The sequence below is a fragment of the Roseovarius sp. genome (assembly GCF_040219995.1).
Lineage (GTDB): Bacteria > Pseudomonadota > Alphaproteobacteria > Rhodobacterales > Rhodobacteraceae > Roseovarius.
The window spans coordinates 1-57,671 of record NZ_JAVJUC010000034.1; the positions used below are offsets into that span (position 1 = coordinate 1).

General features: G+C 63.7%; 51 protein-coding genes, 1 tRNA gene and 1 rRNA gene (1 of these 53 running past the window's edge). 27 read left to right on the top strand and 26 right to left on the bottom strand.

What is annotated here, in order from left to right; genetic code table 11:
* Window positions 1-574 (bottom strand): 16S ribosomal RNA (locus RID11_RS14310); the annotation flags it as partial.
* 635 nt (window positions 575-1,209) lie between these two features.
* Here RID11_RS14310 and RID11_RS14315 point away from each other — a divergent pair.
* Together RID11_RS14315 and cueR are read left to right on the top strand one after the other, a co-directional pair.
* Complete coding sequence (locus RID11_RS14315; protein WP_350140347.1) at window positions 1,210-3,669, top strand: heavy metal translocating P-type ATPase; 2,460 nt, start codon at window positions 1,210-1,212, stop codon at window positions 3,667-3,669.
* Window positions 3,666-4,052, top strand: a complete 387-nt coding sequence (cueR, locus tag RID11_RS14320; RefSeq protein WP_350140349.1) for a Cu(I)-responsive transcriptional regulator — start codon at window positions 3,666-3,668, stop codon at window positions 4,050-4,052. The genes RID11_RS14315 and cueR overlap by 4 nt, the downstream gene beginning before the upstream one ends.
* 90 nt (window positions 4,053-4,142) lie before the next feature.
* Here cueR and ggt read toward each other — a convergent pair whose 3' ends face one another.
* Genes ggt through RID11_RS14335 form a run of 3 tightly spaced genes read right to left on the bottom strand, consistent with a single transcriptional unit; the run spans window position 4,143 to window position 8,029 of the window.
* Window positions 4,143-5,909, bottom strand: coding sequence for a gamma-glutamyltransferase (ggt, locus tag RID11_RS14325; protein WP_350140351.1), 1,767 nt, complete (start codon window positions 5,907-5,909; stop codon window positions 4,143-4,145).
* 13 nt (window positions 5,910-5,922) lie between these two features.
* Window positions 5,923-7,035 carry a THUMP domain-containing class I SAM-dependent RNA methyltransferase gene (locus RID11_RS14330; RefSeq protein WP_350140353.1) on the bottom strand — a complete coding sequence of 371 codons (1,113 nt, stop codon included), beginning with the start codon at window positions 7,033-7,035 and terminating at the stop codon, window positions 5,923-5,925.
* 7 nt (window positions 7,036-7,042) lie between these two features.
* Window positions 7,043-8,029, bottom strand: a complete 987-nt coding sequence (locus RID11_RS14335) for a 2-hydroxyacid dehydrogenase (RefSeq protein WP_350140355.1) — start codon at window positions 8,027-8,029, stop codon at window positions 7,043-7,045.
* Between the two features lie 112 nt (window positions 8,030-8,141).
* On the opposite strand from RID11_RS14335, the gene RID11_RS14340 reads away from it, so the two are divergent.
* A complete protein-coding gene (locus RID11_RS14340; RefSeq protein WP_350140357.1) occupies window positions 8,142-8,633 on the top strand; it encodes an SH3 domain-containing protein in 492 nt (163 codons plus the stop codon).
* 84 nt (window positions 8,634-8,717) lie between these two features.
* A tRNA-Gln gene (locus RID11_RS14345) sits at window positions 8,718-8,792 on the top strand.
* A gap of 246 nt (window positions 8,793-9,038) precedes the next feature.
* Here the strand turns inward: RID11_RS14345 and RID11_RS14350 are convergent.
* Entirely contained in the window at window positions 9,039-10,439 is a 1,401-nt protein-coding gene (locus RID11_RS14350; protein WP_350140359.1) for a hypothetical protein, read from the bottom strand.
* 161 nt (window positions 10,440-10,600) lie between these two features.
* On the opposite strand from RID11_RS14350, the gene RID11_RS14355 reads away from it, so the two are divergent.
* Window positions 10,601-11,209, top strand: a complete 609-nt coding sequence (locus tag RID11_RS14355) for an SOS response-associated peptidase (protein WP_350140361.1) — start codon at window positions 10,601-10,603, stop codon at window positions 11,207-11,209.
* A 140-nt stretch (window positions 11,210-11,349) separates the two neighbouring features.
* Here RID11_RS14355 and RID11_RS14360 read toward each other — a convergent pair whose 3' ends face one another.
* Together RID11_RS14360 and RID11_RS14365 are read right to left on the bottom strand one after the other, a co-directional pair.
* A complete protein-coding gene (locus RID11_RS14360) occupies window positions 11,350-14,421 on the bottom strand; it encodes an efflux RND transporter permease subunit (RefSeq protein WP_350140363.1) in 3,072 nt (1,023 codons plus the stop codon).
* A gap of 2 nt (window positions 14,422-14,423) precedes the next feature.
* Window positions 14,424-15,515 (bottom strand): efflux RND transporter periplasmic adaptor subunit, encoded by a 1,092-nt coding sequence (locus RID11_RS14365; protein WP_350140365.1) that lies wholly within the window; start codon window positions 15,513-15,515, stop codon window positions 14,424-14,426.
* Between the two features lie 581 nt (window positions 15,516-16,096).
* Between RID11_RS14365 and RID11_RS14370 the strand changes: the two genes are divergently transcribed.
* The 13 genes from RID11_RS14370 (at window position 16,097) to RID11_RS14430 (ending at window position 29,126) form a co-directional block, all read left to right on the top strand.
* Complete coding sequence (locus RID11_RS14370) at window positions 16,097-16,279, top strand: hypothetical protein (protein WP_350140367.1); 183 nt, start codon at window positions 16,097-16,099, stop codon at window positions 16,277-16,279.
* Window positions 16,276-17,538, top strand: a complete 1,263-nt coding sequence (locus RID11_RS14375; RefSeq protein WP_350140369.1) for an imelysin family protein — start codon at window positions 16,276-16,278, stop codon at window positions 17,536-17,538. The genes RID11_RS14370 and RID11_RS14375 overlap by 4 nt, the downstream gene beginning before the upstream one ends.
* Window positions 17,539-17,590: 52 nt before the next feature.
* A complete protein-coding gene (locus RID11_RS14380) occupies window positions 17,591-19,144 on the top strand; it encodes a di-heme oxidoreductase family protein (protein WP_350140371.1) in 1,554 nt (517 codons plus the stop codon).
* Between the two features lies 1 nt (window position 19,145).
* A complete protein-coding gene (locus tag RID11_RS14385; RefSeq protein ID WP_350140373.1) occupies window positions 19,146-20,126 on the top strand; it encodes an imelysin family protein in 981 nt (326 codons plus the stop codon).
* A 4-nt stretch (window positions 20,127-20,130) separates the two neighbouring features.
* On the top strand, window positions 20,131-21,204 hold the full coding sequence (locus tag RID11_RS14390; RefSeq protein WP_350140375.1) for a DUF1513 domain-containing protein: 1,074 nt from the start codon (window positions 20,131-20,133) through the stop codon (window positions 21,202-21,204).
* Window positions 21,205-21,447: 243 nt separating this feature from the next.
* On the top strand, window positions 21,448-22,125 hold the full coding sequence (locus RID11_RS14395) for a class I SAM-dependent methyltransferase (protein WP_350140377.1): 678 nt from the start codon (window positions 21,448-21,450) through the stop codon (window positions 22,123-22,125).
* A gap of 48 nt (window positions 22,126-22,173) precedes the next feature.
* Window positions 22,174-23,013 (top strand): glycosyltransferase family 25 protein, encoded by an 840-nt coding sequence (locus RID11_RS14400; RefSeq protein WP_350140379.1) that lies wholly within the window; start codon window positions 22,174-22,176, stop codon window positions 23,011-23,013.
* A gap of 100 nt (window positions 23,014-23,113) precedes the next feature.
* Entirely contained in the window at window positions 23,114-23,821 is a 708-nt protein-coding gene (locus tag RID11_RS14405; protein WP_350140381.1) for a glycosyltransferase family 32 protein, read from the top strand.
* A complete protein-coding gene (locus RID11_RS14410) occupies window positions 23,821-24,804 on the top strand; it encodes a sulfotransferase domain-containing protein (RefSeq protein WP_350140383.1) in 984 nt (327 codons plus the stop codon). The genes RID11_RS14405 and RID11_RS14410 overlap by 1 nt, the downstream gene beginning before the upstream one ends.
* Window positions 24,801-25,952 carry a mitochondrial fission ELM1 family protein gene (locus RID11_RS14415; RefSeq protein WP_350140385.1) on the top strand — a complete coding sequence of 384 codons (1,152 nt, stop codon included), beginning with the start codon at window positions 24,801-24,803 and terminating at the stop codon, window positions 25,950-25,952. The genes RID11_RS14410 and RID11_RS14415 overlap by 4 nt, the downstream gene beginning before the upstream one ends.
* A gap of 1 nt (window position 25,953) precedes the next feature.
* Entirely contained in the window at window positions 25,954-26,940 is a 987-nt protein-coding gene (locus RID11_RS14420; protein ID WP_350140387.1) for a diacylglycerol/lipid kinase family protein, read from the top strand.
* 77 nt (window positions 26,941-27,017) lie between these two features.
* Window positions 27,018-27,974, top strand: a complete 957-nt coding sequence (locus RID11_RS14425; RefSeq protein WP_350140389.1) for a hypothetical protein — start codon at window positions 27,018-27,020, stop codon at window positions 27,972-27,974.
* Window positions 27,975-28,175: 201 nt separating this feature from the next.
* The gene (locus tag RID11_RS14430; protein ID WP_350140391.1) at window positions 28,176-29,126 is read left to right on the top strand and encodes a hypothetical protein; all 951 of its coding nucleotides are present in this window, start codon (window positions 28,176-28,178) and stop codon (window positions 29,124-29,126) included.
* Window positions 29,127-29,161: 35 nt separating this feature from the next.
* On the opposite strand, the gene RID11_RS14435 is transcribed toward RID11_RS14430, so the two are convergent.
* Window positions 29,162-30,298, bottom strand: coding sequence for a mitochondrial fission ELM1 family protein (locus tag RID11_RS14435; protein WP_350140392.1), 1,137 nt, complete (start codon window positions 30,296-30,298; stop codon window positions 29,162-29,164).
* A 143-nt stretch (window positions 30,299-30,441) separates the two neighbouring features.
* Between RID11_RS14435 and RID11_RS14440 the strand changes: the two genes are divergently transcribed.
* The gene (locus tag RID11_RS14440; RefSeq protein ID WP_350140394.1) at window positions 30,442-31,371 is read left to right on the top strand and encodes a sulfotransferase domain-containing protein; all 930 of its coding nucleotides are present in this window, start codon (window positions 30,442-30,444) and stop codon (window positions 31,369-31,371) included.
* A gap of 106 nt (window positions 31,372-31,477) precedes the next feature.
* Here RID11_RS14440 and RID11_RS14445 read toward each other — a convergent pair whose 3' ends face one another.
* Complete coding sequence (locus RID11_RS14445) at window positions 31,478-32,299, bottom strand: nucleotidyltransferase family protein (RefSeq protein ID WP_350140396.1); 822 nt, start codon at window positions 32,297-32,299, stop codon at window positions 31,478-31,480.
* A gap of 47 nt (window positions 32,300-32,346) precedes the next feature.
* Window positions 32,347-33,495: an N-acetyltransferase gene (locus RID11_RS14450; RefSeq protein ID WP_350140398.1), complete on the bottom strand. Its 1,149-nt coding sequence runs from the start codon at window positions 33,493-33,495 to the stop codon at window positions 32,347-32,349.
* A gap of 331 nt (window positions 33,496-33,826) precedes the next feature.
* On the opposite strand from RID11_RS14450, the gene RID11_RS14455 reads away from it, so the two are divergent.
* Genes RID11_RS14455 through RID11_RS14470 form a run of 4 tightly spaced genes read left to right on the top strand, consistent with a single transcriptional unit; the run spans window position 33,827 to window position 37,555 of the window.
* A complete protein-coding gene (locus RID11_RS14455; RefSeq protein ID WP_350140400.1) occupies window positions 33,827-34,717 on the top strand; it encodes a lysophospholipid acyltransferase family protein in 891 nt (296 codons plus the stop codon).
* 13 nt (window positions 34,718-34,730) lie between these two features.
* Entirely contained in the window at window positions 34,731-35,378 is a 648-nt protein-coding gene (locus tag RID11_RS14460) for a sterol desaturase family protein (protein WP_350140402.1), read from the top strand.
* 55 nt (window positions 35,379-35,433) lie between these two features.
* Entirely contained in the window at window positions 35,434-36,384 is a 951-nt protein-coding gene (locus RID11_RS14465) for a lysophospholipid acyltransferase family protein (RefSeq protein WP_350140403.1), read from the top strand.
* Window positions 36,377-37,555 carry a mitochondrial fission ELM1 family protein gene (locus RID11_RS14470; RefSeq protein WP_350140405.1) on the top strand — a complete coding sequence of 393 codons (1,179 nt, stop codon included), beginning with the start codon at window positions 36,377-36,379 and terminating at the stop codon, window positions 37,553-37,555. Before RID11_RS14465 ends, RID11_RS14470 begins: the two co-directional genes overlap by 8 nt.
* Here the strand turns inward: RID11_RS14470 and RID11_RS14475 are convergent.
* The 13 genes from RID11_RS14475 to RID11_RS14535 form a co-directional block, all read right to left on the bottom strand.
* On the bottom strand, window positions 37,542-39,245 hold the full coding sequence (locus RID11_RS14475) for an ABC transporter ATP-binding protein (protein ID WP_350140407.1): 1,704 nt from the start codon (window positions 39,243-39,245) through the stop codon (window positions 37,542-37,544). The two genes, RID11_RS14470 and RID11_RS14475, sit on opposite strands and share 14 nt — an antisense overlap.
* A gap of 129 nt (window positions 39,246-39,374) precedes the next feature.
* The gene (locus tag RID11_RS14480; protein WP_350140409.1) at window positions 39,375-40,316 is read right to left on the bottom strand and encodes a metallophosphoesterase family protein; all 942 of its coding nucleotides are present in this window, start codon (window positions 40,314-40,316) and stop codon (window positions 39,375-39,377) included.
* A gap of 57 nt (window positions 40,317-40,373) precedes the next feature.
* A complete protein-coding gene (spt, locus tag RID11_RS14485) occupies window positions 40,374-41,582 on the bottom strand; it encodes a serine palmitoyltransferase (protein ID WP_350140411.1) in 1,209 nt (402 codons plus the stop codon).
* Complete coding sequence (locus tag RID11_RS14490) at window positions 41,579-41,809, bottom strand: acyl carrier protein (RefSeq protein ID WP_350140413.1); 231 nt, start codon at window positions 41,807-41,809, stop codon at window positions 41,579-41,581. The genes spt and RID11_RS14490 overlap by 4 nt, the downstream gene beginning before the upstream one ends.
* 47 nt (window positions 41,810-41,856) lie before the next feature.
* Window positions 41,857-42,798, bottom strand: coding sequence for an NAD-dependent epimerase/dehydratase family protein (locus tag RID11_RS14495; RefSeq protein WP_350140415.1), 942 nt, complete (start codon window positions 42,796-42,798; stop codon window positions 41,857-41,859).
* On the bottom strand, window positions 42,795-44,600 hold the full coding sequence (locus RID11_RS14500; RefSeq protein ID WP_350140417.1) for a fatty acyl-AMP ligase: 1,806 nt from the start codon (window positions 44,598-44,600) through the stop codon (window positions 42,795-42,797). Before RID11_RS14500 ends, RID11_RS14495 begins: the two co-directional genes overlap by 4 nt.
* A gap of 139 nt (window positions 44,601-44,739) precedes the next feature.
* Window positions 44,740-44,916, bottom strand: coding sequence for a hypothetical protein (locus tag RID11_RS14505; protein WP_350140420.1), 177 nt, complete (start codon window positions 44,914-44,916; stop codon window positions 44,740-44,742).
* 498 nt (window positions 44,917-45,414) lie between these two features.
* On the bottom strand, window positions 45,415-46,389 hold the full coding sequence (locus tag RID11_RS14510; RefSeq protein WP_350140422.1) for a quinone oxidoreductase family protein: 975 nt from the start codon (window positions 46,387-46,389) through the stop codon (window positions 45,415-45,417).
* Window positions 46,390-46,526: 137 nt separating this feature from the next.
* Window positions 46,527-46,907, bottom strand: coding sequence for a hypothetical protein (locus RID11_RS14515; protein WP_350140424.1), 381 nt, complete (start codon window positions 46,905-46,907; stop codon window positions 46,527-46,529).
* A gap of 15 nt (window positions 46,908-46,922) precedes the next feature.
* On the bottom strand, window positions 46,923-47,225 hold the full coding sequence (flgM, locus tag RID11_RS14520; protein ID WP_350140425.1) for a flagellar biosynthesis anti-sigma factor FlgM: 303 nt from the start codon (window positions 47,223-47,225) through the stop codon (window positions 46,923-46,925).
* A 59-nt stretch (window positions 47,226-47,284) separates the two neighbouring features.
* Entirely contained in the window at window positions 47,285-47,977 is a 693-nt protein-coding gene (gene flgA / locus RID11_RS14525) for a flagellar basal body P-ring formation chaperone FlgA (protein ID WP_350140427.1), read from the bottom strand.
* The gene (locus tag RID11_RS14530; protein WP_350140429.1) at window positions 47,974-49,041 is read right to left on the bottom strand and encodes a flagellar assembly protein T N-terminal domain-containing protein; all 1,068 of its coding nucleotides are present in this window, start codon (window positions 49,039-49,041) and stop codon (window positions 47,974-47,976) included. The genes flgA and RID11_RS14530 overlap by 4 nt, the downstream gene beginning before the upstream one ends.
* A 3-nt stretch (window positions 49,042-49,044) precedes the next feature.
* Entirely contained in the window at window positions 49,045-49,560 is a 516-nt protein-coding gene (locus tag RID11_RS14535) for an LPP20 family lipoprotein (RefSeq protein ID WP_350140431.1), read from the bottom strand.
* Between the two features lie 144 nt (window positions 49,561-49,704).
* Between RID11_RS14535 and flhA the strand changes: the two genes are divergently transcribed.
* From flhA to RID11_RS14550, 3 genes are read left to right on the top strand one after another with little or no spacing between them, the layout of a single operon-like run.
* Window positions 49,705-51,843, top strand: a complete 2,139-nt coding sequence (flhA, locus tag RID11_RS14540) for a flagellar biosynthesis protein FlhA (protein ID WP_350140433.1) — start codon at window positions 49,705-49,707, stop codon at window positions 51,841-51,843.
* A gap of 11 nt (window positions 51,844-51,854) precedes the next feature.
* The gene (locus tag RID11_RS14545; RefSeq protein WP_350140435.1) at window positions 51,855-52,853 is read left to right on the top strand and encodes a hypothetical protein; all 999 of its coding nucleotides are present in this window, start codon (window positions 51,855-51,857) and stop codon (window positions 52,851-52,853) included.
* Window positions 52,850-53,566 (top strand): sigma-70 family RNA polymerase sigma factor, encoded by a 717-nt coding sequence (locus RID11_RS14550; RefSeq protein ID WP_350140437.1) that lies wholly within the window; start codon window positions 52,850-52,852, stop codon window positions 53,564-53,566. Before RID11_RS14545 ends, RID11_RS14550 begins: the two co-directional genes overlap by 4 nt.
* 37 nt (window positions 53,567-53,603) lie before the next feature.
* Here the strand turns inward: RID11_RS14550 and fliD are convergent, their stop codons facing one another.
* The 3 genes from fliD to RID11_RS14565 are packed head-to-tail and all read right to left on the bottom strand — an operon-like array spanning window position 53,604 to window position 57,211.
* Window positions 53,604-55,229: a flagellar filament capping protein FliD gene (fliD, locus tag RID11_RS14555; RefSeq protein ID WP_350140439.1), complete on the bottom strand. Its 1,626-nt coding sequence runs from the start codon at window positions 55,227-55,229 to the stop codon at window positions 53,604-53,606.
* Window positions 55,230-55,289: 60 nt separating this feature from the next.
* Window positions 55,290-56,438, bottom strand: coding sequence for an OmpA family protein (locus RID11_RS14560; RefSeq protein ID WP_350140441.1), 1,149 nt, complete (start codon window positions 56,436-56,438; stop codon window positions 55,290-55,292).
* 11 nt (window positions 56,439-56,449) lie between these two features.
* Window positions 56,450-57,211: a motility protein A gene (locus RID11_RS14565; RefSeq protein WP_350140443.1), complete on the bottom strand. Its 762-nt coding sequence runs from the start codon at window positions 57,209-57,211 to the stop codon at window positions 56,450-56,452.
* Between the two features lie 223 nt (window positions 57,212-57,434).
* On the opposite strand from RID11_RS14565, the gene RID11_RS14570 reads away from it, so the two are divergent.
* Window positions 57,435-57,671, top strand: partial view of a flagellin N-terminal helical domain-containing protein gene (locus RID11_RS14570; protein ID WP_350140445.1) — the start only. Its footprint extends 1,242 nt past the window's final position; 237 of the gene's 1,479 nt are visible here — the first part of the coding sequence; it begins with the start codon at window positions 57,435-57,437; its stop codon lies off the right edge, out of view.

Here is a 57,671-nt window from a genome sequence, read left to right on the forward strand (position 1 = left end):
GTTCCGGGGTTGAGCCCCGGGATTTCACCCCCAACTTTCTGATCCGCCTACGTGCGCTTTACGCCCAGTAATTCCGAACAACGCTAACCCCCTCCGTATTACCGCGGCTGCTGGCACGGAGTTAGCCGGGGTTTCTTTACCTGCTACTGTCATTATCATCACAGGCGAAAGAGCTTTACGACCCTAAGGCCTTCGTCACTCACGCGGCATGGCTAGATCAGGCTTGCGCCCATTGTCTAAGATTCCCCACTGCTGCCTCCCGTAGGAGTCTGGGCCGTGTCTCAGTCCCAGTGTGGCTGATCATCCTCTAAAACCAGCTATGGATCGTAGGCTTGGTAGGCCATTACCCCACCAACTACCTAATCCAACGCGGGCCGATCCTCCTCCGATAAATCTTTCCCCCGAAGGGCGTATGCGGTATTACTCACCGTTTCCAGTGGCTATTCCGCAGAAGAGGGTACGTTCCCACGCGTTACTCACCCGTCCGCCGCTAGACCCGAAGGTCTCGCTCGACTTGCATGTGTTAGGCCTGCCGCCAGCGTTCGTTCTGAGCCAGGATCAAACTCTCAAGTTGAAAACCGGTTACCCGGTTATCCTTGACGTCGAACCTCTGCACATCTTCAATGCACTACCGCTTCGCTACTTGAGTGCGAATAAATCCACCCACAAGCGCTCCGCAATATGGTCGACCCGGCTAAGGAAACGACCGCATTGAAAGTCATCTGTCTGATGTACATCGTCTCCAAAGAAACGAAGTCCATACAAGACAGTGAAGCTGACACTACATCATCGGGCCGAAACCCTAGTAGCGTTGATATACAGACGTTGATCCATCGACTGAACCAAACCGCCCACATATCTCTTCAGATACCAATTTTTCAAAGAGCGTCGAAGCAAAACCAACCGGAAGCGCCAAACTACCTAGCGCAACCCGCCAATCATACCTCAGATATTTCTACCGCGTCCCTTCCCAAGACATCCGCCCCAGTCCGTTCCGCGTCCCAGCAACACCTCAGCGCCGCCGGTGAAGGGGCTTTTACGGTTACCCCCAAAGAGTCGCAAGAGGTTTTTTTCACAAAACTGCAATTTTCTTCATCTCGCCGGATTTTTCCTCGAGAAGCCCGGTTTTCGCGCAGGCGACCGCGGGCACCCCTTGACCCTCCAGTGACTGGAAGGACTATCTGATAGGGAAATACGCAAGGAGAAGTCATGTCCGGCGATACCACATTGAGAATCGAGGTTCAGGGAATGAACTGTGCGGCCTGTGCCGGGCGGGCCGAACGCGCGCTCGGCGCGCTGCCCGGTCTCCACGATGTTTCGGTCAATTTCGCCAATGGTCGGGCAAGCATGGTGGTGCAGGGCGCGCAGGCCAGCGACGTGGCCGAGGCCCTAGAGGCCGCCAATTACCCGGCGCGCGAGGAAAGCGTGACCCTGAGCGTCTCGGGCATGAGTTGTGCCTCCTGTATCAATAAGGTCGAGGCCGCTCTCAAAGCCCTTCCTGCCGTGCTCGAGGCTCGCACCAATCTGGCCAATGAAACCGCACAGGTCCGCTTCCTGCCCGGCGGCACCGATGCCGCAGATCTGGCGCGCAGGCTGACCGAGGCGGGCTATCCCGCACGGGTGCAGGACGAGGAGGGCGAGGATCGGGCCGCCCGGCGCGCCGAAGAGATCGACCAAGCCCGCAGGCAGGTCTGGATCGCGGGGCTGCTGACCCTGCCGGTCTTCGTGCTGGAAATGGGTAGCCATGTCATCCCGGGTGTTCATGGGCTGATCGCCGGGACCATTGGCATGGGCACCTCCTGGCTGGTGCAATTCGTGCTGACCACGGCTGTGCTCATCTGGCCGGGGCGGCAATTCTATCGGTTGGGCGTGCCTGCATTGCTCAAGGGCGCGCCGGACATGAACAGCCTCGTGGCGCTCGGCGCAAGCGCCGCCTGGGCCTATTCCACCGTCGCGCTCTTTGCCCCCGCGCTGCTGCCCGAGGGCACGCGCGCGGTCTATTTCGAGGCAGCGGCGGTGATCGTCACGCTGATCCTGACGGGCCGCTGGCTCGAGGCGCGGGCCAAGGGGCGCACCGGGGCCGCGATTCAGCGCCTGATCGGGTTGCAGCCCAAGACCGCGCGGGTCGAACGCAACGGCGAGGTCCGTGATCTTGCCATCGAGGAGGTCGCAGTCGGCGATCTGCTCCACCTGCGCCCCGGAGAACAGGTGGCCATCGACGGCGAGGTGACCGAGGGCAGCTCCTATATCGACGAATCGATGATCACCGGAGAGCCCGCCCCGGTGGCCAAGCAGCCCGGCGACACGGTCGTGGGCGGCACGATCAACAGCGATGGCGCGCTCAGCTTTCGCGCCACCGCCGTGGGGCGCGACACGGTGCTGGCGCGGATCGTCGCGATGGTAGAAGAGGCGCAGGGCGCGAAACTGCCGGTGCAGGCGCTGGCCGACCGGGTGGTGCGCGTCTTCGTGCCTATCGTCATCGCGGTGGCACTGGTGACGGTGGCGGTCTGGCTGATGGTCGGCCCCGCCCCGGCGCTCACCCATGCGCTGGTCGCCGGGGTTTCGGTGCTGATCATCGCCTGCCCCTGCGCCATGGGGCTCGCCACCCCCACCTCGATCATGGTGGGCACCGGGCGCGCCGCCGAAACCGGCGTGCTCTTTCGCAAGGGCGAGGCGCTGCAACGGCTCGACGAGGCGCGCGTCGTGGCCTTCGACAAGACCGGCACGCTCACCCAAGGCAAGCCCGCCGTCACGCAGATCACGGTGAGCGATAGCTGGGACGAGGCGGCGGTGCTGCGCCTTGCGGCGGCGGCGCAGGGCAAATCCGAGCACCCGATCGCGCGCGCGATGGAAGATGCCGCCACGCAGCAGGAGCTGGACCTGCCCAAGGTGCAGAGCTTCAAGGCCATCGCCGGTCACGGGATCGAGGCCGCGGTCGACGGCCATAGCCTGCTGATCGGCGCGGCCCGCCTGATGACCCGCGAAGGGATCGAAATCGGCGCGCTTGAGATGGCAGCGCAGGATCTGGCCGATAAAGGCCAAACCGCGATTCACGTCGCCATCGACGGGCAGCACGCTGCCGTTCTGGGCATCGCCGATGCGGCCAAATCCTCCAGCCTGGCGGTGATCGAGGCCCTGCATTGGCGCGGCCTCAGGACAGCGATGATCACCGGCGACAGCAGTGCGACGGCGCAGGCCATCGCCGATGAGCTTGGCATCGACCATGTCGAGGCCGAGGTGCTGCCCGAGGGCAAGGTCGATGCGGTGCGCCGCCTGCAGGACCGCTTTGGCGCCACCGCCTTCGTCGGCGACGGGATCAATGACGCACCGGCCCTTGCACAGGCCGATATCGGCATCGCCGTGGGCACCGGCACAGATGTCGCCATCGAATCGGCGGATGTGGTGCTGATGTCCGGCGATCCGGCCGGGGTGGTCAACGCGCTCGACCTGTCGCATCGCACCCTGCGCAACATCCGGCAAAACCTCTTTTGGGCCTTTGCCTACAACACGGCGCTCATCCCGGTGGCGGCGGGGCTGCTCTACCCGGTGACCGGGCTCATGCTCTCGCCGATGCTGGCGGCGGGGGCGATGGCGCTCTCCTCGGTCTTTGTCCTGTCGAACGCGCTGCGCCTGCGCGGAGTGCGCCCTGCGATGGAGGCAAGCACATGAATATCTCGGACGTGGCCCGCGACACCGGCCTGCCGCCCAAGACGATCCGCTATTACGAAGAAATCGGCCTGATCCGCCCGCTGCGCAGCGAGAACGGCTATCGCGTATTCCGTGACAGCGATGTCCACAAGCTGGCCTTTCTCGGCCGCGCCCGCACGCTCGGCTTTTCCATAGAGGATTGCCGCACGCTTCTGGCACTCTACGAGGATCAGGACCGCGCGAGCGCCGACGTCAAGCAGGTGGCGCAGGACCATCTGGACAAGATCGAGGACAAGATCGCGCAGCTGCAATCCATGCAGGCCACTCTGAAGCATCTGGTCAGGGAATGTGCAGGCGACAACCGGCCCGATTGCCCGATCCTGAGCGATCTGGCCAGGGGCTGAGACCCGGAGGCGCTGTCCCCAGACCCCCGGGATATTTAAAGCCAGAAGAAACATGATGGGTTTCTTCTTGGTGAAAATACTCAAATCCCCTCACTCGCCGTAGGCAAGCCCCTCACGGCGGGGATCGGCCCCGCCTTGCAGGGTCTCGCCAATCTCGATCATGTGCAGCCCCGAGGTCAGATCGCGCACCGTCACCTCGTAGCCCATGTCCCGCAGCGGCGCGGCAAGACGCGGCTCTTCCAGATCATAGGGCCCGAAGCGATTGACCAGATGCGGCAGGGCCACAGCCTCCTGCACATCCATCCCCCAATCGGCCCAGGCGATGATGGTCTTGGCCACGTAGCCGATGATCATGCTTCCCCCCGGACTGCCCAGAACCAGCACCGGCGCGCCATCGCGGCGCAGGATCGTGGGCGCCATGGAGGAGCGCGGGCGCTTGCCCGGCTCCACCCGGTTCGCAATCGGACGCCCCTCGTCATGGCTGGCAAAAGAGAAATCCGTCAGCTCGTTGTTGAGCAGAAACCCCCGCACCATGAGCCGCGAGCCGAACCCGTTCTCGATGGTCGTGGTCATGCTGAGCGCATTGCCATAGCCATCCACAATCGAGATATGCGAGGTCGACGGCAGCTCGATGGATTGGTCGTCACCCCGGTTCAGCGCGTGATCGAACTCCGGCCTGCCCGGCGTGACCTGCGGCAGGGCATCGTCCCCCCGCAACAACTCCGAGCGCGATTTCAGGTAATCCGGGGCCAGCAGCCCCTTGAGCGGCACCGGCACGAAATCGCTGTCGGCCAGATAGCGCCCCCGGTCGGCAAAGGCCAGACGGCTGGCATCGCCAATCAGCCGCCACGCCTCCGGATCGTCAGGCCCCAGCCCCGCCAGATCGAACGGCGAGAGCAGCCCGAGGGTCTGCCCCACCGTCGACGCGCCTGACGAGGGCGGGCCCATGCCGCAAACCTCGAACAGCCGGTAGGGCGCGCAGAGCGCGGGCCGCTCCTTTACCCTGTAAACTGCCAGATCGGTTTCGCTCAGCACGCCCGGATTGCCCGGCGCACCCTGCACCGTGGCGACGATATCCGCCGCGATCTCACCGGTATAAAAGGCGCGCGGGCCGTGCTCTGCGAGGGTGCGCAAAGTCTCGGCATAGGCCGGGTTGCGCAACCGGTCCCCCACGGCAAGCGGCTCTCCACCCGGCAGGAAATAGGCGCGCGTTGCCGGGAACCGTGCAAGCCGCTCTGCATCGCCCGCCACCAGCGAGGCCAGGCGCGGGCTGACCGGAAATCCGTCCTCGGCCAGCCGGATCGCATCAGCAAAAAGCACTGGCCAAGCGGCCCGCCCCCACCTTTCATGCGTCGCTTTCAATAGCGCGGGCGTGCCCGGCGTGCCCACTGAACGCCCGCCCACGACCGCGTCGAAAAACTCCAGCGGCTGCCCCGCCGCGTCCTGAAAAAGGGTCGGCGTGGCCTCCAGCGGCGCGGTCTCGCGCCCGTCAAGCGTGGTGATCTCGCCGCTCGCCCCGTCATGCCAGACCAGAAACGCACCGCCCCCCAGTCCCGAGCTTTGCGGCTCCACCAGCCCCAGCACCGCCTGCACCGCCACCATCGCATCGGCCGCCGTGCCGCCCGCGCGCAGCACCTTCGCGCCCGCCTCGACCGCCAGCGGATGTGCCGCCGCGATCATCCAGTTTTCCGCCTCGACCGGTCGCCCTGCATCCTTGGACGCCTGCGCGCCCGCCAGCAGACCGGGCACCTGCAAGGCCCCTGCCCCGGCCCCTTCCGGCGCGACGGTATCCGCCGCTTGCTGCGCGTGAACCGGAGTGCATAGACCAATCCCCAAGGCCAGAAGCAGCGCGCGCATGTGCCAAACCCTCCTACAGCGGATCGGTGCGCCAGAGCGTCACCTTGAGCCCACCATGCGCCACCGGCGGCCCGGCTGGCAAGAACGGCAAGCCGGTGGTTTTCGCGAGGCCCCCATCGCTGGTCACAAGACCCACGCGCCAACCCGTCATCTCGCGCCTCAGAACTTCTCCAAGGCTGGCATAGAGGCCGAAGAGCAGCTTGCGATTGCCGATCCGCGCGCCGTAAGGCGGGTTGATCATCACCAGCCCCGGCGGGCCTTCGGGCCGGGTGAGCGCCGAAATCGGCTGACAGGCAAATTGCGTGATCTCCCCCACCCCGGCGCGGGCGGCATTCTGGGTCGCCATGCGCACGGCCCCTGCATCGCGGTCAAATCCGTAAAACCGCAGCGGCGTCTCGCGCGGCGCAGAACCGCGTTGCATCGCCGCCCAGGCCTGCGCGTCGAACCCCGCCAAGTCCTCGAAGGCAAAGCGCCGCGCGCGGCCGGGCCGCAGCCCTGTCGCGATTTCCGCCGCCTCGATCGGAAAGGTGCCCGAACCGCACATCGGATCAAGCACCGGCTCGGACCCGTCATAGCCGCATTGCCGCAGAAAAAGTGCGGCCAGCGTCTCACGCATCGGGGCCTTGCCCACGGCCTCCTTATAACCGCGCCGATGCAGGGGCTCGCCGGAGGTATCAACGCTGAACGTCACCAGGTCATCCTCGATCCGGGCCATCAGCCGCAATGCCGCATCGTCGCGCACCTCCACCCCGAGCACGTCGGTGAGAGCGCCGGTGATCCGCTGCGTCGCCGCCCCGGCGTGGTAGATCTTGGACTTGCGGCAGGTCACCTCGACCCGCAACGGCACATCGGCGCGCAGATGCGCGGCCCAGTCGAACTTGCGCGCCCGCTTGTCGAGTTGGGCAAGGTGAAACGCCCGAAACGACCCGATCCGCGCCAGCACCCGCCCGGCCCCGCGCAACTCCAGATTGGCGCGCCAGACATCGGGCCATGTGCCCATGAAACTGACCCCGCCGGGCAGAACGGTAACGGGGCCAAACCCGGCCTCGCGCGCCTCTTCGGCAAGGGCGGTTTCATGCCCCGGCGGGGCGGCGAGGAAGATCTCGAAGGGGTCCGCGTGGCTCAATGCAGAATCACAGCATCGCCGGCACGACCTGATCGGGCGGGCGGTGGCCGTCGTCAAAGGTCTTGATATTGATGATCACCTTCTCGCCCATCTCGATGCGGCCCTCGACGGTGGCCGACCCCATATGCGGCAGAAGCACCACGTTCTTGAGCTCCCGCAGGCGCGGGTTGATCTCGGCCCCGTGCTCATAGACATCGAGGCCCGCCCCAGAGATTTCTCCGGCGCGCAGCATCCGCGTGAGCGCGTTCTCGTCGATCACCTCGCCCCGGCTCGTGTTCACGATCACCGCATCGGGCTTCATCAGTTTCAGCCGCCGCGCGTTCATCAGGTGAAAGGTCGACGGCGTATGCGGACAATTGATGCTCAGCACATCCATCCGCGCCACCATCTGATCGAGGCTCTCCCAGTAGGTGGCCTCCAGTTCCTGCTCGATCTCGGGGCGCAAGCGGCGCCGGTTATGGTAATGCACCTGCATGCCAAAGGCCGCCGCGCGCAGCGCCACCGCCTGGCCGATCCGACCCATGCCGAGAATTCCCAGACGCCGCCCTGCGACCCGCCCGCCCAGAAGCGCCGTGGGCGACCAGCCCTGCCAGTCCCCCGATTGCATCCGCGCCAACCCCTCGGGCAGGCGGCGGGTGACGCTCAGGATCAGCGCCATGGTCATGTCGGCGGTGTCATCGGTCAGCACACCGGGCGTGTTCGACACAAGAATACCGTGCTGCCGCGCGGTATTGACATCGATATGATCCACCCCCGCGCCGTAATTGGCGATCAGCTTCAGCCGGTCGCTCGCCTGCGCGATCAGCCCCGCATCGATCCGGTCCGAGAGCGTCGGCACGATCACATCGGCCTCGCGCATGGCGCGGGCAAGCTCTTCGCGGCTCATTGGCGCGTCATCCTCACGCAGCGCCACATCGAACAATTCGCGCATCCGCGTTTCGACCGGCTCGGGCAGGCGTCGCGTCACGACAACACTCAGGCGGGCAGATGGCATGAAACGCCTCCTCAAGCTTTCATTTCTTGCGCGTTGCTGCCAGAGTGGCTCAGGAAAGAGCGAGGCACAAGAACCCGCTTGCAGTTTAACGGGCAGAAATCGAATGGCAGTGATGAAATCACGTGGCTTGGCGGCGCTTGCGCTGGTGTTCTGGCCGTTTTTTGCCGACGCTTCGGATCGCGGCCCGGTGACCAACCTGCCGCTTCCACGCTATGTTTCGCTGAAGGCCTCCGAGGCCAATGTGCGGCGCGGCCCCAGCCTGACGCACCGGATCGACTGGGTGTTCAAGCGTCGCGACATGCCGCTGATGATCACCGCCGAATACGGCCACTGGCGGCGCGTACAGGATCGCGACGGCGCAGGCGGATGGGTGCATTACACGCTATTGTCCGGCGTGCGCACCGCCATCATCGAGGCCGAGATGCTCGACGTGATGGTCCGCCCCGAACCCGGCGCACTGGTGGTGGCCCGGCTGGAACAGGGGGTCATCGCCCGCCTCTCCGAATGCGGCCCGGACTGGTGCGAAATCTCCGCCGATGGCTATGACGGCTGGGCCCCCAAATCAGCGCTCTGGGGCGTCGAGCCGGATGAAACGCTGGATTGAGTCAATCCCTCCTGCGGGGCCGCCATATTTTTTACTTTCCGCTCTTGAACCGCACGAAGGTCCAGAGTAATTAGCGCGGCACGTTGGGGTGTAGCCAAGTGGTAAGGCAGCGGTTTTTGGTACCGTGTACCGTAGGTTCGAATCCTACCACCCCAGCCAAAACCTCCCTGAATACATAACTTTCAACTACTTGGGAGCGAATTGATTTCTCCTTCCGGATCAGTTTATGAGGTCACACAACCATCTCATTTTGCGCTTTTGCTCGGCCGACGAGTCGATATGAGCAGATAACGCGCAGCGACCGCGAGAAGGCGCTTTAGTTGTTGGCTCGGGCTCGACCCGCAAATAGACACCATGATCTGCCGCGCGATATGACGCATAATCAGCGTCGCCGTCACCTGACCATCACAAGACAAACGCGTAAACCACCAACCAGAGCGACAGCATGACCCCGCACAGCAGGGTATAGACGCCGTTCCAGATCCAACCGACGCGCAGCGCGCTGATGCCGCCAAAGGAGCCGATCAGCAGTGTCGTCGCCGTGAAAGGCGAACTGGCCCCGCTCAAGGCCCAGCCGGCGGCCAGCGCCACGACAATCGCGGTGGGCGTCACCCCAAGGCTTGCAGCACCGGGGATAAGCGGCGCAAGCAGCGTTACGGCCAGGATCGGGTTCATGCCGAGTTGTCCAGCGAGCGGAATGAGCCAGACAAAGCTCACAAGGAGAAGCCAGGGCGGCAGCACCGACAGATCGAGCCCGGCGCGCTGCATCAGCGGCCCGAGCAGGGCCGAACCGACAGTGCCGATATATCCCGCCATCATCAGCAGCGTGAGCTCTTCGCGATAGCCCGGCAGTTCCTTGGTCACATAATCACCGGCCCGGCGCACCACCGACCGCACCGGCGCCCGCGCCCAATGCTGGATCAGCATCCATACGAGGGCTATCACCGGCACGATGACCACCACCAGCCCGACGATCCGCACATCGGTGATCGCCGACAGGCCGATCACACTGATCACCAGCACCCCGAGCAACGCCAAGAGCGGCAGCATGAGTGCCCAGGACCCCTCGGGCTCTTGGCGCCGCGGGGTCACGCTCAGTTTTGGCTTGAAGGCGGTGTCGAGTCCCCAGCCGATCCCGGCCAGCAGCGCCGAAGAGACCAGCCCCGGCACCATCGCCTGGGCCCAACTTGTCCCAGGCACCACACTGACCGAGATCGCCATGGCGAAGGACAGCGGCGACCAGGGCAGGGTCGATACGAAAGCGCGTTGAATCGCCAGAAGCATCCGCCGAATACGGTGTCCGCGCACCTCGGCATCGGGCTCGGTCTCGGCATTGGCCAGCGCCAAAGCGCCCAAGAGCTGGATCGCCCCGTAATTGAGCAGCAACGCAAAGCCCTGACCGCCTACCGTCAGCGCCGCATAGCGCCGACCGGGCCGTTGGCCCGATAAAAACCGCCCCGCTGCCTGAACCGCGGCCGAGGTCTGTGCGACATTGCGCAGGGTTGAGAGCGCCGAAAAGAAAGCCACGATGAATGCCGCAGAGCGCAGCCCGTCGAGCGCCACCTCCCGCCATCCCGGCGCGCTGAATGCGAGCGCCACGGTCAGGCCGAACGCCACCGCGACAAAGGCCTTTCGTGACAGCCGAACTTGGGCTGCGAGAGTGGCAACGAGCAGCAGCACAAGCACAGGTTTCGCCGGAGCCATCCATGCTGCGATATGCCATTCGTGAAAGATGACCAGACAGGTGATCGCGACCAGCAGGATGCCGGTAAGGAGATCGACCCGATTGCGTGTTTGCCTGACCAATTCCAAGATCCCGCCGATTTCACGCTCTTGTGCCTGCTGAAGCGCCGGGCGGCAAGTGCACCGACGCATGGAGTCGGGAGCCATGCCTTGGCGGACCGGCGGATCGCTGACATATGCCTAACGGCTTGTAGAATCGGCACACGTCCAGTCATCGTCCGCCTATGTGTGGACGTTTCATAGACCCCAACCTGCGCGGCACCGAGTTCGAGTTCGCCGAAATCAAGATCACGCCCTTCAAGCGACGGTTCAACATCAAGCCGACGCAGGAGGTCTACGTCCTCCTGGACAAAGAGCTGACCTGCGCCCGGTGGGGCCTGATCCCAAGCTGGCACAGGGGTGATCTGAAAGACTGGCGCGCCAGCACGATCAACGCGCGGATCGAGGAGGCCGCGTCCAAGCCCAGCTTTCGCGGCGCATGGCGCTATGGCCGCTGCCTGATCCCGGCGGGCGGCTACTACGAGTGGACCGGCAGCAAGAGCCCCAAGCAGCCGCATTTCTTCGCCAGCGCCGGCAACGAGGAGACGCTGTGGTTCGCGGGGCTGCTGTCGGTCTGGAACGACCTGCGCACCTGCGTGATCCTGACGCGTGCAGCGAATGACACCGTCGCGCCGGTCCATGACCGCATGCCGGTGATCCTCGACAGCGCGGGGCGTGACGACTGGCTGACCGGGAGTGACCGGACCGACCTTGGTGCCGCCTACCGCGTCAGGCATCACCCGGTCGCGCGGTTCGGTATCGCGGATGAGGGGGCTGCACTGATCGAGCCATAGATGAACCTAACCAGCTACGCCACAGACATACATCATGCCTCCGTCGTGTTCGAGATGGATCTTGACGCCCATGTCCAAGACCCTTCCAGCCTTACCGCGCGAAACAGCACGCGTTGCAAAAAATGACGGCCGGCCGCCGGTCAGGCACCGGTGTCACGCAACTCCCGGTCCAGCGCCACGGAAGACGAGGCCCGCGCGCGCGTCAGCCCGCTCAGCAGAGCATAGGCGGCAGGCGTCAGGAACAACGTGAATATCGCGGCCATGCCCAGCCCGCCCACGATCACCCAACCGATCGAGGCCCGCGCCTCAGCCCCCGGCCCGGTCCCGAGAATGAGCGGCAGACCGGCCATCACCGTGCAAATAAGCGTCATCGCGATCGGTCGCAGCCGCGCGAGCGCCGCCTCATAGGCCGCATCCATCACCTCGCGCCCGTCGTCGCGCAGCTGATTGGCGAACTCGACCAACAGGATGCCGTTCTTGGCCATCACCCCGATCAGCATCAGCACGCCGATCTGGCTGTAGATATTGATCGTCGTGCCCGTCAGCAGCAGCGCGTAAATCGCGGCACAGACGCCGAACGGCACCGTCGTCATCACCACCAGCGCGCTGGTCAGGCTCTCGAACTGCGCTAGCAGCACGAGGAACACCACCAAAAGGGCGATCACATAGGTCGCGGTCAGCGCCGAGGAGGTTTCGTCCAGGGACGCTGCCTCGCCAAGAAAGATGAGGCCAATGCCAGCAGGCAACCGCTCCTGTCCCATCGCGCGCACCTCGTCGATCACCTCGCGCAGCGTCACATCGGGCGACACCGAGGCGTCGATCTCGATGGCGCGACGCTGCTCATGCCGGTCCAACTCCGCCGCGACACCGCGCTCGTTCAGTGTCACAATCTGGCTCAAAGGCACCAGATCCCCCGCATCCGAGCGGATGTTGAGGTTCATCAGATCGACCGGATCGCGCACCGCCCCCTGTGACGATTGCAGAAAGATCGGCACCGCCTCGTCGTCGATGGTCAGTTCCGCCACCTCGTCCTCATCGATCAGCGCGCGCAACGTGCCCGACAGCGTCGCCATCGGCACCCGCAGGTCCGAGGCGCGCTGCCGGTCGACCCCGATGCTCAGCTGCGGCTGCGTTGCCTGATATTGCACGCGGATGCCCGAGACGCCTGTCAGCTCTTCCATATCCCGCGCGAAAGCGTCGGCGGCCTCGGCGATCTGCGGATAGTTCGGCCCTGTGAGCGCGATGCTCAGGCCGCCGCCCGATCCGCCGCGCAGCCCGAGGCTGTTGCCGCTTCGGATGCGCGGGCGCGCGCCGGGCAGGGCGTCAAGCTCATCGCTGATCTCCGCCTCGATATCCGCCTGCGACACATCCCGCTCCTGCCACGGCACCAGCCGAACGCCGATGCTGCCGCGGTTGAGGTCATAGCGCCCGGTGATCGAATAGAGGCTCTGCGCGACGCCCTGCTCGACATAGGGCCGCAGCATGTCCTCGACCTTCACCACCTGCCGGTCGGTATAATCAAGCCCGGTGCCGTCCGGCCCCTGCACCCAGACCGAAACCATGCCACGATCCTCGGGCGGCACCAGTTCCTCGCCCAGACGCTCATAGACCAGCACAGCGCCGCCTGCGATGAGCGTCGCCCCCATCAGCGTCACCAGCGGCGCGCGGATCATCGGGCGGATGAGCGCGCCGTAAAGCGCTGCCAGCCGAGTTCCCAACCCGCCAAAGACGCCGCCACCGCGCCCCAACCCCTCCGACAGCGAGGCCAGCATCGGGCACATGGTCAGCGCGACAAAGGACGAGATCGCCACCGTCACCGCCAGCACGAAACCGAATTCGGTGAACAACCGCCCGGCATCGCTCGGCAGGAAGGAAATCGGCACAAAGACCGCGATCAGCGTCACCGTAGTGGCGATCACCGCGAAAAACACCTGCCCCGATCCCAGAACGGCGGCGGCGCGGCGGCCCATCCCCTCCTGCCGCCGACGCTGGATATTCTCGGTCACGACGATGGCATCATCCACCACCAGCCCGGTCGCCAGCACCAGCGCCAGCAGCGTGATCAGGTTGATCGAGAACCCCATCAGGTAAATCCCCGCGACCGATCCCACCAAGGCAATCGGGATGGTCACGGCAGGGATGAGCGTGGCCCCAAGGCGGCCGAAAAACACCCAGATCACCGCAATCACGATCACCAGCGCCACGCCAAGCGTCTTGAGCACCTCGGAAATCGCGCCCTTGATGAACACCGCATCATCGCTGGTGACGGCAAAGCCGAGATCGGGAAACCGCTGTTTCAGCCGCTCGATCGCGCTGCTCACCTCGTCGGAGATGCGCACTGTATTGGACTGCGCCTGCCGCACGATCCCGAGGCTGACCACCTGCCGCCCATCAAGCCGCGCAACGCTGTCGGGCGTGGCAAGTCCGAAATAGACCTCGGCCACATCCCCCAGCCGCACCCGGTCATTGAGCAGCAACTCCTCGATGCGCGCAGGCTCGGCCACCGTGGCATCGGCGCGCACCAGCACCTCCAGCGGTCCCGAGGAAAAACTGCCCACCGGCACGTCGAACTGCGCCGCGCGCAAAACCTCCGCAACCTCGCCAATCGAAAGGCCAAAGGCCGCCAGCCGGTCCGGCTTGACCTCGACCCGCAAGACCCGCTGCCGATCCCCGAACAAGACCACCTCGGCCACGCCATCGACGGCGGTGAACTCGGTGGCGATGGCATCCTCGACCAGCCGGGTCAATTCCCCGATGGACCGTGCGTCACTCCAGACCGCGACATCGACGACCGGATCGGCATCCTCCTCGGATTTCACCACGAACAGATCCTCGACCCCGTCGGGAAGCCGCGTCTCGACCCGGCTCACCGCCTCACGCACGTCATTGGCGGCATTGGCCAGATCGCGATCCGAGCTGAACTCCACCCGCATCCGGAAATTGCCCTCTTCCGAAGAGGTGCGCACCGCCTCGACCCCGGCCACCCGCGCCACAGCGCCCTCGACCAGTGAGGCCACTTCGGCATCGACCGTGGTCGGCGACGCACCGGGATAATTGGCACGCACCGAGACGATGGGCCGGTCCACATCGGGCAATTCCCGCACCTCGATGCCAAACAGCGCGCCAATGCCCGCGATCACGATCAGAAGGCTCATCACCGCCGCCAGCCAGGGCCGCCGCACGCTCAGATCGGAAATGCCACGCCCGCCCATGCTCATGAGCGGACCGCGTCGGGATCGTTGAGCACATTGACCGCGATACCGGGACGCAGGCGTTGCGTGCCCTCGACGATGATCCGCTCCCCCTCGGTCAATGGCCCGTCGACGATCACCTGACCGTCGCGGCGGCGCACCAGTTCCACCCGAACGGGCTCTGCCGTGCCGTCCGAGACGCGCCAGACCTGCAACGCCCCGCGGGAAAATTGCAGCGCCAGTTCCGGCACCGCCGGATAGCTCTTGCCGGGCAGGTCCAGCCGGATCGAGAACGACGCGCCGGGCCGCAGCAGATCGCCCGCGTTGTCGATTGCGGCGCGCACCCGCGCGGTGCGGGTGTCGGTCTCGACGCGACTGTCGATCGCCATCACCTCGCCGTCAAAGCGGCGCCCCTCCACCGCCGGGGTCTGCGCGCTGACCTTCAGACCGATCCGCACCCGGCTCAGCAACGCTTCGGGCAGATCGAACTCCACCAGAATGCGGCTACGGTCATCATAACTGGAGATCGCGTCATCGGCGACGATCCGGTCACCCTCCTCGACGCTTGCCAGCCCCGACACCCCGTCAAAGGGCGCGCGCAATGTGCGATCCTCCAGATCGGCGCGAGCCTGCTCGACAGCAATCTGCGCCACCTTGAAATCGGTCTCGGCCTCCTCAAAGCGCGCGGTGGCGGCGGCACCGGTATCCTGCAACGCGCGGTAGCGATTGCGCTCGGATGTCGCGCGCTCCAGCCGTGCCTCGGCCAGCGCCAGTGCCAGCCGCTCGTCCGTGTCGCGCAGCTGCATCAGCACGTCGCCCGTCGAAAACTGCCCGCCCGGCGTGATCGCCAGATCGGTGATCTCGCCACTCGCAGGGGCCCGCAACGTGACCGACCGCAGCGCAAAGCCGGTGCCGATGGCCGAAAAGCTCAGGTCATCCCGCATGGTCTGCACCTCGGCGGCGATCACGGGCACACCAGGATCTTGCGCTTCTCGCCCGGCTTGCTGCACGGGGTCCGTCCCACGCGCACTAATCGCGGCGCTCAACTCGGCGCGATACTGCCACGCCAAGCCTGCCCCCACGATCAGGACGGCGCACATGACAACCTGTTTCAAGACGCTCGTTTTCTTCACCGGTGCTCATCCAACCACGTTTCGACAGTAAGAAAGTAGCGCGCAACAAGGCAAGGTCACGCCTCCCCTGGCTATTGGAACAGATCCAGGTCGCAAGGCCCTCGCATGTGACGCGAGTGAAACCATCACACCGACCGGTGACCGCATTCTGGCGATCCTTGACGATGCAGAGCGCGAAGAGTGGCTGTCAGAAAGCGACCCGATCAACATAGGTGGTGCATATCATATCCGGCACACCCAGTCATGAAGGTTGGAAACGTGGATTAGTGGAGCCTGTTTCTGAATGCGATCGACGTTTCTTCAGGCAATAGGCACATCGCAACATTGGATCGGGCGCGATAGACCCATCGTCAGCTCTGCCGGGTTTCCACACGTCGCGATTTCTGTCCGCTGCACTACGCATTCATTCCAGCGAAAGTTTCGGCACACGTTCTTATTGAGCCCTTTCAAGTCAATATACACAAACAATCTCTTATGCTTTCACTTGGGAATTGTCATACCCGACTTTTTCCATTAGGAATTCGGATAACTCCGGCTTGGAGCAAATGAAAGGCACGACAGTCATGACAGTGTCCGACATGAAGCGGCCCCTTGATCTGCGCCACGAGATCCTGAATGCGGCTCTCGATGGGGCGGAATGGTCCGACCAGTGCATGGAGCCCCTGCTTGACTGTCTCACCGAGACCGAGGAGCGCCATCCGAGCGCCCATTCCAGAAATGAAATGACCCGAAGGACACGCTCATGACCCGCCTCTTCCTGACCACCACCTCGCTCTGCCTCTCGCTTGCCGGCGCCGCTGCGGCGCAGGGCGCGGGCGAGGTGCTCGACCATTACGCCGATATCGCCGCCGCCAAGTACGAGGACAGCCTGATCACCGCCCGCGCGCTGCAAGACGCGGTCGATACGCTGATCGAAAACCCCTCGGCCGAACATCTGACCGAGGCGCGCGCCGCCTGGCTGCGCGCCCGCGTGCCCTATCAGCAGACCGAGGTCTATCGCTTCGGCAACCCGATCGTCGATGACTGGGAAGGCAAGGTAAACGCCTGGCCGCTCGACGAGGGGCTGATCGACTACGTGGACGGGGCCTATGGCGGACCCACCGACGCCAACCAGCTGGCCGCGCTCAACGTCATCGCCAACCCCAGCTTCACCCTCTCGGGGCAGGAGATCGACGCGAGCGAGATCACCCCCGCGCTGCTCGAGGACACGCTGCACGAGGCCGACGGGATCGAGGCCAATGTCGCCACCGGCTATCACGCCATCGAGTTCCTGCTCTGGGGGCAGGATCTGAACGGCCACGACGCGGGCGCGGGCAACCGGCCCTGGACCGATTACGCAGGCGGCGACGCCTGCACCCATGACAATTGCGACCGGCGGGCCGAGTATCTCAAGGCCGCGACCGACCTGCTGGTCTCGGATCTCGAATGGATGGTCGCGCAATGGCAGGAGGGCGGCGACGCCCGCGCCAACGTGACCGCCGACGAGAACGCGGGCCTGACCGCGATCCTGACCGGCATGGGCAGCCTCTCCTATGGCGAGCAGGCGGGCGAGCGGATGCGGCTCGGCCTCATGCTCAACGACCCCGAGGAAGAGCATGACTGCTTTGCCGACAACACCCATAACAGCCACTATTACGACGGGCTGGGCATCCGCAACGTCTATCACGGCGATTACATGCGGATCGACGGCACCATGGTCTCGGGCCCCTCGCTTGCCGATCTGGTGGCGGGCACGGATCCTGCGCTCGATGCCGAGATGCGCGCGCGGCTCGACGCGACGATGACGGCGCTCGGCCGGATCAAGACCGCCGCCGAGGCGGGCTTTGCCTATGACATGATGCTCGAGCGCGGCAACGACGCGGGCGAGGCGCTGGTCATGGGCGGGGTCGATGCGTTGATCGCGCAGACCCGCTCCATCGAGCGTGTGATCGCGGCGCTCGATCTGGACGGGGTGACGATCGAGGACTCGGACAGCCTCGACGATCCGTCGGCCGTGTTCCAGTAACCGGCCCTTACAGGCGCGGCCTGCGTGCCGCGCCCCCTGCTTCGGGATTGCCATGAAGACCGCTATTTTCACATCGCTGCCGCTCGCGGCACTTCTGGCCCTCGGGCCGCAGACCCATGCCGGTCAGGACGCGGACCGTTGGCCTGCCCTCTCCGACATTCACCTAGATGCCATCCCGCGCACCGAGGCCGAGCGCGCGCGCGTTGACGCCGTCACCGCCCCGCCCGACGATTTTTCGGAGGCTTGGCCCTTTGAGGAGAACTCCGGCGGTGCCCAGACCGTGCGCCCGCGCGCCACTGCGGATGCGTTCTCGCAGCCCGCCGCCAATCTCACCTTCGAACAAGAGCTGGATTTCCGCGTCGGCAACGGCATGTTCCGGCGCGTCTGGGTCTCGGCCCCCGCCTCGACGCTGGCCTCCGACGGGCTCGGCCCGCTCTACAACGCGCGCTCCTGTCAGCGCTGCCACCTCAAGGACGGGCGCGGCCACCCGCCCGAAGGCCCCGACGACAGCGCCGTGTCGATGTTCCTGCGCGTCTCGATCCCGGTGCCCGAGCCGTCCGAGATCGCCACCTATATCGAGGGCACCCATCCCACCGCACCCGATCCCACCTATGGCACGCAATTGCAGGATTTCAGCCTGCCGGGCCATGCGCCCGAATACCGTCTCGACGTGAGCTACGAGAAAATCGAGGTGCCGCTCTCGGGCGGCGAGGTGGCGCATCTGCGCGCGCCGACCTACCGCGCTGCCGATCTTGGCTACGGCCCGCTGCATCCGGACGCCATGCTCAGCCCCCGCATCGCGCCGCAGATGATCGGCATGGGGCTGCTGGAGGCGATCCCGACCGAGGACATCTTGGCATGGGCAGATCCCGACGACGCGAACCGCGACGGAATTTCGGGGCGGCCGCAGATCCTGTGGTCCGACGTCTATGAGCAACCCATGCTGGGCCGCTTCGGGCTCAAGGCGGGCAATCCGACGGTGCTGGAGCAGACGGCAAGCGCCTTTGCCGGCGATATCGGCATATCCAACCCGATCCACCCGGCGGGTTCGGGCGAATGCACCGACGCGCAGACCGACTGCCGCGCCGCCATTCACGGCAACGACCCCGAGCAGGGCGGGTTCGAGATCGACCAGGACGCGCTCGACCTTGTCGCCTTCTACAGCCGCACCCTCGCCGTGCCCGCCCGCCGCGACGTGGGTGACCCCCAAGTGCTGCGCGGGCGCGAGGTGTTCCATGACACCGGCTGCGCCGCCTGCCACCAGCCCAACTTCGTGACCCACCGGCTCGAGGGCGACAACCCCGCCTCGTTCCAGCTTATCTGGCCCTATACCGACCTGCTGCTGCACGACATGGGCGAGGGGCTGGCCGACAACCGCCCCGAGGGGCGCGCCTCGGGACGCGAATGGCGCACCGCCCCACTCTGGGGGATCGGGCTGACCGAGACGGTCTCAGGCCATAGCTATTTCCTGCATGACGGGCGCGCCCGGTCGCTGCTGGAGGCGGTGCTCTGGCACGGTGGCGAAGCGCAGGCGGCCCGTGATACCGTGGTCGCGATGCCGCCCGAAGACCGCGCCGCCCTGATCCGTTTTCTGGAAAGCCTCTGACATGCGCCTTGCCCTTGCTCTCACACTCTGTCTTGCCCTGCCCGCCCATGCCGGGGTGGACAAGGCGCTCGATACCCACATCCTCCCGGGGTTCGAGCGGTTCGCAGAGCGGGCGGACAGGCTCTCCGATGCGGCGGATGAGGATTGTCGCGCCGCCAACCTGCGCCCAGATTTCCACGCCGCCTTTGACGCCTCGATGACCGTGGGCGACCTGCGGCTGGGGCCGTCGGAGACCGGCGCGCTCTCGGTCGTCTTCTGGCCCGATCCGCGCGGCTTCACGCAGCGCACGCTCACGCGGTTGATCGCCGAGAAAGACCCGATCGCCCACGCGCCCGAAGACTACCCGGAGGTCTCCATCGCGGCGCGCGGCCTCTTCGCGCTGGAGATGCTGCTCTATGACCCGGCGTTCATGACCTATGACGAGGGCAGCTACACCTGCGCCCTTGTCACCACCATCGCCACCGATCTGGAGGCACAGGCGCGCGCGCTTTACTCGGCGTGGAATGACCATTTCGCACCCCTACTGCGCGAGGCAGGCGCACCCGGCAACGCCACCTTCCTGAGCGAGGACGAGGCGCTGCGCGCGCTCTACACGCAGGTGCTGAGCGCGCTGGAATTCACCGCAAACAAACGGCTCGGCCTGCCGATGGGCACGTTTGAGCGCCCCCGCCCGGCGCTGGCCGAAGCCCGCCGCTCGGGCCGCAGCCTGCGACAGGTGCGGCTGGCGGCGGGGGCCGCGCATGGTCTGGCCACCGCGCTCGCCGATTGGGACTTGCCCCAGAGCGACGCCGCGCTGGCGCGGATCGAGGCGGCAGCCGACACCATAGAAAACCCCGCCTTTCAGGACATCACCGATCCGCAGGCGCGGCCGCGGATCGAGGTGCTGCAACAGGCGGTCAACGACCTGCATGACGCCATCGCCGCAGAGATCGGCACCCGTCTCGGCATCGCGCCGGGCTTCAACGCGCAGGACGGGGATTGAGTCGATGACCACGCGCCGCGCCTTTCTCGCCTCGCTTCTGGCCACCGGGGCCACGCCGCATCTCGGCTGGGCAGCGGCAGGAAACCCCGCCTATCTCGCCGCCGCGCGTGACACCGCAGGCGGCTTTGCGCTGCACGGGCTGGACGGCGACGGTCACAGTCTTTTCGCCATCCCCCTGCCCGCGCGCGGCCACGCCGGCGCAGGCCACCCAACCCGCGCCGAGGCCGTGGCCTTCGCCCGCCGTCCCGGCACCTTCGCGCTGGTGATCGACTGCGTGACGGGACAGGTGCGGCATCGTCTGAGCCCGCCCAAGGGGCGGCAATTCAACGGTCACGGATGCTATGCGAGGGACGGGGCGCGGCTCTATACCGCCGAACAGGAGAGCGCAACGAGCGCCGGGCGGATCGGCGTCTGGGATGTGGCGGCGGGCTACCGGCGCATCGGCGATTTTCCCTCGGGCGGGATCGGCCCGCACGAGATCCGCCTGATGTCCGACGGGGCCACGCTGGCGGTCGCGAATGGCGGCATCGCCACCGACTTCACGGATCGGCGCAAACTCAACATCAAAACGATGCGCCCCAATCTCAGCTATCTCGACCTTTCGGGCGATCTGCTGGAGCAGGTGGAACTCGCCCCCGACCTACACCAGAACTCCATCCGCCACCTGGCCCTGCGCGCCGACGGGCTCCTGGCCTTCGCCATGCAGTGGGAAGGCGCCGACGGCGCGGCACCACCGCTCCTCGGCCTGCACCGGCGCGGCACCGATCCCGTGCTGGCCGAGGCCCCGCTGGCCGCCGAACTCGCCATGCAGGGCTATGCCGGCAGCGTCGCCTTCAGCGGCGACGGGGCGCAAGTGGCCATCACCTCGCCGCGCGGCGGGCGCCTGCACCGCTTCTCACCCAACGGTCGCTTCCTCGGCGCGGTCTCGCGTGCCGATGTCTGCGGGCTCGCGTCGCGCGCGGACGGTTTTCTCCTCAGCGACGGTCTGGGCGGGCTGCTCGCATTCGACGGGACCCACCCTGAACCGCTGTCACAAGGATCAATGGCATGGGACAATCACATCGTCTCGCTGTCTTGAAACCGATTGGGCGAGACCGCAATTTGAGGCGTGCTGACCAGTCCATCCATACCGACCGCACTCCGCCCGTGTGAGGGATTGCGGAAATTAACCTGCAAGTCACGACAAAGGGGCGCGGCCTGCTGCGCCGTTTCCCTGAATTGAGGACCAGCCACACGATTTTGATGTCGAAACACCGCTGATTTCGCTTTATGAGGGCGCAGAACCGTTGAACGGAACTATTTCTTCAGAATCGGAAGTCCCATGACGTCATATGAACGCAGCAACCCGAGCCCGGAATATCTCGACATGGTCGCCATGTATGAGACACTGCACGAAGAAGGCGAGAGCCTTGCCAAGAAAACCGGCAAGGAGACCTTTCCCGGCAAGATGCTGATCCGACACACGCCGGGCATCAAGGAGATGATCGACCGCACCGGCGCGACCAGCATCCTCGATTATGGTGCGGGCAAGGGCGCAGGCTACGAGCAGCGGGATGTGACCCTGTCCAACGGCGATGTCGCCTCCAGCATTCAGGACTATTGGGGCGTGAGCGACATCCGCTGTTACGATCCAGGGCATGAGCCGTTCAAGGAATTGCCCGAAGGCCAGTATGACGGGGTGATCTGCACCGATGTGCTAGAGCATATAACTACGCCGGACGTGGCATGGATTGTCGATGAAATGTTCGGCTATGCACGCAAATTCGTCTATGCCAACATCGCCTGCTACCCGGCGGTCAAATTCCTGCCCAACGGGCAGAACGTGCATTGCACAGTAAAGCCGCCTGAATGGTGGGCAGGGCTGTTTCACGCCATTGCCATGCGCCATACGCATGTATCGTTTCGACTGATCACCTCAACAGCAACGGGGCGGAAAAAGAAATTCGGCTTCGCCAAGAACCGGGCGAAACACTATCAAACCGTCGAGAGGTTCGCATGAGATACGGCATCCGCGTTTTGCACACTCACCCGATTCGAATGCAGAAGCATGAATGTAATCAACCAGGTAAATGAAACGATGACTGAGCCTTTGGCTAAGAACGGCAAAACGGCGTCACGCCCGTATGCAAGGACTGAGTGGCCAATTTACATATTGTCGCTTGAGGGCGAAGAAGAGCGCCGCGCGCCCCTTCTTTCAGCCCTCGCCGATATGGGCCTTTCAGCAGAGGTGCTGATTGGTGTGGATGGCCGAAAGGGTTTGCCTGAACGGGCGGAGGAACAGATACTCAGACAAAGGCTGGACCCCGCAAAACGACCTCTGACAGACGGCGAGTATGCCTGCGCGCTGAGCCACGTGAACGCCTATCGCAATATTCTGGATCAAGACGTTCGAGGCGCGATCATCTTCGAAGACGATGCGCGCATTGACGACGGTTTCAAAACGTTTGTCGAGGCTCGGGGCTATGCTTTGGGTGACATGGTGCTCCTAGGTCACCGCCGCTGCTGGGTGAGCCGGTTTGACAACCGTAAGATCAGCCCACGCCTAAATCTTCATCGGATTGCGATAACACCTCATCTCGCACATGCGTACAGTGTCTCATCTGACGCAGCACGGGCACTCCTAGAGGCTGCAACGCCTGTCAGAGAGCCTGCGGACTGGCCTTGCGAACTCTCTCGCATGAATGTGTTCGCGATAGAACCGCAGGTGGCGCATCAAAGAACGCAAGACCTAGGGCATTCTCACCTTGAGGCAGATAGGCTGGAGTTGCTTTCAAAATACAAACCAATCAAATCGCAAGGCAAATGGAAGCGTCTGATCAGAAAGCGCTCAAGACATTCTTGGTGGCGGTCATGGTTGATGAAAAGAATGAATCGCCGATTGTCATAGTGTTTCAAAGGCATTGATCTGAGGTATCCTGTAAACATCAGTTTACCCCGCCCGAAAAAGGCGATTGGCCTAGCAGTGCGACCCCTTCGTAAGGATTGACATGTCAGACAGCCTAATACCGAAAACGCTCGGACATATCTGGATAGGTCCATTGTCCCCGCCGCTGGAATGGATGCAAACTTGGCCAGACCTTCATCCCGAATGGAGTTATAGAATCTATGACAACGCGTTCTTGAAAAATGAAACCTTCGAAACGCAAAGCCAGATAAACGAGTACATCAGACGCGGTGCATATGCAGGCGCTTCCGACCTCATGCGATATGAAATTCTCTATCGGTACGGCGGTTTCATTGCAGAAGCAGATAGCCTTTGCCGCAAGAATATTGATGGTTTATTGGAAAGTGGCCATTCCATTTACACCGTGTACGAAAATGAATTCGTACGAGGTGACTTAGTATCTCCAATTCTGGCATCCGCACCAGGCCATCCGTTTTTACGTCTCTTGATCGATACAATCAAAACCGTGACGCCCCTGCACCTCGACACCCCTTGGAAACAAACAGGCAATTTGTTCATTGCCGAGATGATCAGGCTTCACAGGCCTGACATCAAGATCTGGCCGTCGCATTACCTCATACCACACCATCATACAGGTGTAAGTTATGAGGGCACCGATGAAATATACGCGGAGCAGTTCTTTGGGACGACAAACAAAATCTACAAGGTGCCAAATCGCTATACACTCCTATTGGAGAGGCAGCGCAAAATGTATAAGAAGCTCCGCAAGAAGGTGAAAAAACTACTGTAATGCCCAAGAGAGTCCACGCACTCCTCGCCTCGCTTCCCGCCGCGGGAGATCTGATCTGGCAAAAGACCAAGCGTCGCCTCGTGCGGCTCAAGCTTGATATTGCCGGTGCGGATGATGCCACGCATATCAACGCTCAACGACGTTTGCGCGGGAAGGACCAATATCGGCGTCTGCAAAAGGCCGAAGCCGTGGTGGTGTCCTTCGGCAAGAGTGGGCGCACCTGGCTGCGGGTGATGGTCTCGCGCCTCTATCAGCAGGTCTATGATCTGCCCGAGGACACGCTCATCGGATTTGACAATTTCCATAATATGGATCGCCGGGTGCCGCGGCTTTTCTTCACACATGACAACTATATCGGCGACTATACCGGCCATACAGACACCAAAATAGATTTCTACGACAAGAAGGTGCTGCTGATGGTGCGCGACCCGCGCGATGTCGCGGTCTCGCAGTTCTTCCAGTGGAAGTTTCGCATGCCCGCCGAGAAAAAGGCCCTGAACGACTATCTGCCCGATGGCGATGACAGTTCGATCTATAACTTCGTGATGCATGACGGCGGCGGGCTGCCCAAGGTCATCGACTTCATGAACATCTGGGCTCGTGAGCGTGACAACCTGCGCGCACTTTCGGTGATCCGCTACGAGGACATGCGCGCCAACCCGCATGAAACCCTGACCCAGGTCGCCGAGTTCCTTGACATCCCCGCCGATGCCGCGCGCATCCAGGAGGCGGTCGATTACGCCTCATTCGAGAACATGAAGAAGAAAGAGGCCGACAGCAGCTTCCGCATGAGCGGCGCGCGCGTGGCCCCCGGCGACAAGAGCAATCCCGACAGCTACAAGACCCGCCGCGCCAAGGTCGGTGGTTTCCGCGACTACTTCGAGGACGACCAGATCAAGGCGATTAACGCGCTCATGGCCGACACGCTCGACCCCGTGTATCGCTACGACACGGACACCACAGCCGACAGCAAGGCAAAATGACGCCGTCCGATACATCGCCCCGCATCTGGCGAGTTCTGGGCGACAAGAAGGGCGATAACAGCCAGGTCGACGTGATCGCCGAGGCGCTGGAACGAACGCACGGCTGGACGTCGGAACTGCGTCACCTCGAGATGCTGCCGAAATATGTCAAGGGCAAGCCGCGCGTCGCGCCCACCTTGCACCATATCGACCGCGCGCGCAGCGACCCGCTGGAGCCGCCCTGGCCCGACCTGATCCTCACGCGCGGGCGCCGCCCCTCGAATGTCGCACTCTGGATCAAACGGCAATCCGGCGGGCGCACGCGCATCGTGCTTCTGGGCAAGCCCGCAGGGTGGCTGTCGCATTACATGTCGCAGTTCGACCTGGTCATCACAAGTTCCGAAACCCTGCCCCCGCCCTTCGACAACGTCATGCAGATCGACCTGCCGCTGATGCAGATCGGGGCCGACCGGCTCGCGGCGGGGCGCGCGGAATGGCAGGATACGCTTGCCCCCCTGCCCCGTCCCTTGGTTACATTCCTGATCGGCGGGCCGACCAGCCCCTATGTCTACAACACCGAGGCCGAGACCCGCCTGCGCACGCGCATCGCGCAGGTTCTGGCCGAGGGCGGCACGCCCTACCTCGTCGGCTCACGACGCACGCCGCCGGGGTTTCTGGACCGTCTTCAGACGGGATTTCCCGACACGCTGCGCGTGTTCGACTGGGCCCATCCCGAGGGCGAAAACCCCTATACCGGCCTTCTGGCCCTCGGCGACCGGTTCGTCGTGACCGGCGACAGCATCTCCATGCAGGTCGAGGTGGCCCGGCTTGGCAAACCGCTCGAAATCCTGCCGCTGCCCTTCGGCTGGCTCGGACGGCTCGACGATGCGCGGCGGCGGCTCGCGGCTTGGATGTTCCAACCCGCCCGCGACGACCGCCCCGCCGAGGCCGCCCGCCTCGCCATGGCGCGCGGGCTCTATCATCTCAGGCTGATGCAGCAGACCCGGCATTTCCCGCGCTTCCACCAGATCCTGATCGATCGCGGTCTGGCCAGTTGGGCCGATGACGCCGACACAGACAGCCTCACTGATCAACAGATCTCGACGGCCAGCGCGGAGGACGTGACCCGCATCCTGCGCCGGATCGATCCGCTCTTGCGCGGGGTGTGACATGACCCATCCCAACATCTGCGTCATCAGCAACCCGACCAGTGGCAACAACCGCAAATGGCAGGACCGGATCGAGGCCCGCCTCGCCAACTACGCCCATGTCCGCCACCATGTCACCCGCTCCCCGCAAGAGGCCGAGGCGCTGCTCCCGGACCTGGCGGCGATGCAACCCGATGTCGTGGTCATCAATGGCGGAGATGGCACCATCGCCGCAGCACTTGGCATGATCCTCGATCACTGGGCCCCCGACCGCCTGCCCCTGATCATCGTGCTGCCCGGCGGCACCGCCAACATGACGGCAGGCGATATCGGCACCGCGTCCTCGCATCGCCGCGCGCTCAAGCGGTTCTTTGCCTGGCTCGACCGTGGCGCGCCGCTCGACGGCGATATCCGCGAGCGCCACATCATGCGCGTCGAAGGCGCCGCCGACGGCAAGGTGCGCCACGGCATGTTCATGGGCACCGGGGCCATCATGCAGGCCACGAAATTCGCCCATAGCGAGGTGCATTCGCGCGGGCTTGGCGGCGAAATCAGCCTCGGGATGATCCTGATCCGCTCGGTCTGGGGGCTGATCCGGCAGGACCCGAAATTCTACCAGCCGACTCATGTGGCCATGCAGATGACCGGCGCGGCCGGCGCGCAGGTCAGCCGCGACGAAGCACCGATGCTGATCCTCGTGGCCAGCACGCTCGAACGGCTCTTTCTCGGCATCCGGCCTTTCTGGGACAAGGGAAAGGCCCCCATCGGCCTCACCGCGATCCGGGGCGGCGCCGCGCGCTTTGCCCGCGCCTTCCCGTCGGTGCTGCGCGGGCACCCGAACCGCCATGTAACGGCGGAAAACGGCTATGAGAGCTTTCGCGCCGGGCAGATCGCGCTCCGCTTCGAGGGGGAACTGAACCTCGACGGCGAACTCTTCGCCACCTCCGGCCCCGATGCCCCGCTCACGATCACCGCCGAGGGGCCATTGCGCTTTCTGCGTCCGCGCTAGGGCGCGACGCTTGTTTGCCAGCCCGCCCCGGGCCTATAGAAGGCAGGTGATTTCTCGATGCAAGGCACGCACAGCCCATGACTGGCCCACAGACACCGGTTGAGTATCCCACCCCGGAGGGCCCGGATCAGGACACCTCTGCCCCCCTGCGCGTGTTGGTGACGGCGCTCCAAGAGCGGTTCGGCGACGGGCTTCAGGCGGTCATCCTCTATGGCTCCTGCCTGCGCAGCACCGATCTTCTGGACGGGCTCGTGGATTTCTACGTGCTGGTCGAGAACACGCCGCGCGCCGAACCCCGGCTCTGGCTGCGGCTTGGCGGGCGTATCCTGCCACCCAATGTCTATTACCTGGAAACCCCTCTCGACGGACAGACCGTGCGCTGCAAATACGCGGTGCTCAGCCTCGCGCAATTCGAACGCGGCACCGGTCCGGGGTGGTTCCACTCGTATCTCTGGGGGCGCTTTGCACAACCTGTGAAACCGGTCTGGTGCGACAGCCCCGCCACCCGCGCCCGGCTGCACGCGGCCTTTCTGCGCGCGGGCGAAACCCTGCTGCGCCGCGCCATCCCGGCGCTGCCGCCCCAAGGGCGACTGGCGGACCTGTGGCAAGGCGCATTGGCGCTCAGCTATGCCACCGAACTGCGCGCTGAACGTCAGGGCCGCGCCGCCGAACTCGCCGGGCACGGGCAGGCGTTCTTCGCGGCGCTCAGCCGCTGCCTCGAGCCGAGCCTTGGGGGCCTCCTCGAGATCGGGACAGATGACGGCACCCTGCAGTATCGCAGTCACGCAAGCCGCCGCGCCCGCCGCGCGGCCCCGATGCTCTGGGCACTGCGGCGGATGCAGGGCAAGGCACTCTCGGTGGCGCGCCTGATCAAGGGGCTGTTCACCTTCGAGGGCGGGCTCGATTACCTCGCCTGGAAACTGTCGCGCCATTCCGGTCAGGAGGTTGTGATCCCCGACAAGGTGCGCCGCCGCCCGCTGATCCATATCTGGGGCTTCATGCACCACCTCTATTCACGTGGTGTTTTTCGCTGACTCGGCGCGTAGTGCAAGGCGCACGCAAGAATCCGCGCACAAACTGAAACACAATGACAGTTTCAGGGCGTTTTTCGGCTTTTACGTGATCCAGATCAAAACAGTCAGGTGTTCAATTGTGTTTCTGAGACATGGCGTCTGACGGAATTCTCCTGTATAGAGCGCCGCAGAAAAACAAAATCGAGGTTGCGGATCCACATCATGAAACACGCCGTATTCATCCAGTCGAACCACAAGCAGATCGTCGGTGCCATTGCCGCCGAGCACGCGCTGCGCCGCTATTCCACCAACAACGACAAGTTCGAGGTGCATATCGTCAACAGCCGCGACTACCCGTTCTTCTTGGCCCGCGAAGGTCAGGAATACATGCGCGACGGGGTCAAGCGAGTTTGGCTGAACGAGGACCTTCAATCCTTCACCCCGACCCGCTTCATGCCGCCCGAGTTGATGGGCTATGAGGGGCGTGCCGTGGTGATCGACCCCGACGTGTTCGCCTGCGCCGACATCTGGGAACTGCTGAACCGTGACATGAAGGGCAATGCGATCATGGCGCGCATGCGCTCAGGCACCAAGGGCCTGATCGACAAGGCCTATGCCAGCTCCGTGATGCTGCTTGACTGCGCGCAGTTGACCCATTGGAAGGTCGAAGAGCAGTTCAACGACATGTTCGACGGTGACCACGATTACTCGCGCTGGATCGGTCTGCGCAACGAAGACCCCAACAAGATCGAATTCATCGAGAACGAATGGAACGATTTCGACAAGTTCACCACCGACACCAAGATGCTGCACACCACCCGTCGAAAGACCCAGCCGTGGAAAACCGGTCTGCCGGTGGATTGGCGCCCCGCGGAAAAATTCCGCCTGTTCCCGCCAGCGGCCTGGGTGCTGCGCATGCGCCGCAAGATCTTTGGCGAATACGGCCTGATGGGCAACTACAAGGAACATCCCGACAAGAACCAGGAGAACTTCTTCTGGGGTCTGGTCAAGGAATGCGTCGAAGAGGGCAAGATTTCCGAAGAGTTCCTGCGCAAGGAAATGGAAGAAAACCACGTCCGCCACGACGCGCTTGAGATGCTGAAGCATGTGCCCGACCTGCCCGCAGGCACCGCGCATCCGCTCAGCACCGGAAACCTGGCCAAGGCGGCCTGATCCGAGACATTGGCGCGGGCCCCGGCCCGCGCCTCTCAGAAAAGCGCGCGGATCCTGTCGCGCGCGTCTTGCGCTCCGCCCGATGGGTCGGGGCGCAGTTCTTTTGCCCACCCCTCGCCCTGCGCCACCATTGGCGCGGCCTCGTCCAGCCAGCGTGCGCGACCGTCGCGCACCAATGCCTCCTGAATACGCGAGATGTCCCGCCGCATCCGCACCGGCGCAAAGCGCATCGCCAGCGCATGGCTCAGCGGCTTGTGCCGGAAATTGTGGGCGCGAGTCCACCAGCGATCCGGCGGGTCACCGGGATCGAAGATATAAAGCGGCCGTCCCAGGCTCGCCGCCTCAGCCAGCATCGACATGCTTTCGCCGGTGACCACGAACCGATCCGCGAGGCCCAGAAAGGCGGGGTATGGGTTGTCCTCCACATCCGCGCCGCCACGCTCATGCCACCAATAGCTGCGCGCAGGCACGTCGAGCGCATCGCGAAACGCCTCCGCGACCGCGCGGGGCGTGCGCGGGCTGCCACTGACAAGGGCGCTGCCCCCGGTCTCCGCCACCAGCCGGTTGACCCCGTGCGCCAGGCGGCGCGCCTTGTCGCGGGTAAAGACGAACGGCCCGCTATCACCCCCGATCAGCACCGTGGTGAAGGGACGCGGCAAATGCCCGAGCGCGGGCACCACCCGCTCCGCCGCCGCATCCACGCCTGCGCGGGTGAACCGGTGCATCGGCAGCGGATTGACCAGAACGTTGGGCGCAGGCTCTAGAAAATACTGCGGCGTGCTGACAATCAGGTCGTAGCAGTCAGGCGGGGCCCAGGGACGCCCAACATGTACCAGCCGCACGCCGCCACCCGCTTGCCGCCTAATCCAGCGCGCAACCGGTTCGTTGCGTCGCCCGGCACTGATCACGAGATCCGGCCACGGCGGGGCCAGCGAGCTCGACACCTGCCGGTCGATCCCCATCAGCGTCGGCCCCAACAGCAGATGCGGCAGCAATTCCCAACTGCGCGCAATGATGCGTTTCTCCTCGAACGGCCAGCCCAATGTCTCGGCCAGCGCCAACACCTGCGTGTTGTCGCCCGCCTTGCGCCCCAGCAGGCACCAAACCTTTGCCGGTTGTGTCACCCCGTCCTTGTCCAAAGCCTCTCTCGTTCTCGCTGTCGTGCGGCTCATGCCCGCCATCCTGCCCAGTTGCGCGGTCAATGCCACAGATTTCAGCCTGAAACCGCCACGCACAAAATTACCCATACAAACCCGGAGCGATACCCTCTAAGAGCAGATGACGAAACCCTGACCCAAGACCAGATTGCCCGCCCATGTTCAACGTCTCCTATCGCGAGGCATCGGCCGTTGCCTCGCGCCACCTGATCCTCACCGCCCTGTTCTTTCTGCCCCGGGCCAAAAAGATCGCGTTGGAACGCCGCCTGCGCGGCAAACAGGAATATGCCTACCTGCAAGAGGCCGACTGGGCCCTCGTGTCATGGGGCAAGAGCGGGCGCACCTGGTTCCGGGTGATGCTGTCACGGTTCTACCAACTGCATTTCGGGCTCGACACCGATTACATGCTGGAATTCGACAATTTCCATCAGCTGAACCCGAAAGCCCCCAAGGTACTGTTCAGCCATAATAACTACATCCGGGACTATCTCGGCACATGGGACAACCTCGATTATTATAAGGGGCGCAAACTGGTCCTGCTGGTGCGTGATCCGCGCGACGTGGCCGTGTCACAGTATTTTCAGTGGCGCTATCGCATGCGGGCGCGCAAGAAGGCGCTGAACGCCTATCCGGCCCATGGAACTGATGTCGACATCTTCGATTTCGTCTGCAACCCCGATTGCGGGATTCCCCGGATCGTCGAGGCGTTCAACACCTGGGCCCGCTCGATGCCGGCCCTGGGCGATGACGTGCTGCTGGTCCGTTACGAGGATCTGCGCCGCGAGCCCGCCGAGGTGCTGCGCCAGGTCGTGGCCTTTACCGGGACCGCAGGCAGCCCCGAGCATATCGAGGCCGCACGCGAGTATGCCGATTACGAGAACATGAAAAAGCGCGAGGCCGAGAAGGACGGCATGCGCGGCAGCGGGCAGCGGGTCAAACCCGGTGACACGGCGAACCCCGATTCCTTCAAGGTCCGGCGCGGCAAGGTCGGCGGCTACCGCGATTATTTCACGCCCGATCAAGTGCAGATCATTGATGCGATGGTCAATGACGCGCTGGATCCGTCCTTTGGCTACAACGCTCCCTGACGGGGGCTGCGAGGCGGTCACGTTGCGCGCGGCTGCGTCTAACTGATGTCAGCTTCGGGCCAAATACGCCACCACACAGGTCAACGCTCACGAAAGTGACAACCGATCAGCCCCCGCCCGGTTCAGCCTGCGCCCCCTGCGCCGACGCTTCCTTGCTGTAACGCTGCACCAGCAAGTAATCCGAGACCGAATCCACATCCACAGAGGCATGCGCATAGGGCAGGATCACGACGCCGATGCGCAGCCCCACGCGGCGCGACAGACCTGCGAGCGCCGACTCGAGGCTCAACCAGCCCAACTTGTACCTCAACAGCGCCCACAGCCCCAGAAGGCGGATGACCACCAGAGGCTTCTTGCGGTCCTTCTCGACCTGCCGCCAGAAATCAGCCACACGTCGCCCGTCTGCCGTCAGAAACGCAAAGAGATTGCAGCCACAATAGCCACCATCCCGGAACCGCAGAACGGTCTTTTTGAGATCCGGGTAGGTCTGGCGCACCAGATCATAGGGGGCCAGACCGACGACAACGTCACAGCCCGATTGCGCGCTGTCGCGACAGAAATGATCGACGATCTCAGCGGTCAGCAGGGGATGATCGGCGGTGGTGATCAGAACCGGCTGAGTTTCCGGAAACCTGCCCAGCATGTCATAGGCGCTGGTGCTTGGCGAGGGTCCGGGTGGGGTCCAATCGATGCGCTTCTCGTCGATGAGCTCGACAAGCCCTGCATCGCTCTTGACGCAGGCCTCGGTTGGGCCGCTCAGATGGATCGAGCCGATGGATGCAGCATCGTCCAGCGCATTGATCACACGCCGGATCATGATCGTTCCGTCTATATCGAGCAAAGCCTTGCAGGCAACACCGGTTTCATCGCGCAGCGGATCACGGTCGGCTCTCTCACCGGCTAGAATTACGGAGGTAAAGTCTTTCACGGTCTCACTTTCTTAGCGGCTGCGATCTTGATCTGCACTCGGTTGATCTACAAGGTTTTCTGGTAGACGCGATACCGCTTGTAGATCGTACTGCCAACCGCCTCAATGATATGGCGCATGCCATCATTATCTTCCAGAACCCAGCCCATTTCGGCGGATGTGACGTTCCGTTTCACCATCGCCTTGCGGACCGCGTCGATGACCAGAAAGGCGAGCGTCGGGCCAAGCCGCGAATACTGGTATTCCTTGCGCACGCCCATCAGCGCGACCCGTGCGCTGCGCGCACCCCTGACCTTGATCCGCCACAGCAGTTTCGCCCAGCCGAACGGCAGCAGCCTGCCACGTAGATCGCCGATCAACTCATTGATGTTCGGAAACGCGGTGATAAAGGCCACCGGCCGTCCCTCGATCTCGGCGATCTGAATGAAATCGTCAGGCAAGAGCAGCGACAGTACCTTGGCGGTTTCTTCGAACTCCGCGTGGGTGAAGGGCACGAATCCCCAGTTGTCCGACCACGCATCGTTGAACATATCACGCATGGCCTCGAAATCGGCGGCCTTGTTCTTGCGGTCAAGCGTGCGGATCTTCACGGTCCGGCTGGCGCGGGTGGCCAGTTTCTGCATGACATCAGGGGCCACGAAATCGGGGCGTACCTTGTAGGTGAGCAGGTCCTTGACCGTCTCGAAGCCCTGCTCCTCCACCCGCCCGGAATAATACCGTGGCGCATGGCCCATCATGATGAACGGTGGATCGTCGAAATTATCGACCAGAAGCCCCAAGTCCTCGTTGATCGACAGGTTGTAGGGGCCCCGCACCGAGGCCGCGCCGCGCGCGCGCAGCCAGTCTTGTGCCGTCTCGAACAGCGCATCGAAGACAGCGCGCTCATCGATCGCCTCAAGCATGCCAAAATAGCCGATCTTGCCCGCCTCGTCCTCGGGCTGCATCTGATCGAGTTGTGCGGTGATCCGCCCGACCGGCGTGCCGTTGCGATAAGCCACCCAGGCGGCGACCTCGCAATGTTCAAAAAGCGGCTTGTTTTCGAACACGCGCTGCTTTTGCTCGAACATCAGCGGTGCCACCCAAGCGGCATCACCGGCGTAAATCCGCTCTGGCAGGTGCAGGAAGTCATTTACCGTCTGACGGCTCCTGGCCTCGACGAGAGCAATCTGATCCCGATCAGACGTGTCGGATGACATGGGGGGCCTTTCTTGCAGTGACTGTGACCTTCCGCGCATTTGCACGACAGACCGACAACAGGTAATGTCAAAGCTGTCCACGATCTGGCTCGGGACACCTTGAGGTCGCATTGCGCACAGGCCAATACGCCCGAAACGGAACCGGACAGACGAACCTTGGAAACTGCTTGCAATTCCCGCATCCAACCTCAAATAACGGCGCAAGTATCCACTTTGAAAAAGAAGAAGTCGAGTCTCCTTGGCCAAATTCATCCTTGGAAATGCACATCGTAACACGGCGTTCAACAACGCAATCGCGCGGAACATCCTGTGGTTCGCCGATCTCGTTTTCGTGGGCGCGGTGCTGGGGCTTTTCCGAGTTTTGCCCTTGGCTTGGGGCTCTGCGCTCGGGGCCCGCGTCGGCCGTATCTTCGGCAGAATCGCCAAGCAGCGGACCCGGCACATTCGCGCCAACCTGTCGCTCGCCCTGCCCGACAAGTCACCGGCCGAGATTGACCGACTGGCGCAACAGGTCTGGGAGAACGCAGGCGCAGTGATGGCGGAATATCCCAATCTGCCCGCCTTCGGTGATCCGCGCCGTGACCGGCTCGAAATCGAGGGCCATGAGCATATCTCCGCCGATCAGACCCCCGGCCGTCCTGTGGTCTTCGTGGCTGCGCATCTGGCCAATTGGGAGGTGATCGGCGCCGCGATCACCCGGATGGGCATCCCGTCCTGTGCGATGTATGCGCCACTCTCCAACCCATGGCTTGACCGCAAGATGCGCAGCTATCGTAACGCGCTCGGATGTGAGTTGATTTCGCGTGACGCGGGGCTGCGCGGGTTTCTTGATGCGCTCAAGGCCGGAAAATCGCCGATTATCATCACTGACAGGCGTATAGAGGGCGGGAAACAGATTCCGCTCTTCGGTGAAGACAAGGAATCGTCCATCCTGCCCGCGCGTCTTGCCCTGCGGTTCGGTGTTCCTTTGGTGCCGGTTCAGGCCATGCGTTTGCCCGGCGCCAGGTTTCGCGTGCGCTTTCACGCGCCCCTCCACCCCCATGATCCGGAGGCCGATCGCGACGATCAGGCCATCGATCTTGCGCATCAGGTCAACGACAAATTTGAACAGTGGATCACAGCGCGCCCCGGCGAATGGCTGTGCACCAGCAAAATCTGGCCATCTGCTGTTCTCCGAGCTAAAACAGACATATATACGGAAGTGCGCAGAGCAGCCGAATAACTGGAGTTTCACAATGTCGAACCATCAACCGAGTCGCACCCACCGCGTCGACGAGTCGGTGCGCCTGTTCAAGAATCCGATCCTCGAAAAACTGAGCCATGTTCACCCGATTGTCCCGCTTCTGGTCTGGGGCCCTGTCGCGATCTGGCTTCTGGTGCGCGCGGTGACGGTTCATCAGATCGGCCTTGCCGGAATGGCGGTGATCGGTGTTGCGGGGCTTGTGACATGGACACTGGCTGAATACCTGCTGCATCGCTACCTGTTCCACTTCGAGCCAAAGACCGATCTGGGCAGACGGTTCATCTACCTGTTCCACGGGGTGCATCACGACACGCCGCAGGATAAGACACGCCTGCTCATGCCGCCCGCCGGGGCATTGCCGATCATCGCCGTGCTTTACCTGATGTTCTGGCTGGTCCTGCCCTACCCCTGGGCCGAGCCGTTTACCGGGTTCTTCATCATCGGCTACCTAATCTACGACTATATCCACTATGCGACGCATCACTTTCCAATGCGGCATCCACTGCTGAAATTCCTCAAGCACTACCATATGCGGCATCACTTCTCGGATGACGACGGGCGCTACGGGGTCAGCACCCCGTTCTGGGACTGGGTGTTCAACACCTACCCGTCCAAACCGGAGAAACCGAACAGAGGTTAGGCCCCGTGCCTGCCTCTCACTTCTCCATACCGCCGCTCCGGGTTGGGGTCTGTCGATGGCCAAAAACTATCTGTTGCCCAAAGGGCTGGTGAACCGGTTTCAATGGGTGCAAACGCCAATCTGGATGATCGAGGCGGCGGCATTCTATAGCCTGCTTGGATTTGCCAAAGCATTGCCGTTTCCGGTTGTCGCAACGATATTCGGGCGTCTTCTCGGCAGCTTTGGCTATCGGAATGCCCAGAAACGCCGCGTGGTGCGACGCAACGTGTCCGTGGTTCTGCCACAGGCCAGCGAGGGCGAGCGCGAGACCGTGGTGCGGCGGATTTTCCGCGTCACCGGACTCGCAGCAGCTGAGCTGTTTCTGCTTGGACGGATTTGGCGGCGGCGGGCGCACTATCTTGAATTCTCGATTCATCCCGAGGCAACAGACATTATCGCGCGGAAAGAGGCGATAATCTTTGCCACAGCACATGTCGGCGCATGGCAGCTTTGCAACTTCATCGGGCGCGAGCATGACCTGAATATCTCGGTGATCTACGCCCCGGAACCCAATCCCTGGCTGCATCGCTTCTTTCTAGAGCGGCGGCGCGACTTCGGCGGCCCGATGGTTCCAAGTGCTGGCGGCGCGCGCACATTCCTGCGCGAGCTTGCAGCCGGAAATTCGGTTGGTGCGGCTTTCGACACACGGGTCGATCAAGGCGAGATGGTGCCGTTTTTCGGCATCCCCACTCCGACCAGCACCTTGCCCGCGATGCTGGCCATGCGCGGCTATACCTTGCTACCCATTCGCACGGTACGTTTGCCGAACTGCCGATTCCTTATCGAAGTCGAGGCACCGCTTGTCCCGCGCAATCCACAAGCCCCGCGAGCAGAACAGATCATTGATCTCACCCACCAACTCAACCAGCGGTTCGAAGCCTGGATCAGCGAGTATCCGGACCAATGGCTCTGCATGAAGCGGCGCTGGCCCAAGGCCCCTGTCGCGCCCCAATCCCCCGATGTATAAGCTGACAAGCCCCCCGCGCGTCTGGGTCGTGGACTCCCACCGCTCAGGCGAAAAGACGCAGCTGCGCGCGCTCGCTGAAGGGCTGGGCTGGCCCTATGAGATAAAGACCCTGCGCTACCGCAATTACGAGATGCGCACCAATCTTTTGCGCGGCAGTGACCTGCGCGGCGTGGACCGTGCAAACTCCGACGCGCTCGCGCCCCCCTGGCCCGATCTGGTGCTGTCCATGGGAATGCGCAACGAACCGGTCGCACGCTGGATACGCGACCAGTCGGGTGGGCACACGCGGCTGGTCTTTCTTGGTCGTCTCTGGTCTGATCCTGAACAGTTCGACCTGGTGATCACCACTCCGCAATACCGCGTGCCGAACCGGCCCAACGTGCTGCGCAATGCCCTGCCCCTGCATCCTCTCGGCCCCGAACCACTGGCCCGGGCGGCAGCCCGCTGGAGCCCGGCCCTGTCGCACCTGCCGCGCCCGTATCTGACTGTGAATATCGGCGGCACGAGCGGGCCCTACGCCTTTGGCCCGCGCGCCGCCGCGCGGCTGGTCCGGGACACGCTGGCATTGGCACGACAGCGCGGCGCATCTCTTCTGATCAGTTCCAGCGCGCGAACACCGGCAGCCGCCATCGACGCCTTCGCCACACAATCCCAGGTGCCGATGCAACTATATCGCTGGCAGCCTGGAGACCCTGACAATCCCTATCTCGGCTTCCTGGCCCTCGCGGACGAGATTATCGTCACGGCGGACAGTATCTCGATGCTGTCAGAGGCCTATGCCACCGGCAAACCTGTCCACATGTTCGACCCGGGCGCAGGACGCTTCAGCATGCGCCGCGACATGGCGCTGGCCCTGGGCGAGAGGGATCGTGCAGAGGCCCTGCTGCGGCAGAACGAGGGCCGGCCCGACCTTTCACTCGGCTCGCTGGCCTATCGCGGCCTGATGCGGTGGGGCTGGAAGCACCTGTCACGCGACATCAGCCAGATGCATCTTCGATTGGTGCAGTCCGGCCGAATGGGCTGGCTTGGCCAGCCTGTGCCCGCGGCAAAAGAGGCCCCTCCGCCCAGCGACATGGAACGCGCCATCTCCCGCATCGGTCAGCTTATGGAAACCAAGCCCTCCGGCACGCCCGGAACAAGTCGCCGCGCGGAACGCATCAGCCAGCTTTGAAGTCGCCCCGAGGCTCCAACCGGTGCACGATATCGGCGGCATCCGACAGGCGGCTGTTATGGGTGATGGCAAGGATCGTCAATTGATCCCGCAACGCGCGTAGCGTCTCGATGATCGCCGCTTCGCTTTCGACGTCAAGTGCGCTTGTCGCCTCGTCCAGGATCAGCAGCTTCGGATCATTGATCAGGGCCCGCGCGATTGCGATGCGCTGCCGCTGCCCGCCCGAAAGCCGCCCGCCCCGTTCCCCGACCACGGTGTGAATACCCTCGGGCAGGTCGCTGACGAACCCCCAAGCCCCGGCCTTTTTCAATACCTCTTCAACGCGCGCCTGCGTTGTTTCTGGATCGCCAAGCGTGACGTTGTGAATGATGGTATCGTGCAGCAGCACCGTCTCTTGCGGCACGTATCCCACCATCCGACGCCAGGCCTTGAGATCAATCTGCTGAAACGGAACGCCATCAACGGTTATCTCGCCCGCGTCGGGCCGCAAGAGCCCGATCACGAGATCCACGATCGTGGTCTTGCCTGACCCCGAGGGCCCCACGAGTGTCGTCATCTGGTGTGCGGGAATATCAAGATCGAGGCCGGAAATCACCGGGTGTCCATCGTAGGAAAAGTCAATTTTGCGCAGCACGAGACCAGATTTCAGTGCCGGTGCCACGTGCCCACCGAGATGTTCCAGCTCTTCCTGCGCACGTCGGTTGGTTTCCATCAGCGACCAATAGGCGCTCTCGCTCTGCGCCAGCTTTTGATACTGCTTTTGAACCTTCCCGATGAAATTGAAAGCCCGTCCCAATGTCACCGCAAGAATGAGCACCGTGGCAAACTCCATGGAAAGCACGGCCAACGCCATGTAAATCCCGAAGGCGATGACGATCACGAACATCAGGTCCTGCCCGGAGTTAAGCCCTGCACTGGCCAGAACCTGACGACGCAGTGCCTTGTTGAGGCGGTTGGTCTCGTGATGCAAAAGCTGATCCGCCAGGTTTTCGCGCGCCATCGCCTTGAGTGGCTTCACCGATTGCAGGGTGTCCGTGAGATGCGACATCAGCGACACCATCAGTTCGGTCTGTTTCTTGCCCGCCTTGCGGGTCACGCGCACCAGGAAATGCGACAGCCAGATGATCACCGTCCCGCCAATCAGCCCCAGCAGCGTCGCCTCCCAGGACACCAGAACGGCGACGGTGCCATACACCAGCGCCTGAATGAGAAACGTGAGTGCGGTGGCCCCGAACATATAGGCATCGGCCGAGCGCTGTGCCTCTGTCGCCAGCGCATTGGTTAGCCTGCCCGCGGGCTGATGCAGAAAAAACCGCCACCGGCTCCGCATCATGTTGTGCAGGGTTTCCAGCCGCAGGTCGGTGGCGATCTGCGCGGCGGTATAACCGACCTGACGCTGCGCCACCAAGAGCAGAATCGCCTTGAAGAAGGCGGCGACCACGATCACCACAAGCAAGGCGCCAAGCGTGATCGGAATGCCCAGCCAAGTCATGATGTCCATGACCGCCTGCTCCAATTCTCCCGGCGGCTCGGCTGTCGCGGCGTCCTCGCCGGAATAGAGGGCGATCTTCAGCATTGGAAGCAGCGCCGAGAGGCCCAGCCCCTCGGCCAGACCGGAAAAGAACAACGCCAAAACCATCAGAAAGCTGGCCATCGGATAGGCGCGGAAGAGGTCGATCATCAGGCGCATGGGTGGTCTTTCGTCAATTGGCCGGACATCTGGCGCACGCGGCACGCCAAGCTTGCGCGTCGGTAACACGAGATCAAAGCGGCCGCCACGTTTGCGCACACGCACGGGGCATGAAACCGCACGTCACGTTCATGCCGCGTGCCCGCGTGCGAGCGCAATGCCGAAACTACGGCCGGTCTCCATGTGCCCAGCCGCACCCATGTACCGGGTGGTTGCTTCGACCTGCCACCCGTCATCGGCCCGCGTGATCCGGTAGAGATTATAGGCCGCCGGTTCGTGATGCATCGACGAGGCCGAGGGCACACCGATCACCGGGGCCGGTCCGTCGCACGTGGGCAGCATCTGGTGATGGCTGCGATGGCTGTGGCCATGCAGGACCATCTCGACACCTTCGCGCTCGAGCAGCGCACAGAACTCGGCGTGATCGCGCAGGTGCTTGCGCGATGATACCGTGCCCGGCAGCGGCGGATGATGGATCATCAACAGGCGAAACAACCCCTCCGCCCGCGTCTGGTGCAGCAGCGCGACGAGCCGATCACGTTGTCCGCGCCCCACCTCGCCGACGGCAAAGCCCGGCGGCGACACCACGGCACTGGACACGCCGATCAGGGCAAGCCCACCACGGCGGCGCAGCACCGGAAAGGCGCATGTCACATCGGTGCTTTCATGTTCGGCATCGCCTTGCCAATACGGCTGCCATTGCGCGGCACCCCGGTCCCATGCCCCGGTCACCAGCGCCTCATGATTGCCGGGAATCGTCATCACTCGGGCCGGATCGCCCAAGGTATCCAGCCAGTGCCGCGCCGCGCGATACTCGCTGCAGAGGCCGAGATTGGTCAGATCACCACTGACCATGATCAGGTCAGGCACATGCCCCTGCATGTCCGCAGTCAGTCGCGCCAGGATTTCGGGACGATGGCGGCGGTGCCGCTTGGTGTGCCAGGACAGCAGCCCGAGAAGGCGCTTGTTCAACACCGCGCGCAACGGCACACCCTTTGGCAAGGGCAGATGCGGGTCAGACAGATGCGCCAGCATCACCTCAGCGCCTGTCTTGCGGTCGGGTCCCTGCATTGCCGTCGCCACCATGTCCGAAACCGGTCTCGCGCGCCGGGCGCGCGAGCCGGATGCCTACTGTGCGCTTGCGCCGGCCGCCATGTCGGACCCGGCACTGGCAGCCTTGAACGCAGCCAGAATGGCGTCGATCTGCTCGAAACTGTGCGCGGCACTCAGGCTGCACCGCAAGAGCGCCGCCGAATCGGGCGCTGCGGGCGGCAGGACCAGATTGACATAGACCCCCTCGTCCAGCAGCGCATTCCAGAGCCGTGCCCCTTCTTCCTTGGAGGGCACGCGCACCGCGATCACCGGGCTGACGGTCGAGGCAAGCTCATAGCCAAGCCCCTTGAGCCCATCATAAAGACGATTGGCATTGGCCCAGAGCTTGTCCTTGATGTCGGGGCGGGTGCGGATCGCACGCAACGCCGCATCGGCGGCGGCAATATTGGCCGGGCTCGACGAGGCGGTAAAGATATAGGGGCGGCTGCCATACCGCAAAAGCTGCATCTCGGGGTGGCGGCTGACGCAGAAACCGCCAAGCGAGGCGAGGCTCTTACTGAACGTGCCGGTGATGAAATCGACCTGATCGAGAATCCCCGCCTCTTCGCAAAGGCCGAGGCCTCTCTCGCCATAGACACCGAATGAATGCGCCTCATCGACCATGAACCAGGCGCCATATTCCTTAGCCACGGCACACAGATCGGCCAGGGGGGCAATATCGCCCAGCATGCTGTAAAGCCCTTCGGCGATCACCAGCGCACCCTCGGCGTCGCCGCCCAGACGGCGCAGGCGCTTGCGCAGGTCTTCGGGGTCATTGTGCCGGAAGGCCAGAAAATCGGCCCCGCTGATGCGACAGCCGTCATAAATGCAGGCATGACTATGACTGTCGAGCACAACCTTGTCACCCGGTCGCAGGATGCCCATCAAGAGGCCCAGATTGGTCTGGTAGCCCGTTGAAAAGATCATCGCCGACGGCACGCCATAGAACTCCGCGAAATCGTGTTCCAGCGACGCGTGCCCGGCAAAGCTGCCATTGGCCATGCGGGACCCGGTGGTGCCGCTGCCCTGCTCGTGCATCGCGGCACAGGCCGCGTCGAGCACTTCGTTATCGAAAGTGAGGCCAAGGTAGTTGTTGGTGCCAACAAGGATCGTAGGGCGGTTACCGATAATCGCCTCGGTGGGCGACAGGATCTTTTCCATGACGATCCGGCTGGGATCAGCCTCTACGGCCCCCAGCGAATCCCGAATATGTGCCAGTTCGGCGAAGCGGTCTGAAATACTCATGGCCTGTTCTCAACCAGTTGCTTGATTTGATTGGCGAGATCTTGAACCGTATTGACGTTGGCCATCATGTTCAACGGAAAGCTGACGTCGAACGTGTCCTCGACTTCCATCAGCAACTCCATCATGTTGACCGAGTCGATATTCATGTCGGCGGCAAGATCAGTCTGCGCGTTCAGCTCGTCCGACTTCGTGGGGAACCGCGCCAGATGCGTCAGCAGAGTCTGCATGATTTCCTGGTCTAGGTCTTGGGTCTGATGTGACATTCGATTTACCTTCACAAGGGTTTGACGGTGCGTCCTGGCAAGAGCGGAGACAGACCGTCATGCAGAGAGATATTCGGCTGCCAGCCGGTGGCCAGAGTTATTTCCGTATTGTCGCACACCCAGTCGGGGTGACGAAGCTCGTTGATCTTGCCGGGCGTCATCATCGGCAGGTAACCAAAGACGCGCGCGGCCAGCAGGTTTACCGCTGCAACGGATCTCAGAACGCCTTCGGGGAGCCTCAGATGCCAGCCGCGACCCCGACCTGCCACGCTCTCGACGATCGTCGCAATCTCCTCCCAGCTGTATCCTGCATCGTGACCATCGTGGAGTTCATAAGTACCCTGCGCCTGGCTGTCCAGAAGTTTGACCGCGGCGTTCGCCAGGTCATTGACGTGCAAGAGCGAGGCCCGCGCACCATCGACCCCTGGCATCGGCACAAGGCCCCGCGCCATCAGTTTCAAGAGCGGCAAAAGCTCTTTGTCACCCGGTCCGTAGATCGCCGGGGGGCGAAGAACGGCGCAGCGCAGCGCGCTGCCTTCAGCAACCTGTGCCAGCATCGCCTCGCCCGCCCGCTTGCTCGCCGCATAGGGGGACAGTCTAGGCTCACGCGCGGCCAATGACGAGACCAGGACAAAGCGCGCGACGGATGTACTTTCCATCGCCACACGGGCAACGCGCGCCACGCCCTCGGCGTTGACGGGCATGAAATCTGCATCATCGCGGCCACGTACACGCCCGGCGACATGGATGATCGAACAGGCCCCATCCATTAGCTGCCCAAGCGCCGCCGCGTCAGACAGCCCCCCGGTCACGGTCACCAGATCAGGGTGACTGATTGCCAGAGCTTGCCTGTGCACCAGCGCCCTGACAGGCCGCCCGCACGCAAGCAGGTGTGCGACAAGCGCCTGCCCGACAAAGCCTGACGCACCGGTCACGGCAACGGCTGTGCTCATGCGATATTACGGATCGGTGCCCTGTCGTGATCAACCGGTGCAGTGTCGAGGGCCTCGGGTTTGACATCCGCGCCCGCTACACGCCGCCGCCCAAGGAAATCGAGCCGCGCCCGTGCCCGTGCCAGCTTGCCCGACGAGGTGCGCGGTAAGGTGCGGGTGGGTACCAGTTCGATGATGCAGTCGATTCCGTACTCCGAGCGCACCAGCGACGCGATGGTCTTGACCAAACGCGCGCGCTTGATCTCGTCACGCTCGCGGCATTGCACCACCAGAACAGCGGTCTCCTGCTGATCCTTTTCCGACGGCACCGAGAAGGCGGCTGCATCGGTGTAGTTCACACCGGGCTGCGTCTTGGCGATATATTCCAGATCCTCGGGCCAGATGTTGCGGCCATGAATGATGATCATGTCCTTCTTGCGCCCGGTCACGAACAGACGGCCATCGGACATGTACCCGATATCACCGGTGTTGAGCCAACCATCCTCGCTCAGGGTCTCGCGCGTCATCGCCTCTTCGCGGAAGTAGCGGCTCATCACGCTGGGGCCGCGCAGGTGAACAACACCGGCATGCCGCTCTGGCAGGTCGTTGCCATCCTCGTCCCGGATCGCGATATCGAAGCTGGGCAGCAAGGCACCGCAATCGACATAACGCGCGACGCGGCGCTTTTCCTTCAGAGCCGCTTCGGGATTGAGAGGCTCTGCCACATTCTCATGCTGCATGTTCTCTGCGTCGACATAGTCGATCTTGAGTTCCTCATCCAACCCGGCAAAGCTGATACCAAGCGAGCATTCGGCCATCCCGTAGCACGGCAGGAACGCGGTCGACTTGAACCCGGCGGGCGCGAGCGCCTCGGCAAACCGTTGCAGCGGTTCGGGGTTAATCATCTCGGCCCCGACACAGGCTACACGCAGCGCGCTCAGGTCCCACTTCTCGGCATCGGTCGGCCGCACACGCATTGCCGCCAAATCATAGCCGAAGGGCGGGCCGGAGGTAATCGTGGTGCGGTTGGTCGACATCATTTCCAGCCACTTGCGCGGCCGCATCGCGAAATCCTGAGTGCCAAGGAAATCCACCGACCGTTGCGTCGCCATCGGCATCATGATGAAGGCGACAAGCCCCATGTCATGGTAGAACGGCAGCCACGAACCGAACCGATCCTCGGGTGTCATTTTCAGCCCGTGGGTCGCCATGTCCTGAATGTTCGCCAACACGGTGGCCTGATCAATCACGACACCACGCGGGAAACGGGTGCTGCCCGATGTGTACTGGATGTAGGCGATGCTGTCGGGGGCAATCTCTGGCAGATCCTGCGCGGCAGAGACCAGTTGATCGTAATCCTCTGGCGTGCCGACAAAGGTCAGGTCGACGTCGGCTGTTGCTTCTTCGAGGAAAGGCATCCATTCTGCCGGGGCCATCGCCACCGCGGCACCGCAATTTTCGATCAGGCCGCGCAGTTGTGCAACATAGCCCGCGTGGCCACCGATATGCATCGTGGCAGGCAGCGGCACGGGGACCAACCCGGCATATTGGCAAGCCCAGAAGAACCGCACGAAATGCGGCGAGGTTTCCGCCACCAGCGCGACCCGTGCACCGGGCTCAAGGCCTAGTCCCAACAAGCGACGCGCAAGCGCGATGGCGTCTTGCTGAAGCTCGGCATAGGTCGAACTGGCATAGACTTCGCCCCGGGCGTTGTAGAAGTTGACGCCGGTTGTCCCCTGCGCGGCATAGTCGAGTGCCTCTTTCAGAGTCGGGAAGTCTGCCCGTCGCAAAGCGAGGGCGTGCGAACTGCCTGTCGCCTGCATCTCAATTATCCTTGTTTCGCTTCCGAATATCTTCGGTTTTCACGTCTTGATACCAAGTGTATCGCATGTGGCGTTCTACTGGCACAAGCTGAGGTTTCCGGTCAAGTCTGGGCCAACGGGCTCTATCGGGCCCGGCGCGTCACGAAAAAGCCGCGAAACCGGCACGCAGCACGCGATCGGCCACGGCGCCGCACCTTCGGTCGCTGATCCGTTTTCTGAGCAGGCTCATGCGGATACCATGATCCAGATCCTGAAACGCAAAATGATCCCCCATGCCCCGCCGGATCGCGCCTCGTCCCACAGGATGCGGCAACATCAGCGCACTCCCTCCAAACGCGTACTTCCGGCGGCATGGTAAACCTCGAAAAACCATATATTACAGGTGTTTAATCAAAGATAACAAGCGCTCTCCCAAGACCACCACAGGGCGGGCCAGCCCATAATGTTGCCATTGTCCATCAGACCCTGCGCCACCGCCGTCAAAGCCGTGCTCGGTTGCGATGGAAACACCCATGGTGGGCCACAACGGCACCGGGCGGGACAACACCCGACAGACCCGCCCGACACCCCGCCTCGCGCGCCTTGGGCGCATGCCTGAACGCGCCGATGTTGCCGCCAAAAGACATCGGCAACATCTTGCATTTTTTGTAACAAATGGTTTCCAACCCGTAACATAATCACAAGCGTGCGCGGCACACTCACCATATCTTACAGAATGTTATCGAAAATTCGGGAGGTTCCGGGCGGGCTAACGCCCGGACACCATCCATTCCAACTGCAACGTCGGACCTGCACCGACCTCAGCACGTTACAATCAGAGCGTCAGGATCGTCGATCCGGTAGTCTGCCGCCCTTCGAGCGCGCGATGCGCCTCGGTGATCTCCTCGAGCGGAAAGGTCTGCCCGATATTGACCTTGACCGCCCCGCTCTCGACCTTGTCGAACAGGTGGCGCGCCATATCCTGACAGCGCGCATGATCGGCGAGGAAGGTGAACAGCGTGGTCCGCGTAAGTTTCAGCGAGCCCTTGGCGGCCAGCGTCAGCAGGCTCACCGGCTCCACCGGGCCCGACGCATTGCCGAAGGACATCATCATCCCAAGTGGCTTGAGACAATCGAGCGAGTGCTCGAACGTATCTTTGCCAACGCCGTCCATCACCACATCGACCCCCGCACCATCGGTCAGCGCCTTGACCTCGGCCACGAAATCCTTGTCACGATAGTTGATGCAGTCCGAGGCCCCGTTCTCGACTGCAAGCCTACATTTCTCATCCGTTCCCGCCGTACCGATCAACCTGATCCCCTCAGAGCGCGCCCACTGACAGGCCAGAAGGCCCACGCCCCCTGCGGCGGCATGAAAGAGCACGGTCTGCCCCGTCTCCAGCGGCCAGACCCGGTGAAAGAGATATTCAACCGTCATCCCCTGCAACATGATCGAAGCCGCGTCCTCGAACGAAATGCCACCAGGCAGCGGGCAGACCTGTGCAGCGGGCATGACGCGCGCCTCGCAATATGCCCCCGGCGGGGTCGCGGCATAAGCAGCCCGGTCGCCTTCCTTGAGATGGGTGACACCCTCGCCCACGGCCTCGACGACACCCGCGGCCTCCATGCCCAGCGCATGCGGCAGGGTAAGCGGATAAAGACCGGTCCGTTGATAGACATCGATGAAATTCAGACCGCAGGCTTTGTGCCGAATGCGGATTTCGCCCGGTCCCGGTTCACCTACCTCGCGGTCGACGAGTTTCAGTGTCTCGGGGCCGCCTGCCTCTTCGATAATAACCGTGCGCGCCATGTCGTCAGTCCTCCCGTTCCTGTCGCTGCGTTCTTGTCCGGGAGATAAGTTTACTTTCCTCCGAAAGGCAATGGCAGAGCGACCGGCGATACTCTGACAGGACGGCCGACCATGTCTAAGGCCGACTGTACAACGGCCTAGTGCCGACGCAGTTTCCGGATCGCGTCAAGTTCAGCACTGCTGACGCCGGTGGATTGCGCGATGCTGTCATGGTTCTGACCAAGCCGCGCCATGTCCACCGCCTGTTCGATCATCCGGTCGCTGACCAGCCAGTCGAAATCCCGGCGCATCTCGTCCATGCGATCCGACAGGGTGCCAAGGGACGCGTCTTCGCTCAGGCCAAGTTTCGTGCCGAGTTTGTGCGCGATAATGTCCAGATCGGCCTCGTTCGGGCGAAGTGCACGCCGGTTCAGTGCTCCTAGTGTACGCCCCTGGCGCAGTGACAGTGCAATCAGGGCCGCCAGCGCGGCACAGCAGGCTGCGGCGAGACCAAACAGCGCGAATTCGATATATGTCATGAAGAGGCCCTTGGCTTAGCGCATCAAGGCGCTGTAGTCCTGAAAGATGCTGTCGGTGATGCGCTGCGCATCGACCGGGTACTGGCCATCGGCGACCGCCTGCCTGATCCGCGACACGCGCGCGGCGTCAAAGGGCGGCCCGGCATCGGCCATCCGCTCGGCCATCTTCACCGAGGCGGCATCGCTGAGGCGGACCTGATCAACGGCACTGACCGGCTGACCGGGCTGAGCCCGCGCAGGCGTGCCTGCGGTGCCATCGGTCTGCACCGTCTGGGGTCGCAGCTTGGCGACATTGGATGAATTGATCGGATCGACCATGTGACTTCTCCGGTTTTGCGCCGACGGGCGGCGTGGTTATATGCTCAAACGGCCCCTGCTCAGCGCATGTTAGGGCGCACCGTCACTTTATTCGGTCCGGTCACGATCACATGGACAAGCTGACCGCTGCGCGCGTTGGTGACCCGGATGGCCTGACCCAACTGACCGGGTTCGAGCGCGACACCGCTGGTCTGGATAAGGATCGGTCCCGCACCGCTCGCGATGGTCACCGGCGCGCCCTTCTCGACCTGCCAGTCATGCTCCAGATGCCGCCCGAGAAGCGCCTGCCCGGCCCCCAGATTGACCCGCAGACTGCGCCCGATGGCGCTCTCGGGCAGGGCGATCAGGTCGCCTTGCCCTGCGGCGGCAATATCCACCTGCTCCAGATGCGCGGGATTGAGAACCGTGCCACGCGGCAGGCTCTCGGTCAGGACCAGCGCCGGGGTCTTGGCACTGTCGGCACCGCCGCCGCCGATGCGCGGCGCGGCCTGCCCGTCCCGTATCCGGATCACGCGGTGCCAGCCCGCCGCGTCACACGCAACCCGCACCGCCTGCCAGCCCCCGGCATGAGGGCGAACGGTCGGCGCGCTCGGGCAGGGGGGATATCCGCGATGGGAGGAAATCACCGCATGCCCCCCCTGCCCGGCCGCCCGTAGCGCCTGCTCGACAAGCGCCTGCACGCGGTCACCGTCGATCTGTGCGGCACCCACAGGCACCGCACAGCACATCAAAAGCGCCGCGATCCGGATCACAGTCCGGCCTCCAGAAAATACACCCGCAGCCCGTCAAAGCTCTGCGCAGCGCGCGTCGGGTCAAGTGGGCGCAGCGTGACATCCGCCTGACCCAACTCGACCACCTCCAGAAGGCCGAACCGGTCATTCGGATCATCAACGAAGGCAAGGCTTGCCCGGGTCAGCCCGTGACGCCGCCCCAGCGGCACGCTCAACGCCTCGCCGCGCCGCACGATCCGCCCCTGTGCCGGCTCACAGGCCAGCCCGTCGAGCATGGCGCGCAGATCGTCCATCAAGCCGCCGGTCAGCTCGACCTCGGCGCGGCTCCGGTTCTGCCCCGAGACAAGGCCGACCACACCGCCCGTGGGCTGCACCGTCTCGCGCCGGAAACTGCGCGCGATCTCTCGGCCATCGGGGCCGCGCAGCATGACGGTCAGCGTCAGGCGCAACTGCCTGCCCTCCCGCTCCACCGTGACCGACGGGCGCAGCCGGTGATCGCCCGCCGCAGGCGTCGCCTGCCCGCGCGTCAGCGCCGCGTAATCGAGCGTCGCGGCAACCACACCCGGCGTTGCCGGGGCCAGGCTGTCGAGATCGGCATCGGGGTGGCGGCGCAGCGTATCGACCAGATCATGCGCCACGCGCTGCGCCAGCGGCTCGGCCCAGGCGGCCACATCGGGCGCGACCCGCACCAGTGGCGGTGTCGCGCTGATCGTCAGGCGGCGTCGCGCGGCACAGGCCCCGGCGGGCATCGGTCCGACCTGCGCGGCAACCCGCACACGCCATTGGCCGTCCACCAGTTCAGCGGACAGAACGCGATGCGACAGCACCCGCCCCGTCGGCCGCAGGATCGACAGGTCAGCGGTGACCCGGCCCTTGTCCATGACGGTATGCCCGCGCAGGCTGGCCCCGCCCGCCAAGGCCGCCGAGACCAAAGCCTCGCCAATCGCCCGCCGCCGCGCCGCATCGCGGTCAGCAATCGAGGCGACATGCGCAAAGCCCTGCGCCTCGATCCACAACGTCGCCCCGCCCGCCGCAACCGGCACCGGGCCAAGCGCCAGCATCAACAGGATGGCACGCCAAAGCATCGCTCAGCCGCCCTGCCGTGCTGCGCGCAGGATATAGGCGACCGTATCAGGGTCGAGTGCGAGCACCACCTCAAAGGAATCGCTCCCCTTGGGCGTGATCCGCAAGGTCCGCGCGCCGCGAATTTCACCCTCGACCAGACCGCGCACACTGTCGCTGCGCAGAACCTGATCGCGCAGCACCGTCTCAGAATTGATCCGGATGCCGTGGATCTGCTCGGTCAGGTCGCGCAGCGCCTCCATCCGGGCGGCGCGAATGGCCATCAGCCGCTTTTCATTGGTCGAGGCGCCCGGCTGTTTCGACACTTGCGACAGGCCCAGCCCGGTGAACTGCACGACAGGCACCGCAGGCGCGGCGACAACCGGATCGCCGGTCAGCCCGTCCTTGAGCTTGGCCACCGCCTCGGTGCGGGGGCTGGCGTCCTCGGGCAGGGCATCGACCGCGCGCGGCGCGGACATGCAGGCCCCGAGCGGCAGGATCATCAGGAACAGGAGTGCGGAACGGCAGGCTGGCATTGGCATGGGGCCCTCTTTGCATCGGTCAGGCGTGAAAACGCGTCACGCCCTGCCCTGCAAACCCTGTGCCAGCCCAGCCATCGCGCAGGCCCGCGAATGGCACGCGGCTTGCAGGAAAATTCCGGATGAGACCCGACAAGAGGATGACAGATGGCCGCGCTCAGCCCTGCCACGAACCGGCCCCAACTGGGGGCAAGCCTGCTGCCGGTCGGCATCCTCGCGGTCGTGGCGATGATGGTGCTGCCGCTGCCGCTGGCGCTGCTCGACATCTTCTTCGTGTTCAACATCCTGCTGTCGCTCCTGGTGCTGATGGTCGCGCTCTACAGCTACCGGCCGCTTGATTTCTCCTCCTTTCCCTCGGTGCTGCTGATCGCCACGGTGCTGCGGCTTGCGCTCAACGTCGCCTCGACCCGGATCGTGCTGACCGACGGGCACGAAGGCAGCCATGCGGCGGGCAAGGTGATCGAAGCCTTTGGCAATTTCGTCATCGCGGGCAATTTCGCGGTCGGTCTGGTGGTGTTCGTGATCCTCGTGATCATCAATCTCGTGGTGATCACCAAGGGCGCGGGCCGTGTCTCGGAGGTGTCGGCGCGCTTCACCCTCGACGCCATGCCGGGCAAGCAGATGGCAATCGACGCCGATCTCAATGCCGGGCTTCTGACCCCCGAACAGGCCCGCGCCCGCCGCGCCGAGGTGGGCGAAGAGGCCGATTTCTACGGCGCGATGGACGGCGCTTCGAAATTCGTCAAGGGCGACGCCATCGCCGGTATCCTGATCCTGCTGGCCAATATCCTCGGCGGTATCGTGATCGGCACCTCGCAGCATGGCCTGTCCTTCGGGGCGGCAGCAGAGACCTATGTGCTCCTCTCCATCGGCGATGGCCTCGTGGCGCAAATCCCCTCACTGCTACTGTCCATTGCCACGGCGGTGATCGTGACCCGCGTCGCCTCAACCCAGGACATGGCCGGACACATAGGCTCGCAGATCGGGCTGCACCGGGCCTGGGTGCCTGTCGCGGCTGTGCTGGCGATCATGGGGCTGATCCCGGGCATGCCCAACCTGCTGTTCATTGTCGCGGCGGGCGCGGCGGGCGCGGTCGCGTGGGTCACCCGCAACCAGGACCCGCAGGGCACGTCTGCCAAATCGCCGGGACAGGCCCCCGCCCTGCCCGCGCCCTCCCCTGCGCGCGGCGCGCAACTCACCGGTGAGGCACCCTCGAACAAGGGCGCAATCACCGCCGAAGAGGTCACGGATTACGCGCCGATCACCATCCAGATCGGCTTTGGCCTCATTCCGCTGATCGAGGAGACATCCGGCGGCGCGCTGGTGTCGCGGATCACCGGCATAAGGCGCGATGTCTCCACCGCCATGGGCTTTGTCATTCCCGGCGTGCGCATCCGCGACGACATGGCCCTGCCCGCCAATGCCTACCGTATCCGCATTCGGCAGGCTGTGGTGGCCGAGGACATGGCCTACCCGGATCGCAAGCTTGCCCTGCCCGGCGGCGGCTCCACCCGCAAGCTGCGCGGCATCGAGGTCAAGGACCCGTCCTTCGGCATGGATGCGGTCTGGATTCAGTCGCATCAGCAACCCGAGGCCGAGGCCGACGATTACGTCGTGGTCGAGCCGGATTCGGTGATCGCCACGCATCTCAGCCAGATGCTCTATGCCCATGCCGCAGACCTGATCGGCGCGGATGACGTGCAGGGGCTTCTGGATAATCTCGAACGCTCCGCGCCCACGCTGGTGGAATCCGTCGTGCCCAAGCTGGTGCCGCTGCATGTGCTCACGGCGGTGCTGCGCGCGCTCTTGCGCGAACGCATGCCGGTCGCCGACCTGCCGCGTATCCTGGAGGATCTGGCAGGCATGTCCGGCCGCCTCACCGATCCCGGCGACATGGCCGAGATGCTGCGCCCCGCGCTCGCGCCGCAACTGCTGCAACAGATCGCACCGCTCAAGGAAAGCCTGCATCTCGTCACGATCGCCCCCGATCTCGAAGACCTGCTGAGCCGCTCGCAACACGAAAGCGCCGGGCTGATCGTCGATCAGGGGCTGACCCGTCAACTCCTCGGCCAACTCAACGACGCGCAGGAAAAACTCGCCGCACAGGGCCGTCAGGCGGTCGTGGTCGTCTCGGCGACGCTGCGCCGGGGCTTTGCCGGCTTCCTGCGCGCGCATGGCGTCGAGGCCGTGGTGATGGCGGTCTCGGAACTGCCCGACAACCGCCGCGTCGAGATTGCCGCCAGCATCGGCAAGGGCACCGCCCTGCCGCAACAAACTGATCGCTGAGGAGAGATGCGATGAGCACGATCACCGTCCGCGCCCCCGATAGCGTCACCGCGCTCGAACTCGTGCAGCGCCGGCTTGGCGACGATGCGCTGATCCTGTCGAACCTCTGGATCGACGGTCAGGTCGAGATCACCGCCAGCGACGAGATGCCAGACCCGGCAGAGCGCCCGCGCAAATCCGCCTCGGTCGATGTGCTGATCGGAGATCCCGTGCCCTCTCCGGCCAGAACAGCCGAACCCGCGCGCCTTCCGGGATTTCTCGACCCACATGCACCCAAACCCTTCGCGCGGATTCTGGAGGCCGAGAAGGCACAGCACACCACACCGCAGGCCAACCACAACATATCCCCCGCGCAGCCAGATCCAGTGATCCAGCGCGACAGACTACTCTGCGCGCCGCGCATTGTGCTCGGCGGTCCAGTGGGCGCGGGCAAATCACAGGTCGCACTGCAACTGGCGTTGATGCGGCTTTCCCGCACGCCCCAGACCAAGGTCGATTTTTTCTTCTGTGGAACAGGTTCGCACGGCGACGGGGCGTTTCTGGCACAGAAATCGCATTTGCTGGGTATGGATACACATTTCATCCCCCCCGCCGATCTGCCCGCCCCCGCGACGGGGCAGGTTCAGATCGTCGTCATCTCCGGTCGCAGCGGTGATGGCCCGGCAGCCGCAAACGTGGCCCTCTCGACCCCCGAGGCGCGCGCGGCCCTGGTGCTTCCCGCCGGTTTGCGGCGCGGACGGCTGCGCGCCTTGCGGAACCTTTGGGGGGATCAGGGCGCAACCGCGATCCTGACCGATCCGGACGCCAGCCTGCCCGGTCCCGAAGAACAGGACGACCTTACCGCCACCAGCATCCTGCCGCTGTGGGTCTCGGCACCCGAGCGTCTCGTCGACGGTCTGCGCGTGATCGAAGACGCAGAAGAGGCGGCCGCCACGCCGCAGTCCAGCACCGGAACCACCGCACAGCCCCTTATTTTCCGACGTCACACCGCAACGGAGACCCGGCCATGATCGCCCCGCAAAGCTATCAGGAACAACGTCTCAGCCCCGCACGGCTGGTCGAGGAGCAGATGCCGCTCGTGCAACGGCTGGCCTGGCATTTCCACGGGCGCGTCGGACGCTTTGTCGAGGTCGACGACCTTCTGCAGGCGGGGTATCTGGGACTGGTGGACGCCTCGCAGCGCTATTCGGTCTGCGACGGGGTCAGCTTTGCCGCCTATGCCGCAATCCGCATTCGTGGGTCGATCATCGACCACCTGCGTCGCAACTCGAACCTCTGTCGCAACACGATCAGCATGCGTCAGTCCATCGAACGAGCCCGCCGCAAGCTGTCGCAAAGCCTGGGCCGCGAGCCCGAGCCGATGGAACTGGCCGAGGCGATGGAAATGACAACCGAGAAACTTCAGGACTGGGAGAATAGGTTCCAGACCAACCAGTTGCACTCGCTCGACGAGGTCTATACCGATCACTCGATCCTGTTCAGCGACAACGCCACCACGGCCGAGGACGCGCTAGAGCAATCGCAGCTCAAGGTGCTGCTGCGCCACGCGATAGAGGATCTGCCGGAACGTAACGCGCTGGTGCTGCAACTCTACTACGTCGAGGAGTTGAACGTCTATGAAATCGCGGCGATCCTCGATGTCACCACAGGGCGGGTGTCGCAGATCAAGAAAGCGGCGATAGAACAGTTGCGCGACCTGATGCAAACCAGGCTTAATTCCTGAAACCGGTTGACGAGGCGGACGCGCGAGGATCGGTCCGTCAGCTGTCCGAGTTCCACGCATCGATCAGGTTGGTCAGGTAATCCCCGGTCGAGTTGAGCTGCGTCACGATCCGTTCCATTTCCGTGAACCGGCTCAGATAGCGCGTGCGCAATTCCTCGGCCCGGCGATCCAGCGCATCAAGCGCTGTGGACTCGACACCAATGGTATCGGTGAGCGTGCCCTCACGATCAGCCAGCGCGCCCTCGGGTGACAGCGCCTCCGACAGGTAGGATTGCAGGCTGCTGACCATGCTGGGCGCAAAGCGGATCTCGGCGCGTTCGGTGCCAGCCTCCACCGTCAAACGGATGCCACGCATCGGGCCCGAAGCCACGCTATAGACCCAATCACCATTCTCTTGCGCCTCGCCGAACACAGGCACACCGGCCAGCGTCGCTGCCCCCGTCGCCGGATCGCGCGTCAGCGTGAAGCGACCGGCCTCGCCACCGCTCACCGGCAGACCCTCGATCCCGACATTGTGTCCGGTGATGCCATCGCGCACTAGCGCATCAACCAGCCCGGGATTGCCGTTGAGAGCGATTGAGAACCGCCCCTCGTCCAATGTCAGGCTGCCGTCACGCTCGGTCAGGATTCCCAGATCGGCCAAATGCGCGCCCGAGACACCAAAGCCTTGGCCAAGGATGCTCTCGATCCGCCTCATCATCCCCTCGGCCAGCGCATCCCCAGCCAGATCGCCCGCCTCGGCATCAGGGCCAAAGCCGCGCGCGGTCAGCGTCTCCACCAGCCTGCCTGTGGCATTCACGATATCGACAAAGCTCTGCATCACCTCGAGCGCGCCCTCGGTATTGGGCGCGGCGGTCACGGTGGCCGGGGTCACGGTGATGCCGGTCAGCGTCAGGCTGACACCGGGCAATAGATCGTCGATGCGGTTGTCAGGCCGCGTCACCTCAATCCCGTTGAGGCTGAGCCGGGCATCCTGCGCCGCCTGAGCCTCGACAGCATCCGGACCGGCGCTGAAATCAAAATCGGCAAGACCAGGATCGGCCCCCGCCGCCACGCTGAACCGCAGGGCATTCCCGGCTCCGGTGTCCGAAATGACGCCGAGTGAGTAACTGCCATCACCAAGGTCAATCACCCGTGCCGACACGCCCTCAAGCGTACTGAGCGCGGTGGCCATGTCCTCTAATGTGCTGCCAGGGGCGAATGTGATGGTCTGCGCGGGCTGCGAGCCGGGGGTAAAGACCGGCGGTGCATCCCCGGACCAGCGCCCGAAATCCACCGTCAACGCGCCACTGCCCACCTCCTGCGCGGGATCGCTGTAGCCGCCAAAGCTCAGCACTTGCGCTGAGGCCAGTTGCGAGACGGCAAGACGGCTTGTCTGCAAATCCACCGCGCCGGGACCGGTGACGCTCACGCCGACCGCCGCGCTGTCGCTCTGCACAGCGTAGGGGGCGAGACCCCGCATCAGGCCAAGCGCCTCGGTCACCTGTTCGGCCTGTCCGCGCAGCCGATCATAGCCCGACAGGCGCAATTCGGCCGTGTCGATCCGCTCGGTGATCAGTGATTTGCGCGGCGCGATCTCGGCATCGGTCAGCGTCTCGGACAGTTCCGAGATGTTGAGCCCGGTGCCGCCACTGTTCAGCGAACTCAGGATGTCGGTCTGCATGCGTTGCCCTCTCTGAACATGAAAACGACGGGCCGCACGACACTGTTAGGCCCGCTACGCCTAATAGGTGATCTCGATCTCGATCCGGCGGTTCTTCTCGCGGCCCGCATCGGTGGCGTTATCAGCCACAGGCATGGATTCGCCCCGCCCGACCGCACGCAGCCGTTCAGGCGCGACAAGACCCGATCCGGACAACTCCCGCACCACCGAAGAGGCGCGGGCGGCAGCCAGCCCCCAATTGTCGCGATAGGGCGAATAAGGCGACAGCGGCACAGAATCCGTATGCCCCGTCACCTCAATGTCACTGGCCTCGCCCATGGCGGCAAAGGCGAGACGGGTCATGACGTCGCGCGCCTCCTCGGTGAGATCGGCCTCACCCGACGGAAAGGCGCCGCCCGCCCCCACCGTCACTATCACCCGGTCCTTGCGTTGTTCTACACTGACGAGCCCCTGTGAGATTTCCTGCCGCAGCGCCACGCGCAATTCGGCTTCGGCGATGGCGGCGCTGCGTTCGGCGCGCTGTGTCTCGGCCTCGGTCTGCGTGGCGCGGGCGAGATCCGGCATCGCCTCGGCCAGCCCTTCAAGCAGAACCTCCGCCGTGGATTGGCCAGTGGCCTCGGCGGCACCATCCAGTGCCTTGGCCGCCTCGCTCAATTGCTCGGGCAGTTGCTCGGCAGCGGGGGTATCAAAGGTCATCACCACCTCACCGTCGCGGGTCTCGACCTGCACCGTCCCGCCTTGCAACGCGTCGCGGATGGCCTCGGCAAGCACCTGTTGCGCCTCCTCTGCGGCCTTGTCTCCGCCGTCGCCGTTCTCGCCCTCTGCCGCGCCTTTTCCGTCATCCTCGGTCACGGGACGGTCGATCTCGGGCTGTTCGGTCTCTGTGGTGTCCTGGGTGAGTTCCTCGGTCACCGACATCTCCGGGGAAGGGCTGAACTTGAGGTCAAGCATGGTCGTGCCCTGTGGCTGCTCGAACACCGGCACCTCGCGCTGCACACCAAACGAATTCTTGAGCGACCCCGCCACCATCTTGAACTTGGGTTGGTTGAACTCCGCGAAGGACAGGATCAGCACGAAGAACGCCATCAGAAGAGTGGCGATATCGGCAAAGGTCGCCATCCATGCGGGCGCGCCCTTGGGTGGGCATTTGGGGCAGTCCTCGGCGGGTTCCTCGACCGGGACGGGCAGCGGTATGGGCTTGCGGGACATGCGCGCTTTCCTCAGGCCGCCATAAGCTTGGTCTGCAGCTTGGGCGGCATCACCGCGACCATCTGCTCCTGCACATTGCGGCCCGATTCACCGCGTGCGATATTGCGCAGCCCCGAGATGACCATCTCGCGATAGACCGCCTCGGATGCGCTGTAGCCCTCCAGCTTGGCAAGAATTGGACCAAACAGCACATTGGCCAGGAACGCGCCGTAGAGCGTCGTCAGCAGCGCCACCGCCATCGCCGGGCCGATCGCCTTTGGATCGGACATGTTGCCCAGCATCTGCACCAGCCCGATCAGCGTGCCGATCATGCCCATGGCAGGGGCGATGTCGATCCAGCCGCGAATGACCTCGTGAATTTCGTCATGGCGGGTCTTCATCGCCTTGATCTCTTCGTTCAGCTGCTTGACGAGCTTGGCCTCATCCGCACCATCAACGAGCATCTGCAGCCCCTTGGAAAAGAACGCGTCGGGCACATCCTGCCCCTCGAGCGCCATCAGCCCATTCTTGCGTGCGACGTCAGAGAGTTCGACCATCTTCGCGATGAGGTCTTCCTTGTTGGCGGCTTTGGGCATGAACACCTTGGCCATCGCACCAAAGCTGCGCAGGAAAATCGGCATCGTGCATTTGTACATGACCGCAAAGAAGGTGCCGCCAAACACAATCAGGATCGCGGGCACGTCGATGAACGGCCCGAGACCGCCCGCTGCGATCATCGACCCGACCACCATGCCGACCGCCCCGATCAGACCGATAAGTGACGCAATATCCATTGCAGGACCCCTTGCCGCCTTGTCACAGCCGACACCGTGTCGACCTCCGCAAGGGATGGGGCAAGAACCATACCAAGCCGAGGGCACCACCCAACCTAAATTAAAACCATTTTGATTCAGTATCTTGAGACGATTTTCGCCCACACCTCTAAACAAATCCGGGGATCGCCGTTGCCTTATCCAAGCGCTGGCCAGCGTCGCATTCAAACCAGGAGACCTGAAGATGACCACCATCAACACGAATATCAGCGCGATCACCGCACAGGCGAACATGACGCGCGTAAACGACGACATGAACGCCGCCATGAGCCGCCTGTCCTCGGGCCTGCGGATCAACGCCGCCAAGGACGACGCTGCTGGCATGGCCATCGCGGAAAAGATGACCTCGCAGATCACCGGCCTCAACCAGGCGGTGCGCAACGCGACCGACGGCAAGAACCTGCTCGACACGACCGAAGGC

What these genes read in the sequence shown, in the direction of transcription:
- RID11_RS14315 (WP_350140347.1), top strand. Translation starts at nt 1,210, where the DNA reads ATGTCCGGCGATACCACATTGAGAATCGAGGTTCAGGGAATGAACTGT.
- cueR (WP_350140349.1), top strand. Translation starts at nt 3,666, where the DNA reads ATGAATATCTCGGACGTGGCCCGCGACACCGGCCTGCCGCCCAAGACG.
- ggt (WP_350140351.1), bottom strand. Translation starts at nt 5,909, where the DNA reads ATGCGCGCGCTGCTTCTGGCCTTGGGGATTGGTCTATGCACTCCGGTT.
- RID11_RS14335 (WP_350140355.1), bottom strand. Translation starts at nt 8,029, where the DNA reads ATGCCATCTGCCCGCCTGAGTGTTGTCGTGACGCGACGCCTGCCCGAG.
- RID11_RS14340 (WP_350140357.1), top strand. Translation starts at nt 8,142, where the DNA reads ATGAAATCACGTGGCTTGGCGGCGCTTGCGCTGGTGTTCTGGCCGTTT.
- RID11_RS14355 (WP_350140361.1), top strand. Translation starts at nt 10,601, where the DNA reads ATGTGTGGACGTTTCATAGACCCCAACCTGCGCGGCACCGAGTTCGAG.
- RID11_RS14360 (WP_350140363.1), bottom strand. Translation starts at nt 14,421, where the DNA reads ATGGGCGGGCGTGGCATTTCCGATCTGAGCGTGCGGCGGCCCTGGCTG.
- RID11_RS14370 (WP_350140367.1), top strand. Translation starts at nt 16,097, where the DNA reads ATGACAGTGTCCGACATGAAGCGGCCCCTTGATCTGCGCCACGAGATC.
- RID11_RS14375 (WP_350140369.1), top strand. Translation starts at nt 16,276, where the DNA reads ATGACCCGCCTCTTCCTGACCACCACCTCGCTCTGCCTCTCGCTTGCC.
- RID11_RS14380 (WP_350140371.1), top strand. Translation starts at nt 17,591, where the DNA reads ATGAAGACCGCTATTTTCACATCGCTGCCGCTCGCGGCACTTCTGGCC.
- RID11_RS14385 (WP_350140373.1), top strand. Translation starts at nt 19,146, where the DNA reads ATGCGCCTTGCCCTTGCTCTCACACTCTGTCTTGCCCTGCCCGCCCAT.
- RID11_RS14390 (WP_350140375.1), top strand. Translation starts at nt 20,131, where the DNA reads ATGACCACGCGCCGCGCCTTTCTCGCCTCGCTTCTGGCCACCGGGGCC.
- RID11_RS14395 (WP_350140377.1), top strand. Translation starts at nt 21,448, where the DNA reads ATGACGTCATATGAACGCAGCAACCCGAGCCCGGAATATCTCGACATG.
- RID11_RS14400 (WP_350140379.1), top strand. Translation starts at nt 22,174, where the DNA reads ATGAATGTAATCAACCAGGTAAATGAAACGATGACTGAGCCTTTGGCT.
- RID11_RS14405 (WP_350140381.1), top strand. Translation starts at nt 23,114, where the DNA reads ATGTCAGACAGCCTAATACCGAAAACGCTCGGACATATCTGGATAGGT.
- RID11_RS14410 (WP_350140383.1), top strand. Translation starts at nt 23,821, where the DNA reads ATGCCCAAGAGAGTCCACGCACTCCTCGCCTCGCTTCCCGCCGCGGGA.
- RID11_RS14415 (WP_350140385.1), top strand. Translation starts at nt 24,801, where the DNA reads ATGACGCCGTCCGATACATCGCCCCGCATCTGGCGAGTTCTGGGCGAC.
- RID11_RS14420 (WP_350140387.1), top strand. Translation starts at nt 25,954, where the DNA reads ATGACCCATCCCAACATCTGCGTCATCAGCAACCCGACCAGTGGCAAC.
- RID11_RS14425 (WP_350140389.1), top strand. Translation starts at nt 27,018, where the DNA reads ATGACTGGCCCACAGACACCGGTTGAGTATCCCACCCCGGAGGGCCCG.
- RID11_RS14430 (WP_350140391.1), top strand. Translation starts at nt 28,176, where the DNA reads ATGAAACACGCCGTATTCATCCAGTCGAACCACAAGCAGATCGTCGGT.
- RID11_RS14435 (WP_350140392.1), bottom strand. Translation starts at nt 30,298, where the DNA reads ATGAGCCGCACGACAGCGAGAACGAGAGAGGCTTTGGACAAGGACGGG.
- RID11_RS14440 (WP_350140394.1), top strand. Translation starts at nt 30,442, where the DNA reads ATGTTCAACGTCTCCTATCGCGAGGCATCGGCCGTTGCCTCGCGCCAC.
- RID11_RS14450 (WP_350140398.1), bottom strand. Translation starts at nt 33,495, where the DNA reads ATGTCATCCGACACGTCTGATCGGGATCAGATTGCTCTCGTCGAGGCC.
- RID11_RS14460 (WP_350140402.1), top strand. Translation starts at nt 34,731, where the DNA reads ATGTCGAACCATCAACCGAGTCGCACCCACCGCGTCGACGAGTCGGTG.
- RID11_RS14465 (WP_350140403.1), top strand. Translation starts at nt 35,434, where the DNA reads ATGGCCAAAAACTATCTGTTGCCCAAAGGGCTGGTGAACCGGTTTCAA.
- RID11_RS14470 (WP_350140405.1), top strand. Translation starts at nt 36,377, where the DNA reads ATGTATAAGCTGACAAGCCCCCCGCGCGTCTGGGTCGTGGACTCCCAC.
- RID11_RS14475 (WP_350140407.1), bottom strand. Translation starts at nt 39,245, where the DNA reads ATGCGCCTGATGATCGACCTCTTCCGCGCCTATCCGATGGCCAGCTTT.
- RID11_RS14480 (WP_350140409.1), bottom strand. Translation starts at nt 40,316, where the DNA reads ATGCAGGGACCCGACCGCAAGACAGGCGCTGAGGTGATGCTGGCGCAT.
- spt (WP_350140411.1), bottom strand. Translation starts at nt 41,582, where the DNA reads ATGAGTATTTCAGACCGCTTCGCCGAACTGGCACATATTCGGGATTCG.
- RID11_RS14490 (WP_350140413.1), bottom strand. Translation starts at nt 41,809, where the DNA reads ATGCAGACTCTGCTGACGCATCTGGCGCGGTTCCCCACGAAGTCGGAC.
- RID11_RS14495 (WP_350140415.1), bottom strand. Translation starts at nt 42,798, where the DNA reads ATGAGCACAGCCGTTGCCGTGACCGGTGCGTCAGGCTTTGTCGGGCAG.
- RID11_RS14500 (WP_350140417.1), bottom strand. Translation starts at nt 44,600, where the DNA reads ATGCAGGCGACAGGCAGTTCGCACGCCCTCGCTTTGCGACGGGCAGAC.
- RID11_RS14505 (WP_350140420.1), bottom strand. Translation starts at nt 44,916, where the DNA reads ATGTTGCCGCATCCTGTGGGACGAGGCGCGATCCGGCGGGGCATGGGG.
- RID11_RS14510 (WP_350140422.1), bottom strand. Translation starts at nt 46,389, where the DNA reads ATGGCGCGCACGGTTATTATCGAAGAGGCAGGCGGCCCCGAGACACTG.
- RID11_RS14515 (WP_350140424.1), bottom strand. Translation starts at nt 46,907, where the DNA reads ATGACATATATCGAATTCGCGCTGTTTGGTCTCGCCGCAGCCTGCTGT.
- flgM (WP_350140425.1), bottom strand. Translation starts at nt 47,225, where the DNA reads ATGGTCGATCCGATCAATTCATCCAATGTCGCCAAGCTGCGACCCCAG.
- RID11_RS14530 (WP_350140429.1), bottom strand. Translation starts at nt 49,041, where the DNA reads ATGCTTTGGCGTGCCATCCTGTTGATGCTGGCGCTTGGCCCGGTGCCG.
- RID11_RS14535 (WP_350140431.1), bottom strand. Translation starts at nt 49,560, where the DNA reads ATGCCAATGCCAGCCTGCCGTTCCGCACTCCTGTTCCTGATGATCCTG.
- flhA (WP_350140433.1), top strand. Translation starts at nt 49,705, where the DNA reads ATGGCCGCGCTCAGCCCTGCCACGAACCGGCCCCAACTGGGGGCAAGC.
- RID11_RS14545 (WP_350140435.1), top strand. Translation starts at nt 51,855, where the DNA reads ATGAGCACGATCACCGTCCGCGCCCCCGATAGCGTCACCGCGCTCGAA.
- RID11_RS14550 (WP_350140437.1), top strand. Translation starts at nt 52,850, where the DNA reads ATGATCGCCCCGCAAAGCTATCAGGAACAACGTCTCAGCCCCGCACGG.
- fliD (WP_350140439.1), bottom strand. Translation starts at nt 55,229, where the DNA reads ATGCAGACCGACATCCTGAGTTCGCTGAACAGTGGCGGCACCGGGCTC.
- RID11_RS14560 (WP_350140441.1), bottom strand. Translation starts at nt 56,438, where the DNA reads ATGTCCCGCAAGCCCATACCGCTGCCCGTCCCGGTCGAGGAACCCGCC.
- RID11_RS14565 (WP_350140443.1), bottom strand. Translation starts at nt 57,211, where the DNA reads ATGGATATTGCGTCACTTATCGGTCTGATCGGGGCGGTCGGCATGGTG.